The organism is Actinoplanes sp. NPDC051475 (assembly GCF_040689425.1).
Lineage (GTDB): Bacteria > Actinomycetota > Actinomycetes > Mycobacteriales > Micromonosporaceae > Actinoplanes.
On record NZ_JBFAZZ010000006.1, the window covers coordinates 337,436 to 395,106 of the forward strand.

Sequence of the window (57,671 nt, forward strand, 5' to 3'; positions counted from 1 at the left end):
ATCTGCCGCAGGAGCTCGAGGACGCCGGCGGCTGGCCGAACCGGGACACGGCGTACCGGTTCGCCGATTACGCGATGATGGTCTTCGACAGGCTCAGCGACCGCGTCGGCACGTGGACCACGCTCAACGAACCGTGGTGCTCGGCCTGGCTGGGCTACGTCACGGGCGTGCACGCCCCGGGCCGCAAGGACTTCGACGCCGGCGTCGCGGCGGTGCACCACCTGCTGCTCGGCCACGGCCTCGCGACCCAGCGGATGAAAGCCGCGGCGACACGCGACCACACCTTCGGCATCACCCTCAACATGGGTACGGCCGACCCGGCGACCGACTCGCCGGCTGACCGGGACGCCGCCCGCCGCGCCGACGGCATGGGCCTGCGCATCTATCTGGACCCGCTGCACAAGGGCACGTACCCGCAGGACATGGTCGACGAACTGGCCGCCCGCGGCACCGCCTTCCCGGTGCAGGACGGCGACCTGGAGATCATCTCGACCCCGTTCGAGGTGCTGGGCGTGAACTTCTACTTCGGACAGGACTTCAGCGGCACCGACGAGAACGGCAGCACCGTGGACGCCGACGGCCGGCCCGTGGTCCGCGCGATCCTGCCGGACCGCCCCCGGACGGCGATGAACTGGCCCATCACCCCGGAACGCTTCACCCAGCTGCTGGTACGCCTGCACCAGGACTACCCCGGCCTGCCGCTCGTCGTCACCGAGAACGGCGCGGCCTTCGACGACGTGGCCGACGAGTCCGGCGCGGTGGCCGACGAGGACCGCACGGCCTACCTGGCGGAGCACATCGCCGCGGTGGCGGCGGCCCGCGAGCAGGGCGCGGACATCCGCGGGTACTTCGCCTGGTCGCTGCTGGACAACTTCGAGTGGGCCGAGGGGTACGCGAAGCGGTTCGGCATCGTGCACGTGGACTACGCGACGCAGCAGCGCACCCCGAAGCAGTCGGCGCTGTGGTACCGCGACACGATCAGCCGGCACCGCAACGCCTGACACCCTTTGCCTCACGAGCAGGGCGCGACAGCCGTCGCGCCCTGCTTCGTGCGTTCAGTGACCTCGGTGGCGGGCGCGGGACTTGGCGCGGCGCAACTCCCGGCGATGCTCGGCGTGCGCCTCCCGGTGCTCGCGGCCACGCTCCGCTGACGCTCGCTTGCGGAGTTCCGTGGCCTTCTTCACGGCTTCCTGAGCAGCGGTGCTCGGCCGGGCCTCGGCGGCCGCGCGCGCAGCGGCACGAGCCATCCGCTTCGGATTACGCGGCGCCGGCGGCGCCTGAGGGACCGCCACGGCAGGGCTCTGCTGAGCGCACGCCAACAGGCCGCCGCCGTGGCGGAGCAGGAACTCGTAGAGCTCCGGGTCGGTCGGCTCGGCGCCGAAGACGTGCCGGGTGGCACGTACCCGGTCGCCGTCGAGCACTTCGAGCACAGCGACCCAGAACGGATCGTCGAAATACACCGTCATCGTTGCCATCGTGTCTCCCGGGCGCAGGCATGGTTCGTCCTGCGCTGGACAACCGGTCGACGGCGCGACCGGCAGGAGACGGGCCGCCCGCAACGGGCGGCGCCCCGACTACCGACGGGGCAGTGTTTTCGCGCGCCGGCAGCGTAGCCGAGGGCATGCCACGGCCGCATCCAAGAATGCCGCCCGTCCGTCAGAACGGCGGTGGCTCAGGGGCGATCGCGGGCTCTAGGGCGGCCACTGCTTCAGGGCGGCCGCGGCTTCAGGGGCGGCCGCGGCTCAGGGACCGGCGGTGGGCCGCCCGTGACATCGGCGCCGCCCCGGCGGTGACCGGGAGGCCGCCGTCGGCGAGCAGCCGGGCGATCGGCAGGGTGGCCGCGCCCATCGCGACCGCGTCGGGTCCCAGCTGGCAGAGATCGATCCGGGTCCGCGAGTACGGATGGCGCAGGGCATTGCGCGCGGCCGCGTCCCGAATGTCCGAAAGGAAGCGCTCTCCCAGTGGCAAGCCCGCCGGGCCGCCGAGCACGATGCGCTCGGGCGAGAAGAGGTTGACGAGTCCCGCGATCCCGGCGCCGAGGTAGCCGACCGTCTGCCGGATGACCTCCGCGACCCCCTCGTCCAGCTCCCCCTGCGCGGCCAGCACCCGGTTGAGCAGCTTCGGGTCGGGCTCCTGGCCGGTCACCTCGGCCAGCCGGGCGATCACCTTGCCCGAGCCGATGTACGCCTCCAGGCACCCCTTCGCACCGCACCGGCACACGTCCCCGTCGTACACCAGCGTGGTGTGGCCCCACTCGCCCGCGTTGCTGTGGGCGCCGCGGTAGCTCCGGCCGTCCACCACCACCGCGGCGCCGACGCCCGTACCGACCATGACGATGACCGCGTGCCGCGCCCCGCGGCCGGCGCCGAACCACATCTCGGCCTGGCCGACGGCCTTCGCGCCGTTCTCCACGAAGATCGGGACGTCGGTGCCGTCGCGCAGCATCCGCCCGAGCGGCACGCCGTCCCAGCCGGTCGTCTGGGAATGGACCACCGGCGCCTCCCCGCTCTGGTCGACCACGCCGGCGACGCCCACGCCGAAGCCGAGGACCTCGGACTTCTCGATGCCCGCCTCCGCGACGACCGCATCGAGCCCCTCAAGCAGCTTCTCCGCAGCCGACTCCGGATCAGCCCCGGCACCCGCGCCGCTCCCGCTCTCGAGCGGGAACTGGGCGAAGCCGAGGCGGGACATCGCCAGGTCGTACAGTTCGACCGTGACCCGGGACTCCCCCACGTCGGCCCCGGCGACGTAGCCGTAACCGGGCGCGACCCGCAGCAGCGCCCGCGGCCGGCCGCCGTCCGAGCCGACCAGGCCGGCCTCCTCGACCAGCCCTTCCTCGATCATCTCGCCGATGAGGTTGCTGACGCTGGCCTGGCTCAGCGCGGTGGTGTCACCGAGCTCCTGCCGGCTCTGCCGCCCGCCGTGGAAGAGGTCGGTGAGCAGGCTGGCCCGGTTCGCTCGGCGGACGTCCCGCACCGTCGTACGCCTGGTCTCCAACCCGCACCCGCCTCTACATCCGCCCGCGTCGACCCGCATTCAACGCTATGCCTTCACCATGATGTGCCAGACGCCGGGCGAAAACCACGCGCCGCATCCTCTACGGTCGGAGATCATGACGGACTATCGCGACGTCAACCGCGCCAACTGGGACGAACGGGCACCGGCCCACGCTGCCTCCGCCGGCTACGACGTGGCCGCCTTCGCCCGGGATCCGCGCCATCTGAGTGACGTCGTCACCTTCGACCGGCCGCTGCTCGGCGACATCGACGGGCTGCGCGGCATCCACCTGCAATGCCACATCGGCACGGACACCGTGTCGCTCGCCCGGCTGGGCGCGACCATGACCGGGCTCGACTTCTCCCCGGCGTCGCTCGCGGAGGCCCGCCGCCTCGCGGCGATCTCCGGCACCCCGGTCGGCTTCGTCGAATCCGACGAGCACACCACCACGCACTCGTGGAATCACGGCCTGGGTGAGATCGTGACCGCCCTGCTGGAGGCGGGCATGACGATCACCGGCCTCGTCGAGCACGACACGGTCCCCTGGGAGGCGCTGCCGGGCACGATGACCCGGGTCCCGGGCGGCGAGTGGCAGGTCAAGGACCGCCCGCGCCGGCTTCCGCACACCTACACGCTGCAGGCGGTGCGCACGGCCGTTTAGAGATCAACGGGTTCGGGGTATCTCGCGGGCCACTCCCCCACATCGTTTAGGAGCCCCCGATGCGCGCAGGATCGATCGGCGGAATCATCGTCATCATTTGGCTCGTGCTCGGCGCCGTCGCCGCGTTCGAGCGCGGCTACTTCAAGGACACCGGCGACACCAGTTGCGCCAAGGCCGGCACGGTCATCGTCACCGTGGTGGCAGGCCCGCTGAACTGGCTCGGTGTCAACCCGAAGATCAAGTGCGACATCCCCGAGCCGTCGAAGTAGGCGGCGCGGGTACAGCAGGCACCACCACGGGTCTCCAGCAGCGGGGATCGATCACGGTCCCCGCCACGGAGATGCTCTGCGGGTAGAGACGACACGCCCGCAGGGAGAGATCCATGACTCGTACCCGTACCCCACTCCTCACGTCCTTGGCCGCCGCCTGCTGCCTCGCGGTGACCGGCGCTTCGGCCGTTCCCGCCACTGCCGGCGGCGCGCATCCGGTGCAGCGCAGCCTCGACCGCCTGGTGAGCCAGGACGGCTTCCCGGGCGCACTCGCCTCGGTACGCCGGCCGGACGGCAGCATCCGCACGTACACCGCAGGCGTGTCGGATCTGCGTACCGGCGCCCCGGTTCCGGACGCCGGCAGGGTCCGGCTCGCCAGCAACACCAAGATGTTCACCGCGACCGTGATGCTCCAGCTGGTCGGCGAGGGCAAGGTCGCGCTGGACGAGCCGGTCGAGACGTACCTGCCCGGCATCGTGCGCGGTGACGGCATCGACGGGCGGCGGATCACCGTACGGCAACTCCTGCAGCAGACGAGCGGCCTGCCGGACTACGACGAGGAGCTGTTCAAGGACTTCGTCGCGGCCCTGCACACGTACCACGAGCCGTACGAGCTCCTCCGCGTGGCGTTCGCCGCGAAGCCGGAGTCGCAGCCGGGCGAGAAGTTCGCCTACAGCAACACGAACTACATCCTCGCCGGCCTCATCGCCCAGAAGGTCACCGGCCGCCCGATCGGCGAACTGATCACCCACCGGATCATCGAGCCGCTCGGCCTCCGCGACACCTACTGGCCGGGCGACGGCGAGCAGACCATCCGCGGCCCCCACCCGCACGGCTACTTCCCCGCCACGGACGGCAAGCCCGCCGTCGACATCACCACATCGGACCCGTCACCCGGGTGGTCCGCAGGTGCCCTCATCGGTACGCCGGCAGACCTGAACCGTTTCCTCACGGCCCTGCTGGGCGGGAGACTTCTCGCACCGGCCCAGCTGGCGGAGATGAAGAAGACGGTGGACGCGCCGGGCTTCGACACGGTCGGCGGATCCCGGTACGGCCTCGGCATCGCAACGTTCAAGTTGAGCTGCGGCGGATTCGCGTGGACACACGGCGGCATCGCGCCGGGTTACGTGACCGCGGACGGGGTCACGAACTCGGGGAAGGCGGCGACGGTGGCGGTGACGTCCCTGATCGCCACGGAGCAGGCGGCCCGGGACGTGGACGCGGCGCTGGACACCGCCCTCTGCAGGTAGGCGATCCACAGGGGACCGCCCATCAGCGGTCCCCTGTCCCACGTGAGGGCCGCCGCGGGGGCGCAGCCGCCGGCGCCGATCAGGCCGCACGGTCCATGCCGTAAGCGGTCGCCGTCCCGGCGCTTGTCAGGCCGCCCAGGGCGGGCTGATCTCAGACCCGTCGGGGAGCGTGGCCCGCAGCCCGACGCTGGTGGTCACCCACGCGGTGGCCTGCCCGCCGGACGTGTTGTCGATCGCGAACTCCGCCCCGGACGGCACGAAGGCGGCCTCCCCCGCCCGCACCGTGGCGGCCTCCCCGTCGATGGTCGTGGTCACCTCCCCGGAGAGCACGAGGACGACCTCCTCCCGACTGACCCGGTGCGGCACGCCCACCGTGCCGTCGGCAATCTCGAGCCGCCAGGCGCAGAGCTCCCGGCTCCCCCGCGACGGGCTCAGGAACGAATGGAACGTCGCGCCGTGCAGACAATGCGCCACCGCGTCGTGCTCACGAATCACAGTCATGATTTACCTCCCTTGATTTGGTCAAGCAGCTTGACTACATAGTCAACCAGCTTGACTTGTATGTCAAACTGATCGCGTGACCCTCCTCGACCTTCCGGTGCTGCTGTTGAGCGCCGCGCGAGCACTGGTGGACGGCATCGACGCCGGAGTACGCACTCGCGGCTTCACCGATCTGCGCCCGGCTCACGGCTTCGCCTTCGCACGCCTCTCCGGAACGGGAGCCACCGTGGTGCAGCTGGCGGAGCATCTGGACGTCACCAAGCAGGCAGCCAGCCAGATGGTGGAAGAACTAGCGAAGAAGGGCTATGTGGAACGGCGCCCGCACCCGACGGACGCCCGCGCCCGCCTGATCGTGCTCACGGAGAAGGGGCGGGCCTGCACCCGAGCCGCCGATGAGGCAGCGGAGGAGGTTCTGCGACCGTGGGCCAAGGAACTGGGCCCGGAACGCCTCATGGCACTCCGCCAGGACCTCTCCAAGCTCGCAACGCCCGGCCGGCTGCGCCCCACCTGGTGACCGCAACCGGCGCGGTGCGTCCGCCGGACCACCACCCACCCTGGCCCGCCCGCCCAGCCCACCTACCAGAACCACAGCGCGGCAGCCAGACCACCCACCGCACCGTGACCACGAAGCCCCGCCAGGCACCCAGCGACGAGCAAGCCACCACACACCCGCAGCGTAAAACCATGCAAGGTTGGGGGCCGGGGTGACCAAGACGGCATAAAAACGCTCCACAGCCGCCTTGGTCACCCCGGCCCCCAACCGTCCCACCGCAAGCAAACGTTCACAGCACACAGAGTCGGGATCAACTCGCGGTAACCAGATGGGGAGGCGGGGTCAGCCGCGCTCGATCAGGTGCCCGACGATCTGCGGACCCATCAGGACCGCCTCGCCCGAGCCGTCGCGGCGGCCGTCCGGATCCGGGAGGTCCACCGGGTCGCCGGTGGTGCTGGCGCCGACCGGGCGGGGCCCGACCCATGCGACCGCCAGCTGCGTCTCGCCCTTGAGGAAGCGTTGCACGCGGACGCCGCCGGTTGCGCGGCCCTTGGCCGGGTACGCCGCGAACGGGGTGACCTTGACCTGGGTGCCGGTGGACGTCACCACCATCGGCTCGCCGTGCTGTTCGTCCCTGGTGTCGATCGCGTTGAAGGACAGCACCTGCGCGTCGGCCGCCAGGTTGACGCCGGCCATGCCGCCGCCCTTGAGTCCCTGGGGGCGGACGAGTTTCGCCGGGAAGCGCAGCAGGGAGGCGTCGGAGGTGACGAAGACGAGGGCTTCCGCGCCGTCGGTCAGCCAGGTGGCCTGGATGACCTCGTCGTCGTCCTTGAGGGTGATGACCTCGAACTCGTCGGAGCGGACCGGCCATTCCGGGGCGCAGACCTTCACCACGCCGTGCCGGGTGCCGAGCGCGAGGCCCGGTGAGCCGTCGGCGTTCAGCGGGGCCAGGCCGACCACGCGTTCGCCCTTCTCCAGCGGGATCAGCTCGGAGGCCGACATGCCGCCGCGCAGGGAGACCGTGCCGGACTGTTCCGGCAGCACCGGCAGGGGCAGGACGTCGGTCTTGAAGGCGCGGCCCGCGCTGGTGATGAGCAGGACGCGGCCGCGGGCCGTCGAGTGGACCACCGCGCGGACGGCGTCGTGCTTGACGCGGCCGCTGCGGCGCCGGGCCTCCGTCGCCTCCTCGCTCTCCGCCGCGGTACGCGCGATGAGCCCGGTGGCCGAGAGGATGACCTGGCAGGGGTCGTCGGCGACCTCGAGCGGGCCGGCCGGGACGGACGCCGCCAGCACCTCCTTGAGGTCGCCGTCGATCAGCGTCGTACGCCGCGGCGTGGCGAACTCGGTCGCGACGGCGGCGAGCTCGTCGGAGACGACCTGGCGGAGCACGTCCTCGTTGTCGAGGATCCGGGAGAGCTCGGCGATCTCCTCGTTGAGCCGCTGCTGCTCGGTCTCCAGCTCGATGCGGTCGAAGCGGGTGAGCCGGCGCAGCGGGGTGTCCAGGATGTAGTTGGCCTGGATCTCGGTGAGGCCGAACTCGCTCATCAGGCTCGCCTTGGCGGCCGCCGCGTCGTCGCTGCCGCGGATGATCGCGACCACCCGGTCGATGTCGATGAGCGCGATGAGCAGGCCGTCGACGAGGTGCAGCCGCTCCTGCCGCTTGGTACGCCGGTGCGTGGTGCGCCGGGTGACCACCTCGTAGCGGTGCGCCAGGAACACCTCGAGGAGCTCCTTGAGCCCGAGCGTGCGGGGCTGGCCGCCGACGAGCACGAGGTTGTTGATGCCGAACGAGCTTTCCAGGGGCGTGAGCCGGTAGAGGTCGGCGAGCAGCGCCTGCGGGTTGACGCCGACCTTGCACTCGATGACGAGGCGGGTGCCGTGCTCGCGGTCGGTGAGGTCCTTGACGTCGGCGATGCCCTGCAGGCGGGCGGCCTGCCGTTGACCCTTGCGGGGGCCGGAGGTGATGAGCTTGCCCTTCACCTCGTCGGTGATCGCCTCGATGATCTTCTCGGTGCCCACGCCGTACGGCAGCTCGACGACCGTGATGGCCTGCCGGCCGCGGCCGCCCTCGAGGGGGCCGGTCTGGGCCCGGGCGCGCATGCGGACCACGCCACGGCCGGTCTCGTACGCCCGGCGCACCTCGTCCAGCCCGAGCAGCTGCCCGCCGGTGGGCAGGTCGGGGCCGGGCACGAAGCGCATGAGCGTGTCGAGGTCGGCCTCCGGGTCGGTGATGAGGTGCCGCGCCGCCGCGACGACCTCGCCGAGGTTGTGCGGGATCATGTTGGTGGCCATGCCGACCGCGATGCCCGAGGTGCCGTTGACGAGCAGGTTGGGGAACGCCGCGGGCAGCACCGTGGGCTCGCGCTCGGAGCCGTCGTAGTTGGGCTTGAAGTCGACCGTGCCCTCGCCGAGCTCGCCGACGAGCAGCATCGCCTCCCGCGACATCCGGGACTCGGTGTACCGCTCGGCGGCCGGGCCGTCGTCCGGGCTGCCGAAGTTGCCGTGCCCGTCGATCAGCGGGACGTTCAGCGAGAAGTCCTGGGCCAGGCGCACCATCGCGTCGTAGATCGCGAGATTGCCGTGCGGGTGGTACTTACCCATGCAGTCGCCGACGACGCGGGCCGACTTCACGTACGGGCGATCGGGGCGGTAGCCCTGCTCCTGCATCGACCAGAGGATGCGGCGGTGCACCGGCTTGAGGCCGTCGCGGGCGTCGGGCAACGCACGCGAGTGGATGACCGAGTATGCGTACTCCAGGTAGGAGTCCTCGACCTCGGTGGTGAGCGGGTTGTCGATGACGTGGGCGCCGGCCTGGTCGAAGGCCGACAGGTCCACCCGGGTCTGCTCGTTCTTGCGGCGTGCCATGTCTGTTGACCCGTCCCTCAGGCGTCGATCGTTTCCTGGTCGATCCGGCCGGCGGCCTCGATCAGCCAGTTCTTGCGGGGCTCGACCCGCTCCCCCATCAGCAGCTCCAGCGTGGCCTCGGCCCGCTCGACGTCCTCGAGCGTGATCCGCCGGACCGTACGGGTGGAGGGGTTCATCGTGGTGTCCCACAACTCGTCGGCGTCCATCTCGCCGAGGCCCTTGAACCGGGGCACCGGCTTGGACACGGTCCGGCCGGACCGCTCCAGCTTGGCGACGGTCGTCTCCATCTCCTGCTGGGTGTACGTGTACAGGGTCTCGGCGTTGCGGCCCTTGGTGCTCACCTTGTGCAGCGGCGGCATGGCCGCGAAGAGCCGGCCCGCCTCGATCACCGGGCGCATGTACTTGGCGAAGAGCGTGATGAGCAGCGTGCGGATGTGTGAGCCGTCGACGTCCGCGTCCGCCATGATCATGACGCGGCCGTAGCGCATGGCGCCGATGTCGAAGGTCCGGCCCGAGCCGGCGCCGAGCACCTGGACGATGGCCGAGCACTCCGCGTTGTCGAGGACCTGCTGCAGGCTGGCCTTCTGCACGTTGAGGATCTTGCCGCGGATCGGCAGCAGCGCCTGGTATTCCGAGCTGCGGGCCATCCGGGCGGTGCCGAGCGCGCTGTCACCCTCGACGATGTAGAGCTCGCTGCGGTTGATGCCGGTGGAGCGGCAGTCGACCAGCTTGGGCGGCATCGAGGCGCCCTCGAGCGCGGTCTTGCGCCGGGCCGCGTCCTTCTGCTGCTTCTGGGTGAGCCGCACGCGCGCGGCGTCGACCACCTTCTGCAGGACCGTGCGGGCCTCGCTCTTGGTGCGCCGGTCGTCGATCCACTGCTTGAGGTGCTGCTCGACCAGGCCCTGCAGGACCCGGGTGATGCCGGCGGTGGAGAGCTCGTCCTTGGTCTGCGAGGTGAACTGCGGCTCGGGCACCCGGACGTGGATGACCGCGGTCAGGCCCTCCAGGTAGTCGTCCAGGACCGGGGCGTCCTCCTTGGGCTTGAGCAGGCCGCGGGCGTTGCGGACGGCCTCGCTCATGGCCCGCACCATGGCCCGCTCGAAACCCTTATGGTGGGTGCCACCGTGCATGTTGCGGATCGTGTTGGTGAAGCACTCGACCGTACGGTCGTAGCCGGTGCCCCAGCGGAACGCGACCTCGACCTGGGCCCGCCGCTCGACGTTGGACTGCATCACGCCGTTGGCGTCGGCGGCGTTCTCCTTGTAGGTGCCCTCACCGGTGACCATGAGGATGCCCGAGACCGGCTTGTCGCCCGCCGGAGTGAGGAACTCGACCATGTCGCCGAGCCCGTTCGGGAAGTGGAAGGTCTCCTCGGCCGGCGCCTCGCCGGTGAGGTCGCGCAGCACGTACGCGACGCCGGGCACGAGGAACGCGGTGTTGCGCAGCTTGGCCCGCACGATGTCGGTGTCCAGCCGCGCGCCGGTCTCGAAGTAGCGGGCGTCGTACCAGTAGCGGATGGAGGTGCCGGACCGCTCGCCGCGCTTCATCTTGCGGACGACGCGCAGCCCGGACTCGGCGTGGAACTTCGCCGTCGGGCCGTCGGCGGAGAACACGCCGGGGACGCCGCGCTGGAAGGAGAGCTCGTGCACCTTGCCGTCGCGCTTGACGGTGACGTCGAAGCGCAACGACAACGCGTTGACAGCGGAAGCGCCGACGCCGTGCAGGCCGCCGGAGGTCTTGTAGCCGGAGCCGCCGAACTTGCCGCCCGCATGCAGCCGGGTGAGCACCAGCTCGACGCCGTTGAGGCCGGACTTGGCGTTGATGTCGGTGGGGATGCCGCGCCCGTCGTCGTCGACCTGGACCGAGCCGTCGGCGTGCAGGATCACCGTGACGTGCTCGGCGTGGCCGGCCACGCCCTCGTCGGTGGCGTTGTCGATGATCTCGTTGGCGAGGTGGTTGACGCCGCGGCTGTCGGTCGAGCCGATGTACATGCCGGGCCGCTTGCGCACCGCGTCGAGACCCTCGAGGTGCGTGAGGTCGTCGGCCCCGTACAGGATCTCCTGTTGCGCAGTCACGAGGTCCTACTCCTCCAGCAGTGGCAGCCGTCAACGACGCGGCGAGCCTACCGGGGAGGTACGACGAGTTCCGTGAGGCCGACCGGGCACGCCCCTGCGAAGAGTGGCACGAAGGGGACGAATGCTACTCGTCGTGAGCCATGACACGGTTGCGGCCGGCCTGTTTGGCCTCGTACAGGCCCGCGTCGGCGCGTCCGAGCAGGGCGTCCGGGGTGGTGTCCGAGGGCCGCAGGCGGGCCAGGCCCACGCTGATCGTGACCGGGATCGGCCCCGTACGCGTGTCCACCGGCGTGTTGTCGAGCGCCGCCCGCAGCTTCTCCGCGAGCGCGGGGCCGTCCTCGCGGACGCCGGGCAGCAGCACGGCGAACTCCTCACCGCCGTACCGGGCGACGAGGCCGTCCGGCGGCAGGCAGGAGAGCAGCCGGGCGACGACCGAGCAGATGACGTCGTCGCCGGTCTGGTGGCCGTACGCGTCATTGATCCGCTTGAAGTGGTCGATGTCGATCATCAGGGCGGTGACCGGGCTCCCGGCCTCCCGGGCGGCGGCCAGGGACCGCTCGGCAAGCTCGAAGAACCGCCGCCGGTTGGCCACCCCGGTGAGGCTGTCCGTGGTCGCGAGCTCGTTGATCCGGCTGAACAGCCGCGCGTTGTCGTACGCGACCATGCCCTGCCCGACCAGCGCCGCAGCGACACCGAGGTCGGCGGCGGCGTACGCGTGCGGCCGCCCGGAGGCGAGCACGAGCACGCCCACCGTGCCCTCCCGGTCGTCGAGCGTGACGGTCAGCCAGCTGCCGCCGGTGTAGTCGCCGAGCGTGGCCGCCCAGGACGGCGTACCCGCGATGAGGTCGGCCTGCCGCGTGCCGAGCAGCGCGCGCAGTTCCGGGTGGTCGTCCTGGCGCAGGGTGAACGCACCGGCGGCGTCGCTGAGCACGGTGATCTCGTCGGACGACGGGGCGCCCAGCAGCAGCCAGCCGCGCTCGGCGCCGGGCGTCTGGCGCGCGGTGAGCAGCAGCCGGCGCAGCACCAGCTCCGGGTCGAGGGTGCCGCTGAGCCGTGCCATCGCCCGGCGCAGCGTCTCGGCGAGGTCGCGCTGGCGGTTGGCGGCGGCCACCGCGACCTCGAGCTGGGCGGCCCGCGCCGTCTCCAGGCCGACCGCGATGTGGTGGGTGATGGCGGTCAGCACGTCGGCGTCGTCGACGGTGAAGACGCCCTTGGCGACGCGGCTGTCCAGGTAGACCACGCCCAGGAGGCGGTCGTCCAGCTCCAGCGGGGCGACCAGGATGCTGCGGAGGCCGTACTGCACGACGCTCACCGCGCCCAGGGCGGCGCCCTCCTCCGTGCCGGTGACCACGAGCGGCTCGCGGCTGTGCCGGACGCGGTCCACCACGGTGATGCTGTAGCCGGCGAGTTCGGCGAGGTCGTTCCCGCCGGCGTCGCGGCCCACGAACGGGGCCAGCACACCGGTGTCGGCGTCCACGAGGAACAGCAGGGCGCGCTCGGCGCCGAGCAGCCGTACGGTCTCGTCGAGGGCGATCCGGGTGAGCCGGTCCGGGTCGATGACCCGCGACGCGGCGTTGCTGAGCTGCTCGAGCGCGGCCCAGCGCTGCCCGGCGCGGCCGCGGGCGGCGACGACCGGGACCCGGTTGCGCCGGCCGGCGTCGAGCCGGAACTCCGCGGCGATCCGGCGGGCCCGGTGCGGCCAGCCGCGGTCCTCGGCGATGCCGGCGGCCATCCGGGCTTGGCGGTCCGCCTCGCCGGCCACGCCGAGGAGGGCAAGTGCGCGGGCCCGCACGAGAGCGGCCTCGAACGACGGCAACGGGGCGTCCACCGTACGCAAAAGCTTCTCTGCCTTGGTCAGGATGTCGAGCGCGGCCTCGGCGTGGCCCGGCTTCAGAACGGCGAGGGCGGCCTTCGCCACCCGGTGGTGGGCCGCGACCAGCGGCCGCTTGGTCACCTGGCCGAGGGTGCCGACGGCGGCCTCGGCGGCGGCGAGCGCCCGGTCGAAGTCGGCCGGCGCGGCGCGGCGGGCCTGCTCGATCCGGCCGTACGCGCGGTAGACGAAGTACGAGTGCTGAGCGGGCAGCAGGTCGAGCGGGCGCAGTCCGAGCCCGTCGAACTCCGCGACGGCGTCGTCGAAGGCGCTGCCCAGGTCGTCGCGCTCGATGGCGGAGAGCATCCGGGCGACGATCATGTCGACGATCTGGTGGATCTCCTTGGTGTCTCCGGCCCGGCCGAGGGTTGCGATCGCCTCGCCGGCGCGGCCCCGCATGGCGAGCATGCCCGCGTCGATCGCCACCATGGCGCTGCGGTTGGCCTGCCCGGCCGCGTCGAGCCACCGCTGCCGGCCGGGGGCGGCGGCCTCGGCCTCGGTGATCTCGCCGCGCAGCAGCCAGTCCCAGCCCAGGACGGCGTAGCAGTCGATGATCAGTCCGACGTCGAGGAAGCGGTCGCGCTCCATCAGCACCCGGCGGACCCGTTCCCCGGAGTCGGCGCCGCTGCCGTGCACGGCGATCGCCGTCATCCAGTCGATCCGGGCCACCAGGGTCGGGTCGCCCAGCTCCGTGGCCACCCGCGACGAGGTCGTGGTGATCCTGTCGGAGAGCCGCTGCAGGCCCGCCATCCGCAGCACCATGGTGAGCGCGACCAGGTCGCGGGCGCGTTCCGGGGACCGGCCCAGCCGGTTGATCGGGTACACCATGCGCAGCGCGTGGTAGAGCGAGCCGGCCGGTCGCAGCTTCCGGATGCTGCCGGAAGCGCCGTAGTGGTGCAGCGTCGCCTCCAGCTGCAGCAGATCGCGCCGCTCGCCCTTGGCGGTGCCGTAGCCGAGCCGGGTGATCCGGGTGAGGCAGCCGAGGACGAAGAACCACAGGCCGGAGAGCGCCCGGAGCAGCGGGTTGGCGGGCAACGGCCGCCCGAGCTCGGCCAGTCCCTGCTCGACGGCCCGCAGCTGCGCGGCGCCGCCCCAGTTGCTCTCGTGGACGAGGGCCTGGAGCAGGTGGATGCGGGTCCGCTCGATGCGGCCGGTGGCCTGCGCCAGCGCCTCGTCGAGCGTGGACAGGGCCTCGTCGAAGCGTCCGTTCTGGTGGTACGCCGTACCCAGCAGCTGCAGGAAGGCACTGTCGAGGGGCAGTCCGGTGTCCCGGGCGGACTCGAGGAAGGTCAGCGCGGTGTCCGGGGCGTGTTCGGCGAGCGCGCGGGCGCCCGCGGCGGTGCAGGCGCGCAGCACCCGGGCCGGCTCGAGGCCGGGGTGGCCCAGGGCGTAGTGCCGGGCGAGGGCGTACACGTCGGGGTCGGGGCGGCGGTCGAGGACGTCGGCGATGCGCTGGTGCACGTCGCGGACCTCGTCCTCGTCGAGCTCGGCGAGCAGCGCCACCCGGATGCTGTCGTGCAGGAAACGGTACGGCCCGTCGCCGTGCGCGATGAGGCCATGACGGCCGGCGTCGGAGAGGACGTCGATCACCCGATGGCGGTCCACTCCGGCGGCCTCGGCGACGATGCCCGGGGTGAAGGACGTCCCGACGACGGCCGCGATGCCGAGCAGGCGGCGGCTCTCCCGGTCGAGGGCGCCCATGCGATGCAGGACCAGCTGGGCGGAGTCCGAGGGCAGCGCGAGGTCGCGTACGCCTTCCGAGTCGACCTGCCAGGACCCCCAGTCGGGTGACAGCAGGCCGGCGTCCATCACGGCCCGGGCGTAGGCGAGCGTCACGAAAGGGTTGCCGCCGGTCAGCATGGTGATGGCGGTGGCGCTGTGCTCGTGCACCCGCATGCCGCCGGACAACGACGAGATCAGAACGGCGACGTCCTCCCACGTCAGCGGCGGCACCGGGAGGTCCGTGACCCGGCCGGCGTCGAGGCGCACGGGAAGTGCCGGCTCACGCCCGGTCGTGACCACCAGCATCGGTACGCCCGACACCCCGGCGGCGAGCTGCTCGAGGACCCGGAGGGTGCCGTCGTCGAACCACTGCGCGTCGTCGAGGTGCAGCAGCACCGGGCCGGCCGCGCGGGTCAGGCCGGTGAGCAGGTCGGCGACGGCGGCGGCGTGCCGCCCGAGGCCGATCTCCCCCGCCACCCCGGGCACCCCGAGGACGTCCGCGAGGGCCGGCGACAGGCTGGTGACCAGGCCCGCGCTCTGTCCGGCCGCGGCCCGCAGGGTGGCCGCCGCGGCGGCGCGCCCGCCGGGGCGCTTGAGCAGACCCTTCACGAACGCGTCGACGGCCGCGCGCAGCGGGGCCATCGGCCGACGGTCGCTGGAGGAGGCGCCACCGCGCAATACCACGCCACCGGCGTCGCGCACCAGGGCGTCGAGCTCGGCCGCCAGCCGGGTCTTGCCCGAGCCGGTGGGCCCGTGCAGCAGCACGACCCCGCCTCGGCCCGACGTCGCCTCGGTCCAGCATTCACGGAGCGTGTCCAGCTCGGCGTCACGGCCCGTGAGAGGCGCCTCGATCGACACGGTCGGCCCGTCGTGCTCGCCGAGCGGGAAGACCGCAGCCGGGTCCGCACCGAGCAGACGCAGGTCGGCGAGCAGGCCGGCAGCGCTCTGGTAGCGGTCGTCCGGGTCCTTGGCCAGCAGCCGGACGATGATCGCCGCGAGGGTGAGGCCGAGACCCGGGGACAGGGCCCGCGGATCCGGTACGGGCGCCGTGGCGTGCAGGTGCAGCAGCTCGCCGACGTCGTCCGCGGCGAACGGCGGCGCCCCGGTGACGCACTCGAACAGCACCGCACCCAGGGCGTACAGGTCGGAGCGGGTGTCGACGGGCCGGTTGAGCATGCCGGTCTGCTCGGGGGCGCTGTACGTCAGCGTCCCGGCGATCGCGTCGTCCGGCCCGAGTCCGGCGCCGGTGGCGGCAGCAGCGAGCCCGAAGTCGACCAGGTGGGCGGCCCCGGCGCTGCTGATCATGATGTTCTCGGGCTTGACGTCGCGGTGCACGAGGTGGTGCTCGTGGGCGGCGCGCAGGGCGGCGGCGACGTCGGCGCCGATCGAGACCGCGTGCCGCTCACGGACCGGGCCTCGCAGCAGCCGGCGCGCCAGGGACTCGCCCTCCACGAGGTCCATGACCACGTACGGGCGGCCCCCGGCCTCGCCGGCCTTGTGCACCCTCGGCACGTTCGGGCTGTCGACCGAGGCAAGTAGCGCTGCCTGGCGGCGGAACTCGCGCAGACCCTCCGGGTGCGGCTCGTCCAGCAGCATCTTCAGGGCGTACTGGGTGCCGCCCCGCCGTACCCGGTATACGACCGCCTGAGCGCCGCGTCCGAGTTCGCCCAGCACTTCGAGCCCGGCGGCGTCGCCGAGCTCTGATTGCACCGCAGCCGGTTCTGCCGGCACGGAAGGCGAGGCACCCACGGTGTTTTTATCGGCGTTTCCGGCGCCCGCTGAAGGATTGTCATCCGCATGGCTGGAGGTCGCGGGCCCGTACGGGGGTGGTCTGCGGGTGCAGAGCGCGCCAGAGTTCGACCGGCGCCGCCTTGCCGGCCACCGAGACCGGAGGCAGCTCCTGGTAGGCGACGGCGTCCTCGGAGGCGAGCTGGGTCGCCGCGCACACCACCACCGTGTCGTGGGGTGCGTACGCCTGCAGCCGCGACGCCGTGGCCACAACACTCCCGCTGACCATGCCGTACCCGCCGTCCCGGGCCGCGTCGAGGTCGACGATCGCGTCGCCGGTGGCGAGTCCGACCCTGGTCCGTACCGGGAAGCGCCCGGCCAGAAGACGCCCCCGCAGCGCCTCCTGAACCCCGAGCCCGGCCTGGACCGCCGCGGTGGCGGCGCAGCCGGCCTCGTCCGGCGCGCCGGCTCCGGGGCCGCTCACGCCGAAGACCGCCATGACCGCGTCCCCGATGAACTTCTCGACGACTCCACCCGCGGCCCGGACCACCGCCGAGACGGTCCGGAAGTAGTCGACCTGCAGATCCCGCACGTCGGCACAATCCAGTTCGTCGACGAGGCTGGTGAAGCCGACTATGTCGACGAAAAGCACCGTCACTGTCTGTCGCCGGCATCTGACGCCGGCGGACACCGAGTTCATGTCCCACGCTCCCTTCGCTGCGTTGGCGAAGAGAACGGTGCCAGGCGGGTACAAGACAGCGGATCAGCAGAATGACGTATCTATGACAGCTGCCGTGTCGTCGGTTATTTGTGACGCAGAACAGTCCGAACCGACGAGAACGTCATAGCCCCCCGCCTACTAGGCTGCCACGCATGGCCAGCGAGGGGGATGAGGCGCCACTTGTCGGACGTACCGACATCTTGACGTCTATCCAGGCCGATCTGCTCGCCGCCCGTCCCGGCGGCACCGCGGCGGTGTTCGTCACGGGCGAGAGCGGGGTCGGCAAGAGCCGCCTGCTGCGGGAGGCCGCCGATGCGATGCGGGCGGCCGGTGCCGCCGTGCTCTCCGGCGCCTGCCTCGACATCGGCGACGCATCCCCGCTGCACCCCGTGCTCCAGGCCCTGCGCCAGGCCGGCGCGCAGCCCGGTCCGACCGAGGCCGATCCCGCCCAGGACGGCGCGGGCGCCCTGCTCGAGCGGGTCTCCCGCGAACTGCGCTCGCTGGCCCGGGGTCGCCGGCTGCTGCTGGTCCTCGACGACCTGCAGTGGGCCGACCGGAGCACCCGGCAGATGCTGCTCTACCTGCTGGCGGGCCTCGGCGAGATCACCCTGTCGGTGCTGGCGGCGGTCCGCTCCGAGTCGCTGCACGGGGCCCACCCGCTGCGCCGCGTGCTCGCCGAGCTGCGCCGGCTGCGCTCGGTCCGCGTGGTCGATCTGGCCCCCCTCGACCAGGACGCGACCGCCGAGCTGGTGGTCGCGATCGCCGGCGACGGCGTCGCGCCGGAGGACACGGCTCGGGTGTTCAAGCGCAGCGGCGGCAACCCGTTCGTCGCTGATGAACTCGCCCGTGACCTGCGCGACGGCCGGGTGGAGCTGTCCGACACCCTGCGGGAGATCTTCCTGTCCCGCGTCGACGAGCTGCCGCAGCACGCGCACGACGTCGTGCACGCGGTCGCCGCCGGTGTCGAGCCGGTCGAGCACGCCCTGCTGGCGCGGGTGCTGCCGCTGCCCGAGGCGGAGCTGATCGAGGCGGTCCGGGCGGCCGTGGCGCATCGCTTCCTGACCAGCGCGGCGGACGGCTACCGGCTGCGCCACCAGGTCGTCGCCGAGGTGCTCGAGCACGAGGTGCTACCCGCCGAGCACGCCGCCCGGCACCGGCGCTACGCCGAGGCGCTCGAGGCTGCGCCGGGCGAGCCGGACCACGCCCGGCTGGCCCACCACTGGCAGCAGGCCGGCGAGCCGGGCCGCGCGCTGCCGTCGGTGGTCTCCGCCGCCCGCGCCGCCGAGCAGCTGTACGGCTACGCCGAGGCGTACCGCTACTGGGCCCTGGCCCTCGCCCTGACCTCGGACGACCGCCCCGAGCGCACGGAGCTGCTCGGGCACGCCGCCGAGACTGCGCACTGCTGCGGCGAGCACCAGCGGGCGCTGAGCACGCTCGAGCAGCTGGCCGCCCGCGCGGACGGCCCGGGCGTCTGCGAGATCCACCTGCGCCGGGCCCGCTACCTGGCCGCGGCCGGGCGCACCGCCACCGCCGAGATGGAGTACGAGCGCGCCCTGGCCGCACCCGAGTGCAGCCCCGCGGAGAAGGGGAGCGCAGCGGCCAACCTCGCCGAGCTGCTCGTGCACCTCGGCCGCTACGCCGATGCCGGGGTCCGCGCCCGGGAGGCCCTGGAGCTGGCCGAACGTGCCGACGGCTCGACCACCGACCTGGTCCGGGCCAGCGCGGCGCTGGGGTTCAGCCTCGCCTTCCGCGAGGATCCGGACGCCGGCCTCGCCGTGATCCGGCAGGCGGTGGAGATCGCCGAGCGCAGCGGGCATCCGGACGACATCGGCTGTGCCTACCTGCACCTGGCCGAGCTGCTCACCAACCCGCTCAACAACGTCGAGGAGGGAGTGCTGGTCGCCCGTCGCGGCGCGGAGAAGCTCGCCGCAATCGGGCAGGGCCGGACCTACCAGACCCGGCTGCTCGCCATCGCGGCGAACGGACTCTTCCGGGTGGGCCAGTGGGCCGAGGCCCGTCAGGTCCTCGACGACGCCATGCGCCACCGCCCCTCGGGCGCGGACGCTGTGGAGATCCTGCTCTCCCGGTGCCGGCTCTGGGTCGGTTTCGGCGAGCTCGAGGCCGCCGACCGGGACCTGGACGCGGCGGCCACGATCCTCGCCGGCGGCGGCGCCCGGCACGTGCTGCCGATGCTGACGCTGCGCGCCGGCCGCGCCATGTGGCAGGGCCGGCACGACGAGGCCCGGGCGGCCGTGCAGCGTGGCCTCACCGAGACCCGCTCCGACGACCTGGTGCTGCTCGCGGTGCTGGCGTGGCACGGCCTGCGTGCCGAGGCGGAGGCGCAGGCCGGGGGCGAGATCCCCATGGACCGGGCGGCGGTCCGGCGCCTGCAGACCGTGGTCGAGCGGGTGGCACGGGGTGCCGGCAACGCGGCCCCGCCGGTGCGCGCGGTCGTCGACGGCTACCTGGACCTGTGCGCCGCCGAGCTGAGCCGGATCGACGAGCGCAACGACCCGGACGTCTGGGCACGGGCCGCGCAGGCCTGGGACCGGCGCAAGCAGCCGTATCCGGCCGCCTACGCGCGGCTGCGCCAGGCCGAGGCGTCGTTCGCCCGGCGCACCCGGCGGGCCGCGGCCACGACCGCGATCCGGGAGGCGTACGCGACCGCCCGCGCGATGGGCGCCCAGCCGATGGCCACGGAGATCATCCAGGTGGCCGCGCGGGCCCGGGTCGCGCTGACCGGCGACGAGGACACGACGGTGAGCGCGGCGCCGGCCGCCGACGACGCCCTCAGCATGCTCACCGAGCGCGAACGCGAGGTGCTCGCGGCGGTCGCCGAGGGCCTCACCAACCGCGAGATCGGGCAGGCGCTGTTCATCAGCGAGCGGACGGTCGGCGTACACGTGGGCCACATCTTCGACAAGCTCCAGGTCCGCACCCGGGTCCAGGCCAGCCGGGTCTACCTCCGCGCGGCGTGACCATTCCGTTATCTAGGTGCCGGGAATACGTCGTTCTACCGATCCCTGCGTAGTCCTCCGGTGAAAGGCTGACTGTCGTTCGGGGGAGCACCGCCCGGCGGCCGGCGTCGCCGGGCGGTGCTGAAGGGCCTCCGCCGTGCAGGAGCTTGTGGAGGATCCGATGATCACCGAGTCGTCCGTGTGGGGACCGGCGCAACGGGAGATGGCCGACGTGCTGTCCGGTCACCCCGATGACGTACCGGCCGTGGTGGATCAGCTCACCAAGCTCCAGGACGTGCTGGAACGGGTGCCGCCGCTGCTGGTCAGCAACCCGCTCGCCGACTTCAACAAGCTCTACCTGACGATCACGACGTGCGTGCTCGAGCGCCTGTACGCGGGCCGCTTCGCCGATCCGGCCTTCCTCGCCCGCCTCGACGTGGAGTTCGCCGCCCGCTACTTCGACGCGCTGCGCCAATGGTCGGACATGAGCACCGGCTGCCCGAAGTCCTGGGCGGTGCTCTTCCACCGGATCCCCGGCCCGGACGCCCGCCCGCTGCCTTCCGCCGCGGCCGGCGTCAACGCGCACATCAACTACGACCTGCCGTTCGCCCTGGTCACCACGTTCGACCACCAAGAGTGCGACCCGGTGGACGACAGCGATCAGCACCACGACTACCTGCAGATCAACGACATCTTCGCCGAGCAGATCCCCGGCCTCCGGCGCGGCTACCTGGAGAAGTGGCAGTTGCTCATCGACACGATGAACGGCGACCTCGACGACTGGTGGCAGGGCGAGGTGGTGGACTACACGCGCAACGTCGCCTGGCGCAACGCGCAGAAGCTCTGGGCCGTACGCCACGATCTGCAGGCCGTGGCCCGTGAGCGGGCCCGGCTGGACCACACCGCGGAGGCGTTCGGCAGGCTACTGCTCTCGCCGATGGGGTCGATCCTGCAGTAACGGTCTTTCCTCCTGGGGGCGGGGCAGGGCCCGCGCTCGCCGGCAAACGAGCGCGGGCCCTGACCCATTGTCAGCCCTTCTTCACCACGATGAGCCGGGCCACCGACCGGTCCCCGTCCTTCTGCCCGGCCAGGCCGATCTCGGCCCCGGTCTTGAGGGCGGTGCGCTCGACGGCCTTGCGGTCCTGCACGACGCGGAGCTTGTCGCCGAACGTCCACGTCTGGGCGAAGCCGTCGGTGGACTTGACGCTCACCGTCTGCGCGTCCACCGCGGTGACGGTGCCGCGCTGGACGGTGATCGTCTTGACCCCGTCCTTGCCCTGCACGGTGACCTCGCCGTGCAGGGTGTTCTTGCGCAGGTGCTTGCGGAGCCCGGGCCGCCGCTGCTTCGGCTCGGCCGAGGAGGAGGGGGACGGGGCCGCCTCGGCCTCCAGGCCGACGGTGGTGAGCGCGTACGCCTCGTCGGTGAGGTTCGTGGCGGGCGTGCCGGCGCCGCATCCCGTCAGCCCGAGGGAAGCGGCGAGGCCCAGCGTGGTCAGGGTCAGCGCGATACGGGTACGTGTCATGCCGCTCAGCGTCCGCCCGTACCGCTCGAACCGGATCAGGGTCATGTTCGGGTCGTGTAAGGGAGTGTCACCGTGAACATCGCCCCGCCCTCCGGCGAATGCCCGGCCTCGATGCCGCCGCCCAGCCGGGTCACCAGGCGCGCGGCCAGGGCCAGCCCGAGGCCGCTGCCGGTCTTGCGGACGTGGCGGTAGCGCTGCTGCAGCGCGCCCCGCTGGAACGCCACCGCGAGGTCCTCGTCGGCCAGGCCGGGTCCGCCGTCGCGAATCTCCACGATGCCGCCGCGCTCCCCCGCCCGGACCGCCAGCACGAGCGGCGCCCCCGCCGGCACCACCCGCAGTGCGTTCTCGCAGAGCCCGTCAACGACCTGGCGGATCCGGTCCGGGTCGGTGTCCACGGTCACCGGCGCCGGCGGGAGTTCGACGCGGAGTCGCGGACCGTCGGGGACGCAGCGTGGCTCCCACGCCTCCCCCGCGGCGCTCACCAGCTCCACCAGATCGACGGGGACGACCGTGACGGGCAGGTCCGCGGCCTCCAGGCGGGAGAGGACGAGCAGGTCGGAGATGAGCCGCTCGAGCCGGTCGGCCTCGGCCAGCATGGTGGCCCCGGCCCGGGCCGCGCCGTCCTCCGCGACGACACCGTCGGCGAGCGCCTCGGCGTACCCGCGGATGGTGGCCAGGGGCGTCCGGAGCTCGTGGGAGACCGACAGCAGGAAGTCCCGCTCCCGGCCCTCGCTGATCTGCAGTGCCGCGCCGAGCTGGTTGAGCGCCGCGGCGAGTTCGGCGGCCTCGGCCGGCGGCCGGACCGCGAGGCGCACCGATCTGTCCCCCGCCGCCAGGCGCCCGGCCGCCAGCGCCGCCTGCCGCAGCGGCCGGGCGGTGAAGTGGGCGAGCAGGGCGCCGGCGCCGACGCCGCCCAGCAACCCGGCGAGCAGGGCGACCCACACCCCGCTGAGCACCCGGGCGGCGGTGCCGGACACCGCGTCCCGGATGAGCACGACCCCGCTGTCGTTGCCGCGCAGCGGGCGCCCGGCGATCAGCACCGCGTGGCCGGCGACCCGGCCCCTGGTGTCGACGACGGCACCGGCCGCCACCTGGGTGACGACCTGCGCCGGCAGGCCCGCACGGTCGGCGACCCCCCGGCGGATCAGGTAGACGTCGATGCCGTCCTGCCGCAGCCGGTCCACGATCCGCTCCCGCGCGGCGGGGCGCTCGGTGGTGAGCAGCTCCACGGCCAGGGCGGACTTCTCCACCAGCTCGGCGCGGGCGCCGTTGTTGGCCGTACGAACCGCGATCGGCAGCGCCACCATCGCGGTGATGATCACGGCGACGACCGCGGTGGCGGCGGTGACCAGGACGGTCCGCCCGGCGAGGGTGGCGAAGAACCTACGCATCGGCGGTGTAGCCGACCCCGCGCACGGTGCGGATCAGGCCGGCCGCCGGCCCCAGCTTGGCGCGTACCTGGGCTACGTGCACGTCGACCGTACGGGTGCCGGCGTGCGACGCGTACCCCCAGACGCCGGCCAGCAGCTCCTCGCGGGTGAAGACCCGCCCGGGCCGGTTCAGCAGGTGGCCCAGCAGGTCGAACTCGGTCGGCGTCAGGGCCAGCGGCGCCCCGTCGACGGTGACCTGCCGGCGGGAAGGGTCCAGCACCACCGGCCCGAGGGTGCGTACCCGGCCGCCGTCGGGCGGCCCGGCGGCCCGGCGCAGCAGCGCCCGCACCCGCGCCACGAGTTCGCGCGGGCTGAACGGCTTGGTCATGTAGTCGTCGCCGCCGAGCTCGAGGCCGAGGATCCGGTCGACCTCGTCGTCGCGGGCGGTGAGGAAGACCACCGGAGTCCAGTCGCCGTCCTCCCGCAGCTTGCGACAGATCTCCGTGCCCTCCATGCCGGGCAGGGCGATGTCGAGGACGCAGGCCACCGGCCGCATGCGGCGCGCGGCGGCCAGCCCCGCGGCGCCGTCGTGCTCGACGTGCACGCCGAAGCCGTCGCGGGTCAGGTACATCCGGACGAGGTCGGCGATGGGCCGCTCGTCCTCGACGACCAGGACGAGCCCCTTGGCCGGTACGTCGCTCACGGCCCCATTCTGCCTGTGCCGGCCCGGCGTCATTGTTCGGATCGTGTACGGGTTGCCGGCGGCGGGGCCCACCCGCCGCCGGCGCCTCGGATCACGCGTTCTGCCAGAGTCCGATCAGGTTGCCCTCGGTGTCGCGGACGTACGCCGAGAAGCCCATGTCGCCCACGGGCTGCCGGCCGATCTCGACCTTGCCGCCGAGCTTCTCGATCCGGGCCAGGCTGTCGTCCAGGTCCTCGACCCCGATGGTGATCACCGGCGCGGTGATCGCACCCTGCCGGGCCAGCATGCCGCCGTTGATCCCGCCGACCTCACCGGGCCGCCCGTTCTCGTCGGTCGCCGTGGTGGTGACCAGCGTGTAGCCCATGCCGGGCATCGACGCCAGCTGCCAGCCGAAGGCCTCGCGGTAGAAGCCGTGTGCGCGCTCGGCATCGTCGAACGGCACCTCGAAGTGGACCACCTTGTCCATCGCCCCTCCTCAAGGGTTGTCTGCCCGGCTGACGCTAGTCCTCTCAGCCCCCGGTAGACGCCAAGCTCCCACAGCGAATATCCGTACCCGGTGGCCCGGACCGTGCCGTTCACCCGGACGTACCGGCCCGAGCCGTTGAGGTCGAGGCTGTCGAAGCCGCCGTTGCCGCTGCTCGTGCTGTAGACGGTGGTCCAGCTGGAACCGTTGTCCGAGAGCTGGATCGTGTACGCCTTCGCGTACGCGTTCTCCCACGCGAGCTGCACATGGTCGAATGACTGCACCGAGCCCAGGTCCACCTCGAGCCACGCGGTCTCGACCCACTCGCTGGCCCACCGGGTGCCGTAGTCGCCGTCCACCGCGTACGACGGCAGCTGCGGCCCGTTCGTCCCGGTCGGCTGGTACGACGAGGCGGTGACCGTCCGGCCCCGGGCCAGGTTGGTGCCCGGCACGGTCGGTGGCACCACCCGGAACGAGCGCTGCTCGATGCCCACGTTGCCGTGGCCGTCGTACGCGTACACATAGACCTTCCAGACCCCGAGCTGCTCCGGAGCGCGAGCGGTGAACGAGCCGTTGCCGTTGTCGGTGAAGACCACGGTGGTGAGGCCGGTGTTGCCGGTCATGTGCTTGTCCGAGTACATGAGGTTGTAGCGGATCAGGTCACCGTTCGGGTCGCTCGCCGCCGTGGTGATCGTGAACGTGCCGCCCGCGGGCACCGCGGTCTGGTTGCTCACCGTCATCGACGTGATCTCCGGCGGCGTGTTCGCCGACGCCTGCCCGGTGTACGCCTGCCGCAGCGCGTGGTAGCCGAGCCGCCGCCAGCCGCCGGTGAAGGTGTTGAGCCACACCCCGCCGAAGTCGTTCTCGAGCCCGTAGTGGAACTCGGTCGCGCCCAGCGCCACGCCCGGGTGCGCCTTGATGGCGTTCCAGCTGCTCGTGTACCCGGCGCGCTTCTGCAGGTCGGTCGGCTCGGTCGGCACGCCGTTGACGTCCGCGGGCACCTCCCACTCGCCGGCCGGCCCGCCCTCGGTGACGATGTACGGCTTGGTGTACCCACCGTTGATCCAGTCCTGTTTGACGGTGCCGATCGCCCCGTACGAGTTCACGGCGAGCAGGTCCAGGTGCGGCGCGTACTGCTTGTAGTACGGCCAGGCCCCGGTGTACGCGTCGGTCGACGTGACCGGGTGGTTCGGGTCGGCCGCGTGGATCGCCTGGGCGACCTCGTCGACGAACTTCGCATAGCCGACGCGCCGCGCCTCGACCTCGGCGGCGGACAGCCCGTGGTCCTGCATGGTCAGGATGACCTCGTTGCCGACGTCCCACAGCAGCACGCCCTGCCGGTTCTTGAGGGCGTTGACCCGGGCGACGATCTCCGCCTTCACGGCGTTCTTGTACGTGGTGTCGTTGACGTAGTCGGCGCCCTGGTTGAGCCAATGCCCGACGATGACCTTGAGGCCCTGCTGCGCGGCGCGATCGAGCAGCGTCGGCGTGCCCGCGTCGTCCACGCCCCAGATGCGGATCGTGTTGACACCCATGGACTTCAGGTCGCGTAGGTAGCCGTCGGCCGCGGCCTGCGGTGGGCCGTAGGTCAGACCCTTGATCTCGTACGGCGACCCGTCGACGCTGAGCTGCCAGTTGCCCTGCGTACCGGTGACCCGCACGGTCGACGCCCCGCCGGGGGTGGCCGGATCCGTCATGGCCGCGGGCGTGGTGCCGGTGGCCCGCGCGACCGTGACGGAGTCGACGGACAGCACGCCTCCCGAGGTGGTCTCCGGTGCCGGCGTGGTGAAGCCCGCGACCGCGTTCGGCAGCGAACCGCCGACGGCCAGGTCGAAGCGCAGGAAGAAACCGTGGTGCACGGCGGCGTTCCACGCGGTGACGCCGACCTGCGACTCGCGCACGACCCAGGTCTGCCGCCCGTCGAGGGAGAAGCGGATCTCCTCGTCGGTCTTCGTCCGGTCGATCACCTGGGTGTACTCGTGGTAGCCGGTCTGGCAGCCGGCGCAGCTCGCGAACCCGCTCGCCCGGCCGTTGTACTCGGCGCACGGGCCGTCGGGCGCGGTGCCGCAATGCAGGGTCTGCGACAGCTGGCTGCGCCCGTTGACGTCGGTCATGATGTCCGTCTCGCCCACGCCGGGCCAGTTGGTGTAGTTGCCGCGGTACGCCGCGCCCGTGGCACGGAAGCCGGGCCAGTAGCCGAGCCCGTTCGCGACGTCGGGCTGTCTCAGGACGGCGCTGAACTTCAGCAACTCGCCGGGGCGCGGCTCGAAGTCGGTGCGCTGGGTCTCGATGCGCCCGGAGGTCCACTTGCCGGCGCTGTCGCGGATGGCTTTGATCGCGAGCTTTCCGGCGCCGTCGAGGGCGACGTTGGCGGTGGAGTCCGTCGCGGTCTCGACCTCGCCGGTGCCCCAGTTGGCGGCGCCGCCGGGATACTGCGTGCCGGTCCGCAGCAGCCAGTTGGCGGAAGTGGGCGAGGTGTTCGCGTGGCCGGTGAAGTCGTCGGTCCAGACGGTGGTCCAGGAGTCGGCCGGCGGCGTCGTGCCGGTCGTGCCGTAGACCTTGAACTCCCACAGCGAATAGCCGTAGCCGGTGCCGCGGGTGGTGCCGTAGAGCCGGACGTAGCGACCCGAGCCGCTCACGGTGAGCGTCTCAGTGCCTCCTGCACCGGTGGTGGTGCTGTAGACGTCGGTCCAGGAGGTGCCGTCCGCGCTGGTCTGGATCTTGTACGCCCGCCCGTACGCGGTCTCCCACTGGAGCACGACCTGGGTGAGCGTGGCGGTGGCGCCGAGGTCCACGCGGATCCACTGGGGATCGGCGAACTGGCTGGACCACCGCGTGCCGGGATTGCCGTCGAAGGCGTTGGCCGGGACGACGTCGTTGCCCTCCTGCGAGGAGGCGAGCGCGGGCTTGCCCTGCGACAGCAGGGTGTCGGCGGCGTGCGCGGTCAGCTGCGCGAAGCCGAGGTACGCGGCGACGACGGCCAGCACGACGACGGGCGCGAGCCGGCGCAGGACCCGCCGGGAGGGGATGCGGGGATGAAGCGGTGGCGCCTGGGGATGCACGGGAACTCCTGACGATCGGGGATGGAGTCACGGGGGCGGGAGAGCGCTTTCCAGAGCTTGCGTTCGCTTTTCACTGTTGTCAATGGAAAGATTGACACCGGAAGAAAGGTCGGCCGAGACTCACCGTGTGCTTTCCCCATTCCCCCGCACGGCCCGATTCCTGCTCGGGGCCGCCATGGTCACCGGGCTCTGCGCCTGCGACAGCGCGCCCACCCCGATTACGCCCCCTCCCGTTACCGCCTCTCCCGTGTCCTTCGGCGGCACCGACCTCGCCTGGGTCGAACTCACCATCGCGATGGACGAGGAGCTGCTGCCGCTGCTGGCACTGGCGCCGGCCAACGGCGCGGACGCCCGGCTCAAGGAGCTGTTCGCCCAGGTCAGCGCGGTCCATGAGCGCGAGCTGGCCGGCCTGCGCGGGCTGCACGACCAGGCCCGGCTCCCGGCCGAGAACCCGCACAAGGGCATGCCGATGCCCGGAATGGTGAGCCCGGAGCAGGTCACCGAGGCGGCCGCGACCCGTGGCCCGGCGTTCGACACCCTCGTCGTGCGGCACCTCACGGCGCACCTCGAGCAGGGTGTGAAGCTGGCCGAGAGCGAGCGCGGATCCGGCGTGGAACCGCAGACCCGGGCCCTTGCAGAACAGGTGCTCAAGAATCGGCGAACGTTTCTGACAGAGCTCCGGAAATTCGCCTGAGAATTACTGTTATCCGGACCCCGTTCCGGGGGTCCGGACACGACGTCACGGAAGTTCGTAGTTCTCGTTCAATGCCGCCCCGCGGTCGGGCTTGTACTGATCGAAGCCGCGCGGGTCGCACTGCAGCCCGCCGTTGATGCAGTGCGTGACGAGCGCCCGCAGTGTCGGCGCGTCCCACGCGTTGTAGAAGTCGTAGTGGAACGAGTAGCCCCGCCCGCTCGCCAGCCGCACGTTCGCCATGCTCCCGCTGACCGGGAAGGCCATCTTGAACTCGATCATCGGTACGGCAACGGGGTGGCTCGCCGGGCAGACGCCGATCACCGGGTACGCCATGTGGCTCTTGTGATCCGGGGTGTCGAGGTGGAGGCCGTCCCAGCAGCTCGGCGCCTGGTAGCGGATGTTGAGCTGGCTGCCCGCCACGCAGGACGCCGGGAAGTCCCAGTTGCGGACGCTGTCACCGCACTCCCAGCCCTCCACGGCACCGGGGGCGTTGCGGAACTCGTCCAGAGTGGCCGAGGGGCTGCCGACCACGTACCGCAGGCCGGGCGGGGACGGGCGCACGCTGCGGTAGTCGATCACGCCGCTCTTGTAGTAGATGACCTGCCGTCCGACCGGCTGCACGGCGGTATCGCCGTTGAGCAGCGTCGGCATCCAATAGCCGGTCTTGTCCCCCGGCGTGATGCACGAGGTCTGACCGGCCTGGAGGCTCGCCAGCGTGGTGGCAGCGTTCGTGGTGGTGTTGCCCATGAACGTGTGCGAATGCGAGGCACCCGGCAGGCTCGGGAAGACGATCGGGTCGTCGGGCAGGTTCGAGCGGCTCACCGAGCAGTTCGCCTGGAACTCGTGGTGCGTGGTGGGCGGGTTCGTCGCCGGCGGTACGGCCGTGGACGGCACGACCCCGGTGACCGGCGGATCCGCCAGGACGTAGCCGTCCCCCGAGGACGGCGGGGTGTTCGCCAGGGAGCCGTACACCTTGAACTCGAAGAGGGAGTAGCCGTAGTCGGTGCCGCGCTGGGTGCCGTACATGCGGACGTAGCGGCCGGCGCCGGCGACGTTCAGCGTCTGGGTGCCGCCGGTGCCGGCGGTCGTGCTGTAGATGCTGGTCCAGGCGTTGCCGTCCGGGCTGGTCTGGATTTGGAAGGCCTTCGCGTACGCGGTCTCCCACTGCAGGACGACCTGGGTGACGGTCGCCGTGCCGCCGAGGTCGACGCGGAGCCACTGCGGGTCGGACCACTGGCTGCCCCACCGGGTGTCGGCGCGGCCGTCGACCGCCGCGGCCGCGGGCGACTCGCCGTTCTCCAGCGACGACGCGAGCGCAGGCCGGCCCTGCGACAACAGGGTGTCCGCGGCGTGTGCCTGCTGGATGCCGGCCGCCAGCAGGGAACCGGCCAGCACGGCGGCGCCGAGGGGGGCGACCAGCCCTCCGAGCTTCCTTCTCGTGGTTCTCATGGGTGTTCTCCAGGGGATGAGGGAACGGGACGCACCGGCGACCGGACAGCTCGCGAGCTGCGGGGATCGACCTCGGAGCGTGGAGAGCGCTTTCCGAAGTCATACGCCGAGGCGGCGTGGCCGTCAATACGCGCGCCTGTTTCCGGGCACTTCTTGCCCAAAACGCTTCTCATGGGAGAGCGCTTTCCGGCTGTGCTATAAATGCCCCATGCAGACTCGGAACGTCGCCCTATGACCACCACGGGCGGGCGCGTACCCGTGGGCGAACGCTTGCCGACGCTGGAGGACGTCGCCCGGATCGCCGGCGTCTCCCGGGCGACCGCCTCCCGCGTCATCAACGGGATCCGCAACGTCGACCCCCAGCTGCACGAGCTGGTGTGGGAAGCGGTCGGGCGGACCGGCTACGTGCCGAACCGCCTCGCCCGCTCGCTGGTGACCCGGCGCACCGGCACGATCGCCCTGGTGGTGTCCGACTCCGAGAGCCACGACGACGACCCGTTCATGGGCCGTTTCTTCGCCGACCCGTACTTCGGCCGGGTCGTCGGAGGCCTGATGAGCGTGCTGCGCGCCGCCGGGATCCAGCTGGCGCTGCAGATCGTCGGCACCGAGGAGCAGCGCACCCGGCTTGTCGGCGATCTGCGCCACGGCCAGGCGGACGGGGTCATCGTGCTCTCCCTGCCCGGCCACGACCCGCTGCCCCGGATGCTCACCGACGCCGGCGTGCCCGCCGTGATGATCGGGCGCCCGGCGGACCCCGTACCGATCAACTATGTGGACCTGGCCAACGACACCGGCGCCGGCCTCGCCGCCGACCACCTGGTCGCGCGCGGCTGCCGGCTCGTCGGCATGATCGCGGGCCCGGCCGACGTGCCGGCGAGCAGCGACCGCATCGCCGGCTTCCGCCGGTCCATGGCCCGGCACGGGCATGCCTGGGTGCCCCAGTCCTCCGGCAACTTCACCCAGGAGAGCGGCGAGACCGCGATGCGCGCACTGCTGGCCGACCACCCGGAGGTCGACGGCGTCTTCGTCGCCAACGACCTGATGGCGCTCGGCGCCCTGGCTGCCCTGCGCGACGCGCGCCGCGAGGTGCCCGGGGACGTCGCAGTGGTCGGCTTCGACGACAGCAGCGCCGCGACGGCGGCCGAGCCGGCCCTGACCACGGTCCGCCATCCGCTGGAGGACATGGCGGCCGAGGCGGCCCGGCTCCTCATGACGCGCATCGACGACCCGGGCATGCGGGTGTCGTCGGTGATCTACGAGCCGAGCCTGGTGCTGCGCCGGTCGGCCTGAGTCCGTCCGAGGCCGGCAGCCGGAAGCCGCACGTCCGAGCCGGCAGCCGGAATCCGTCCTTCAGGGGCCGGCCGCCGGGAAACCGATGCTCTTCGCGATCCCCGCCGGCCCGCCTGACGTCACCGCTTCGACCCGCGATGGCCGGGCCGGCGCTCTTCCGCAGGCCCGCTTCCTGCTGCGGGCGGTCCATGGGCATCCCGCCGCCGGCCGGCGAGGCAGTCCCTGGGATCAGTGCTCCTTCTTGATGACGGAGTAGGACCCGCGAATCGTTCCGGCCAGCTTCGACTTCTGCCGGGCGAATTTGAAGGCCCCGACTCGAGGTGGGGTCGGCGTATTCGGCAAAGGCGCGCGGTCGTGGCCACGGGCAGGCTTTCCGGACCCCCTCACGACTTCGTCCGGCTGTGCATCGCCCTGCCGGAGCGACGACGCACCCTTGATCAGGGGTGGGGGGCGACGCGGACGGGATGTCGTGGGCCGAGGAGACTAGTTTTACTCGGATGAGTCTCCTTGATGACGTGGCGAAGCGTGACGGCTGGCGATGCTGGGTGTGCGACGAGCCAGTCGATGCTGACATGTCGGTGAACGACCCCCGTGGCCCGAGCGTCGACAGTCGCACCGCCGACAAGAAGGCCAAGGTCGCCGAGCGGCTCGCGCACCGTGCCTGCAACACCCGCAAGGGCGCAGTCAAGGTGGTCATCGCCTGGCCGGACCGTCTGCACGTGGTGGAGCCCGCGCCGCTGATCACCGTTGCCGAGCGCCTCGAACGCAAGGGAGGCCGCGAGCTGGTCGCCCGCTGCCCGAGCAAGAAGGACGCCCAGGAGGCGGCGGACTGGCTGGTCGACCGGTTCTCCCGGTTGATGCCCGGACTGCCGGTGACCGCAAGCGTCGACGCGGGCGGCGGCCAGTTCCTCGTCGCCCTGGCCGCGGGCCGCCGCTGACCCAGGGGCAGCGCGGATAGGCACCTCCGGCGACCTCTACCTCTGTGAGGTACTGCTCGACGCCCGGGCAGGTGGCCGACGAACGTACCCGGGCCGGGGCCGCTCTGGCCGCCGAGCAGGACCGACTGCTGGCCGCGGCTTGGACCGCGATGAGCGGCGCGGCCTTCGGGCGCCGGGCGATGCTGGACGGCATCGTCGCCGGTGACGACATCGAGCGCCGGGTGCGCGCCGGTCGCTTCGTGGCACAGCACGCGGTTGCCCCAGCGAAGCACCTACCTCTGGCGGATGATCACCCGCGGCGCCCTGAATACCACCCCGCGCGCCTGGCTGGGCCAGGTCACGCTGCTGCCTCTCGACATCTCCTGCGAGGCTCCCGACGTCACGCTCGACGAGCACGTCGCCGCGCGCTGGACCCAGAAGGCCCAGGAGGCACGGCGCTCCGCCGCGGCCGAGCCTGAGCTGGAGGACTCCACCGTGGTGGGTCTGTCCCCGCTGCACCGCCAGGACGACGGTTTCCTTCAGGTATGGTGCATCCTCCCGGCCCGAGCGGCTCCAGCCGGTGCGGGTGCGCTGCACTCCCACGCCTTTGCCTGGCCCCGTCTCGTGGTTGCGACGGGCACCCGGTGAGGGTGACCCGCCGCACCGTCGTCGCGCGGGTCAGGCCACTGGAGTCGTGAAGCCGTAGACGCTCGCGCCGTTGTTGTCCTGGTCGGTCACGTGGATGACCTTGCCGTTGCCGCCACCCCGGTTGCCCTCGACCGAGCCGTAAGTGCCGTCGGTGTTGTCCGCGTACCACGACGTGACGATCCCGACGTGGTCGATGTCACCGTCGTGGTCCCAGTCGTACATCACCGCGTCGCCGCGGCGCGGGATGTAGGAACCCGCGCGGTGCCAGGTGCCCATAGCAACGCCGTAGGTCTTGAAGCTGGCCGCGAGACCGTTCAGGTGCTCGGTGTCTGCGCCGGCCCACTTGAAGATGTACTTCGCGAAGTCGGCGCACCAGTTGCGGCCCACCCAGCCGACCGAGGACCATTTCTCCTCATGGTCGCGGTACATGTATCCCGACGTCGCGTGATCGCAACTGCTCTCCGAGGTGGTGTAGCCACCAGCGGTGCTTTTCCAGTCGTTGCGGCTGTCGAACCAGAAACCCGTGTAGAAGTTGCACAGGCCGCCGCGGGCGGTCCGCCGGGCGATCACGCTGTCGCTGTCCGAGGTGACCCCTTGGTCGTACGCGGCCTTGCCGACCGCGACGCCCATCGAGCTGTCGACCACCGCGCTGGCCGCGCTCGTGAAGACGACACCGGAGGTGATAGTCATTGCCAAGCTCAGGCCGAGCCCGGTCAGCGCTCGTCGCGTCCGCGAGGGGACGCCGCCTCGATTCGCAATTCTGGAATTCATGCGCTTTCTCCCTTGTGGAGGGAGATGACCGCGATCCTCGCCGGTCAGCCCCGTTGATTCGGCAGGTGGGTTCCGCCTCCCGTCGGCCGCCGGCGGAAGGCGAGTCACAGCAGGGCGGACCGATATGTCCCGGTGCGCCGGCACACACTGGTCGGGCCTGGTGCTCATCAACAGCGTCGCAGGGACCCTGCGACGGTTCGCCTGGGGAATTGCTGAGGCCCCACGGTATGCAGGGCAAACCATGGAGCGGCTCGGCCTGTGGCCGGGCGACGAACCCCGCGCGTCACCACCACGACCTCGTCCGAATCCCCACCAGGACCACACCGCCAGGCTTGATCAAAGACGGAGGCTCACGCTTCCCGACCAGGCCACGCACCATCCGAGAGTTGATAAGGTGCTCGCGATCGTGCGAGCCTTCCGCGGTCGGGCGGGGGAGGTTGCACGGTGCAGGAGCTGCGGCTGCTCGGACCGGTGGAGGTCTGCGCCCACAACGGATTTGTCCACGCAGGCGAGCCGCGCCGCTTGGCAGTGCTGGCGGCTTTGACGGTCGACGCAGGTCGCGTGGTGTCCACGACAACTTTGATCGACCGGGTCTGGGGGGATAAGCCGCCTGGGCAGGCGACTAGAACGCTGGGCACCTACATCACCCGGATCCGTCGAGTGCTGGAACAGGCCTTCAGCGACTCGGCGGTGACCGTGATCAACCAACCGGGAGGCTACCGGTTGACGGTCAGGCACGATCAGGTCGACCTTTTTCGTTTTCGTGACCTGGTCGTTCAGGCTCGGGCGCCGTCCTGTACCCCTGAAAGGCGCGTCGACCTGCTGCGGCAGGCCGTGTCATTGCATCGTGGCGACCCGCTGACGGGGGTGGACGGGGCGTGGGCGATGCGCACTCGCGAGCATCTGACCGGGGAACTGTTGACGGCCCGAGCGGAATGGGCAGAGGCCGAGTTGGCTGTCGACAATGCGATGGCGGTGCTGGCGCCGCTATCTACGCTGGCCGACGCGAATCCCCTGGTAGAGCCACTGGTCGTGGCGTTGGTGCGGGCGCTGGTCGCGGCAGGCCGCCCGACCGAGGCGCTGGAACGGTGCCGCTTGCACCGGCAGCGTCTCGCCGACGGGTACGGCACCGACCCGAGCCCCCAACTGATGGCCCTCTATGAGACGGTCCTGCGCGCCGATCAGGAGCCAGTGGGTGCCACACCTGTGGAGCCGTCCGAGTTGCCGAGCGCTTGGGCGCTCAGAGAGCGGACATCCGCGCCGCCGGCCCCAGCGCTGCCTACGGCAGCGGTCGCCGTCGCGACGGAGCCCGTCGTTGTCGATGCCGGCTCGCGTATTGCCGGGGAATCCCGGGCTGCGACGTCGGGGGCCGATCGGCCTGTTCCTGTGACGTCGCGCCGGTGGCGCCGCCGACCCCTCATTGCCACCTGCGCCCTTTTCCTCACGCTCACCGTCGCGATTGGCGCCGTCGCCCTGTTTCGGCCCTCCGACCGATCCGCTGACAGTGGCTTCAGCGCTACAGAGGACTTTTCCGGCACACAGTTGACACCCATGCAATGGATCGCCCACGAAACCAAGCGGGAGAACGGATCGTCCTGGTCGCCGAGCATGGTAAAGGTCAGCGGCGGTGAGCTGCAGATCAGTGGCACGGGCCGCAGTCCGACCGGCAGAGGCAACATGGCCGGCTCAGTTTGCTGGTGTCTGGAAGGCGGAGTCAAGCGTACATACGGGGTGTGGGAAGTCCGGGCGAAGTTCGACGTCGGTACCGGGTACGCCCCGGTCATCGGGCTTTACTCGGATGTCGACCAGAACACCACGGGCTGGGGCTTTCTGACCCTGGCGCGGCTCGACGACGGCGAGCGCAGGACCATGTACCCGGTCGTGAGCGGCGCTGGAGGTCAGCCCATCGACGGCTCGCCGGTGGGTGGAGACTTCACCGCTTGGAACACGTACTCGATCGAATGGCGGGCTGATTTTGTCACCGTTTCCCTCAATGGGGCGGTCATCTTCGACACTCGCAAACTTCCCACACGGGTGGCTATCCCGACTGTCCCGATGTACCTGTACGTGCAGGTGATACCGGGACCCGAGGGCTCCGTGCCGGCGCCGAATCAGGAGACGCCGGGTCGCGCGACCACGTATGTGGACTGGGCCCGATACACGAGCTGATCGGATTTCGAGACCCGACTGGCCGGTGCATCCATGACGGACGCCCGGTGACGACTGCGCGGATCGACGTAACAGCCTGTGCTCAGGCGTTGCCGTCCACCTGAGCGGCTCACCGGGCCTCCGCGATCCGGCAGGCAAGCACAAAGCTCGACGCCGAGGCTCTCACCGAGCATCGCCGAGACGCTGTCGATGCGTGATCCGGCAGCCTTCCAGGACACGTCTGCCCTGTATGCCCAGCGCCTCAGCAAATCTACAGCCATTCCGCCGGAGTCGCCCTGCGACGCTGTGGATGCGGAACAAGCTGGGCCGGCAAGAGCAAGGGCAACGGGGGCATGTCGGTCGGCCCTTGTGACGACTACCTCGGTGCGCATTACGCAACGTGAGGCCAGCGCGGGCTGCCCCCACCAGCGTGAGTAAGCACGGCGGACACGAATCGCACCATCCCTTCATGCACTACAGGAGCTGCTTGATGTTTTCGCGTAAGGACCCGTCCGCCCAGAAGCCGCGACGGTGGTCTGCCAGACACGCAGTAGCCCCACTTTTGGCGATCGCCACGATGACGGCTGGCGTATCTCTCGGGAGTACGAGCCCGGCGGCCGCCGAAGGTGACGGCTATAAGGTGCCGAGCCGATCGGGTGCGGCGTGGGCCAGCGGAGTGTTCGTTCTCGGCTACGATCTCCCGCGCTTCGCCGCGTTCGGCGATTACCGGCAACGGCCCCTGGATGTCGTCTCCACATTCCCGCCGCGGGCAAATTGGGACGACTTCATCCAGCCAGGTCCTGCTTACTCGACCTTCACCGGACAGCCGTACACCGTGGTGTTTGGCATGCCGGCCATCCCCGAAGTAGAGGATGCGTCGATGGCCCAGTGCGCGGCCGGTGAATACCATGACAAATGGACGACGTTCGGTCACACCCTGACCGACGCCGGCCTGGGGTCCTCCATCATCCGCCTGGGCTGGGAGATGAACGGCTCCTGGTTCCGCTGGGGCGGCGATAAGGCCCACCCCGAGGACGCCCCACGGCACGCCCTCGAGTACAAGAACTGTTTCCGGCAAGTCGTCACGGCGGTCCATGAGGTCGCACCGGACCTGAAGTTCGACTGGAACGTCAACCGGGGACAGAGCGACGGCATCCCGGACACATCCGACCTGCAGAACGTGGCGTACCCGGGTGATGCATACGTCGACATCATCGGCGTCGACACCTACGACAGTTGGGTCGACTGGAACTGGGCGATCAACGACCCGGAGCAGGGCTTGAACGCGTGGCTCACATTCGCCAAGAAGCACGGCAAGAAGCTCTCCGTCCCCGAGTGGGGCCTCTACACCACGACGTTCGATGACGGCACGCCGGCACCCGGCCACGGCGACCAACCCGGCTACATCCAGCACATGTACGACTTCTTCAAGGACAACGCCGCCGACATCGCCTATGAGGCGTATTTCAGCAACCCCGGCAACGATGGCCGCAACTCGCTGTCCGACCCGGTCCAGATGCCCATGTCATCGGCAAAGTACCAGGAGCTGTACAAGAAGCCGTCCTTGGTCACGACGTCCATCCAGGACACCGCGCGGGGTTCCGGTGATGGCCAGGTGCAGTTCTCGGCGGGCTGGGGCCAGTGCACCACCACATGCGGCAGAGCGTCCGATGGCAGCTACGTATGGACCGCGACACCGGGATCGACGGCAACGGTGCGGTTCACCGGCAGCCGGCTGCGGTGGTTCGGGATGAAAGAGCCCTTCTCGGTGATCGCGACCGTCGCGATCGATGGTCGCGCCGCGGTGGACGTCGATCCGTACGCCGCGACGGCCAGCGCCAGCAGTCAGCAGTTGTACGTCTCCCCGACCTTGTCCCAGGGCGCTCACACCGCGGTGATCACCATGACCAACCGGCGGAACCCGGCATCCACCGGGGGCAGCTCCATCACCTTCGACCGCGCCGACGTGGATTGATGCCATGGCCGCAAACGTCGGACGGTTTATGTGCACCGCCGCACCGCCCACGGCGACGAGACGCCGACCGGCGGCTTCACCCTGCAGGGCATCTCCGACGACGGCCGGAGCGTGGTGCTCGGCATGAAGCCCCGCGACCCCCACCAGGTCCGTACCGGCTTTCGGCTGGTCGACACAGTCACCGGGAAGAACGTCGAGCTTCCCAAGGGCGTCAAGGTCGCCAACCTCATGTCGACCGAGATCCATCTTGTGAGTGAAGGCCGCAGGCTGAGTGGAGGACGGCGTGGGCGCGGCACTTCCGCGGCCACGCCACCCACCCAAGATCGAGCTGGTGGCAGCGGACCCGTGACCCGGCTACTGCTCGTCGAGCAGGTCGTGCAGCTCACGCAACGCTTCGCGGAGCCGGTCGGCAAACGTGTACATCATGTCGGCTACCGGGCGCGGGGTGCTGAGGTACAGGTTGAACCGGTCCGGCAGCAGCACGTACGCGATCCCGATGCAGCGGCTGCTGGTGGCGCCGAATCCGAAGTAGCGGATGCTGGCCGACGGCGCCGAGCTGGTGCTCAGGTAGTCGTCGCGCATCGTGAGCCATCCCGGCGTCTCGTACAGCCGGGGGGACTCGGGCACGCCGAGCGCGGCTCCACGCCGCTTCTGGATCAGTTGCAGCTCCCACAGGTGCTGCTCCGGTGCCGCACCGGCCTGGCACTGCTTCGCCCGTTCGACATGCTTGTCCGCCGCGGCCCGGAACGCCGCTCGCCGCTCGTCGGGTGACGCGGCGGGGTCGTCGATCGTGGAGACGAACCTCAGCACCTCGGGGGTGACGACGCGCATCGCCTCGGTGCGGCCCCGACGGTACTGGCGGGTGGCGATGGACTCGTACGTAGCACCGATGAATCCCTTGGCCCGCTTGTGTGCGAGCTGGTATGCCATCTGCACGAACGCGTCCGGCGACATCCGCAGCCGCTTGACCTCGTCCACCCCGAACTCGTCGAAGGGCAGGGTGACGGTGGCGGTGTCCGCGCCGTATTGGGCGAACGACCGTGCCGCGGCGGCAATGTCGGACCGCAGCGCGTCGTCGAGCACGAACGTGACCGGCTCGATCGCCGGCACCCCCTGCGCCGCCGCACCCGACTGCGCGGCGTGCTCCTCAGGAGACTGGGCGAGCATCGCGTCGGCGAAGCTGAGGATGGTGGTGCCGTCCAAACCGCAGTGCTCGACGTTGATGCCGGCCGTGCCGTCGGCGAATACGATGAGCGACACCGCCTTGTCGAACCACCGGTTACCGCTGTCGCCGTGCAGCAAATGGTCGCAGGCCGCCAGGTCGTCGGCCGGCGTCAGGTCCTCCAGGCACACGCAGAACAACGCCGTCTCGATGGTGTTCAGCGCCGCCGCGTTACCGGGATCCAGGGCCGCCAGCCCGTCCCTGGCCGCCGCCCAGTCGGCCCGGGCCATCGTGGTGAGATGACCGACCGCAGTGTCCGTCGTGGCCCGCGCGGCACCGGCCTTCTGCACCTCACGCAGGCCGGCCGCCAGATCGTCGAGGGAGTACGGGCGCCCGTCCGGACCGACCACGTTCATCCGGAACGCGTTGCCGCGCTGGAACACGACGATGTGCCGCGCCGTTGACGGGCCCGGCATCTCGTCGCTGTACGGCGCTCGGACGGTGTCCTGCACCGGCCCCGGGATGCGGGTGGTCGAGAACAGGAACCTGTGCTGCTCCATCGACAACGGCTGCCCGCGTGTGACGATCGGCGGGATGCGCTCGTCGTCGAGCTGGGTCTTGTAGTTCACGGCGGCGGCGACGAGCCCCGCCGCGCGCTCCACCTGCGGCTCGGCGAACCCGTGCAACGGGGTTTCGCGTAGCAGGAAGACGAAGTTGGCGTTCAACGCGATCCGGTCCCGGCGACCGAGATAGCGCGCCGGCCAGAACGCGTCCAGCCAGCTGTGCGTGGCCGGATCCGCGTTGTACCGCATCAGATCGGCGTGCAACTTCGGCCCCGGGCCGTCGGCCCGCGCGAACTCCCGCACCGCGGCCTCGGTGTCGGCGAACTCTTCCTCCGTCAGCAGCGGCACAGTCCACTCGAGGAACCGGGCGCAGGTGTCCTCCAAAGCGGGCAGAGGCACCCGCGGCAGGTTGTCCTCATTTTCGAACGTGCTCACTCGGTCACCTGGAATTCGCTGCTCATCGGGCGGCCTGCTGGGTCATCGACTCGTCGACGTCGAAGGTCAAGGGGTCGGGAATACCGACAGGCCGGGAAACGTAGAGCTGAGCGTACAACCAGCCGTCGGTCTCCAGACCCTCCGGATCAACGCCGGCGGCGGACATCGTCTCCAGCACCTGCCGCTGTTCCCGGTCGGACACGAAACGGCGCTGCCGGAACGTCCCGTCCACCCGCACCGTCTCGTACCCGAGGGCCGCGAGGCTGTCGGCGATCGGCTCGAACGGGAACATTCGCAGCACGAAATGCGCCATCCACGGCCGCCGGTCCCGGCGGGAGCCGGCCACGCGCACGAGCGTCCGGCCCGTGACGTAGCCGAGGCATCCGGTGGAGATCACGATGTCGGCATCGGCGAACAGGGCGCGCTGCCTCGCCGTGGGTTCGCGCGCCTCCAAATCGGCCTGCACGACATCGTCGAGGAACCCGGCCGCCGATGCGTACTCCAGCGCCGGCCGGGACACGTCCAGCCCCACGAACCGGGCCGGGGACACGTGCGACCGGACCAGCTCACGATCGCTGTCCAGCAGCGCTTGCCGGGTGCACTCGGTGCCGGCGTAGCGGTCGTAAAGGTCGTCCATGGTGGTGTCGCAGCGCAGCAGCGCCGCGTTGACGCCGTAGGAGCAACCGACGTCGACGACGGTCGGGACGTCCACCTGCCGCGATTGGCTGTATTGCCCGATGATGCGCTGGAAATAGGGCTTGGCGAGTTGGGGAATGCAATAGTCGAGCTCACGCAGGGTGGTGAAATAGGCGCGGGGATCGGTTTGCGTGTAGATGCCGTCGAGGGAAAGTTTTCCGGTCCGGTCGAAACGCACGGGGGCGGCTCCTCGCGATTATTAGTCCAGCAACTGGTCGACCCGCACGGCATTGCGCTCGGCGTCGAGGTGCGCGGGCAGGACCCGCCCGAACAGCTGCCTGGTACGGACGACGCTGCCCATCAGGCCGGGACGTTCGGAGTAGGCGAAGATCGCTGAGTGCCGGGCGGTGGCGCCGCGCACCGCGCTCACCCGGTGCAGCGCATACCGGCCCTTGAACAGCTGGAGATCACCGGGGCGCAGGGTCAGGGCTCGCACCGGCGAGCGGTCGGCGCCGGTGAGCACCGAATGGACGGCGCCGAGGTTTTCCGCGCCCGCCGAACGGATGTTCGGACAGTACTCGAAGACGCCCCCCTCCTCCGGCTCCTGGGTCAGCATGCTGACGGTGAACTCGTTGGTGTCGAAGTGCCACGGGTGCTCCATGCCGGGCTGCACCACGTTGAGCACCAGGCCGGACAGCGGGTCGGCGAGCTCGTGCAGCTCCGGTAGTTCGAAGCAGGCGGCGACGAAGCGCACGAAAGACGGGTCGGTGTAGAGCCGGTGGATGACACTGTCGGTGGGGATCCGGTCGCGCGGGACGAACGCGTTGCCGCGCTGCATGACGATGCGGCCCGGGTGATCGGCCGGCAGGTCGTCGTCGAACGCGATGTTGTAGACGTTGGTCTCCTCGACGTCGTAGTACGCCAGCGGGGCCACCCCGGCGCCTTCCCGCCGCAGCGCCTCCCGGCTGCCCGGCAGAATGAACTCCGGCAGCACGCTGCACCCGAGTTCGCGCAGTTCGGTGCGCGCTCGGGAAACGACGCGGTTCCATGCGTCGCTTCCCGGTTCGGCCACCGGATAGCGCGCGGCGTCCACAATATTCATTCGGACAGGTCACTCCTTCAATGGTGGCGACATGAAGAATGGGGAATCCTAACAAGATTCTTCGGCGCATAGCCCCATGCCGGTTACATTGTTCACAGCATCGCGGCCGGAGGCGGCCCGCTGGACCGGCCCAACCATCGGTAAGCCGCCAGGGGCGCCGCGACCGCGACGGTGCCCACTCAGCACCTCGGCAGCTGACTCTTGATCGGCCGGCTGCTCGGAGAGCGCCGATCCGTCGGACAGAGCACGCGTCGCGCGAGTTCGGCACGTACGCCACGACGCTCGCAGGACTCTCGCGGCGTGGCGCGCTGCAGCTGTCGCACCGGCCGTGTCGGGAATGCGTCCGTCAGGGGCTGGCCGCCAGGAACAGGAATACGGCGAGCAGGCCTATGTGGATGCCGCCCTGCAGGACGTTCGCGCGTCCCGGCACCACCGTCAGCGTCCCGACCACCACGGTCAGCGCGAGCAGGACCGTCTGCGTACCGCCCAGGCCGAGCAGCAGCGGACCGTCCAACCAGATCATGGCCACCGCGATCACCGGGATGGTCAGGCCGATGCTGGCCATGGCCGAGCCCAGGGCCAGGTTGAGGCTGGTCTGCATCCGGTCACGGGCCGCCGCGCGGACCGCCGCGATCGTCTCCGGCAGCAGGACGAGCAGCGCGATCACGACCCCGACCACCGCCTGCGGCAGGCCCGCGCCCGCCACGGCCTTCTCGATCGACGGGGACACCCCCTTGGCCAGGCCGACCACCGCCACCAGGGCGACCAGCAGCAGGCCGAGGCTGGCGAGGGCCGCGCGGGTGGTGGGCGGGTCGAGGTGCTCCTCGCCGTCGATCACCTCGCCGGCGGTGGTGATGGGCAGGAAGTAGTCGCGGTGCCGACGCGTCTGGACCAGCACGAAAAGCAGGTAGAGCCCGAGCGAGGCGACCGCCGCGAAGGCGAGCTGGGCGGGCGAGAACTGGGGACCCGGGCGGCTGGTCGTGAAGCTCGGCAGGACCAGGCTCAGCGCGGCGATCGTGGCGACGGCCGCCAGGGCTCCGCCCGTACCCTCGGAATTGAAGACCGCGATGCGGCGACGGACCGCGCCCACCAGCAGCGACAGGCCGAGGATGCCGTTGCAGGTGATCATCACGGCGGCGAAGACGGTGTCCCGCGCCAGCGCCTGGGCCTTCTCGCCGCCGCTGATCATCAGCGTGACGATGAGGGCCACCTCGATGACGGTCACCGCGACCGCGAGCACCAGCGAGCCGAACGGCTCGCCGACCTTGTGGGCGACGACCTCGGCGTGGTGCACGGCGGCGAGCACGGCACCGGCGAGCAGCAGCGCGCTGACCACGACCACAGGCGGTGGCAGGTTGCGGCCCCAGGTCAGGACCAGCAGGACGACGGCGACGACCGGCACGGAGGTCGTCCACTTGATCTTCGCTCGCATTCTTCCACCCTGTCAGAGCTCGGGAGTCACCGCTCGGGACCGGCCTCCCGGGCCCGCACGATCGCCTCGGCACGGCCCGGCCCTCTCCTTCCCGGCGTGCTTGGTGCGTTTCCCCCGCCACGCCGGGGAATGATGGATGCATGGCATACGTCTCGACGTCGGGCGAATTCAGCCGCGACCAGCGCTACATCGCCACCCGGATCACCGCCGACGGCCGCGACGGCTACCCGGTCGAGCCGGGCCGCTACCGCCTCGTGGTGAGCCGCGCCTGCCCGTGGGCCAACCGCGCGATCATCGTCCGGCGACTCCTGGGCCTCGAGGACGTCCTGTCGATGGGCGTCGCCGGGCCGACCCACGACGAGCGGAGCTGGACCTTCGACCTGGACCCCGGCGGCCGCGATCCGGTGCTCGGCATCGAGCGCCTGCAGGAGGCCTTCTTCAAGCGGTACCCGGACTACGACAAGGGCATCACGGTGCCGGCGATCGTCGACGTGCCGACCGGCCAGGTGGTGACGAACGACTTCGCGCAGATCACCATCGACATGTCCCTCGAATGGACGGAGCACCACCGCGAGGGCGCGCCGAAGCTGTACCCGCCGAACCTGCGGGACCAGATCGACACGATCAACAAGGCGGTCTTCGCGGACGTGAACAACGGCGTCTACCGCGCCGGCTTCGCGGGCTCGCAGGAGGCGTACGAGAAGGCGTACCACCGGCTCTTCGAGCGGCTGGACCAGGTGTCGGAACTCCTGAGCGAGCAGCGCTACCTGGTCGGGGACACCATCACCGAGGCGGACGTACGGCTGTTCACGACACTGGTGCGGTTCGACGCGGTGTACAACGGCCACTTCAAGTGCAACCGGAGCAAGCTGAGCGAGATGCCGGTGCTGTGGGCGTACGCGCGGGACCTGTTCCAGACGCCGGGGTTCGGGGACACGATCGATTTCGTGCACATCAAGCGGCACTACTACGAGGTGCATCGCGACATCAATCCGACGGGGATCGTGCCGGCCGGGCCGGAGCCGGCGGGGTGGTTGAGCGAGCACGGCCGCGAGGAGCTGGGTGGGCGGCCCTTCGGTGACGGGACGCCGCCGCCGCCGCCGAAAGCGGGCGAGGCGGTGGCGGCCGGCCACGGGGCTTGATCACTGTTCGCGCGGGCCCCGGGCTGCCGGAACGTTCGCGACGACGCGCTTCAGCGGAGGTCGGCGTTCTCGACGATGTGCGTCGGGAATCCCGTACGGGCCGCCCGCAGCATCGCCCGTCCCAGCCGGTCGGTGGTCGTCGCGTACCGGGGCGCATACCGGATGATCAACGGCGTCATCGGCGCGATCAGGTTGTAGATCACCCGGTACAGGCGCGTGCGGGAGGTCGCTCCGTACGTGGGCTGGATGAAGCCGGGGCGGAAGCCGTACCCGTTGGCGAAGATCTTGATGACCTCCAGCTCGGTCCGGCCCTTGACGCGCGACCACATCGATCGGCCGTCGGGGTCGGTGCCGGCTCCCGAGACGTACACGAAGGTCATGTCCGGGTTGTGCTTCGCCAGGATGCGTGCGGCGGCTACCGGGTAGTCGTGCGAGATGCGGGTGTAGGTCATCTCGTCCACGCCGACCGAGGAGATGCCGAGGCAGTAGAAGCAGGCGTCGTAGCCCTCGAGGCGGTCCTCGATCGGCGTGAGGTCGCCGAGATCGCCGAGCGTGACCTCGGTCAGTTTCGGGTGCTGTACGCCCGTCGGCCTGCGCCCCGGCGAGAGCACCTGGACGACGTCCTGCGCCAGCAGGGCTTCCCGGAGCACGCCCTGGCCGACCATGCCGGTCGCGCCGAAGATGATGACCTTCATCGCCCGCCCTCCTCGCCCCGCGATCACGGTAGCCGACCGCCCGCACCGGCGTGACCTGCGCCGTCACCCGGACGACCGAAAACGTCGTACCCGGCTTCTACAGTGCTCCGGTGTCCGTTGAACGCTGGTCCACCGCCCAGGTCACCGCCGTCGCGCCCGACGCCGGTTCGCTCAAGGGTGCCCGCAGCGTCGCCTCGCCCGGCAAGTGGCAGGCGACCGGCCTGTTCGACGACGTGTTGTGGGGGCTGTGCAGGGGCAGCGGCAGGATTCCCTACCAGGTGTGCGTGGATCTGTCCGCTCCTGCGTACAAGTGCTCCTGCCCGAGCCGCAAGTTCCCCTGCAAGCATTCCCTGGGCCTCCTCCTCATGTGGGCCGAGGGCACCGCGCCCGGCCCCGACACCGACCCGCCCGCGTTCGTCGCCGAGTGGCAGGCGGGCCGGGCCGCGCGGGCCGCCCGGGCCGCCACGCCGCGGTCGGCCGGGCCGGTGGATCCCGAGTCGGCCCGTAAGCGGGCCCGGCAGCGCGAGGAGCGGGTCGCCGCGGGCATGGCCGAGCTGTCCCGATGGCTCGACGACCAGATCCAGCAGGGCCTGGCGGGTGCCGAGCGGGCGGGTTTCGCGCCCTTCGAGACCATGGCCGCCCGGCTCGTCGACGCGCAGGCGCCCGCCGCCGCCTCCGCCGTACGCCGTCTCGGTGGTGTCGCGGGCATCGGGCCGCAGTGGGCCGACCGGCTGCTGGGCGACCTGGCGATGCTGCGCCTGCTGGTCACCGGTCACGAGCGGCTCGGCACGTTGAGCCCGGCACTGGCCGCCACCGTCCGTACCCGTATCGGTTTCTCGGTCTCCACCGAGGACGTGCTCGCGACGCCACCGGTGCACGACCATTGGCAGGTGCTCGGCCGGACGGACAGCGACGACGGCACGATCACCACACGGCGCACGTGGCTGCGGGGCGTGGACAGTGGACGGTTCGCCCTCCATCTGTCCTTCGCCGCCCCCGGGCAGACCCTGGCGGCGGATCTCGTTCCCGGCACCTCCTTCGACGGCGACCTGTGTTTCTATCCCGGCGCCGCACCGCTGCGCGCGCTCGTCAGGGATCGGCAGGGGACTCCGCGTCCGCTCGGCTCGCCCAGCGGCGCCACGACCATGCGGGACGCGCTGCGCGGCTGGGCGGGCGTCCTCGCCGCCGAGCCGTGGCGTCTGGACGCCCCCGTGCTCCTCGACGGCGTGGCGCCGAGCCCCGACGGTTTCCTCACCGACACCGGCGGCGACTCCCTTCCGCTCGCTTCCGGCCATCGCGAGCCGTGGTGGTTGCTGGCCGCCGCCGGCGGGGCGCCCGCGACGGTCGCCGCCGAGTGGTCGCCCGCCGGCCTGCGACCGCTCGCCGCCTGGGTGGGCGGCCGGTTCGTGCCCGCCGCTCCCCCGATCCCGGACGGCGGCAGCCCGCGATCGCCCGAGCTCCCACCGGCGCTGCTCGCCTCGGCTCTGGTGGGCACCGCCCGGCGCCCCTTCACCACCTCCACCGTGGAGGTGGGCGACCGCCCGCTGCATGTCGGGGCCGGTGCCTCGCTTCTCGACGCCGCCGCAGCCGCACTGCTCTACCGCCGGGCGGGCACCACACCCTCCACCACGCATCCCCCGGTCGAGGCCGCACCCGCCGAGGTCGACCCGCCGCTGCCGGCCGCGGCGGGCGCACGGCTGCTGCGGTTGCTGACCGACGGCGGCGCGCCCGGCGGCACCCAGCAAGCTCAGGAGCTGCTCACGCAGTGGCTGGCAGCGGCCGCCGCGCGTGGCGGCCACGTCCCGCCCGAATCGTTGCCGGCCCTGCTCGACGCGGGCCGCCGCAACAGCATCGTGCGTCCCTCGATCGGCCGGGTTGCCGGCGAGCGCGGCCGGTGGCTGTCCACCCTCCGGCCGGACTGGCGGTGGTTGCGCGACGAGGCACCGGGCGCGACCGTCGCGGACGACCCGGCGATCTGGGACACGGGTACGGGCGGAGAGCGCCTCGCCCACCTCACGCGCCTGCGCGGCACCGACCCCGCCGCCGCGCTGGCCCTGTTGCGGAGCACCTGGCCCAGCGAGGCGCCGGAGGACCGGGCCCGGTTCGTCGGCGCCCTGGCCGTCGGGCTGTCCGCGGCCGACGACGCCTTCCTCGACAGCGCCCTCGACGACCGGCGCAAGGAGGTCCGCGAGGCCGCCTTGGACCTGCTGCAACGGCTGCCCGGCTCGGGCCTCGGCCGGCGGATGGCCGGGCGCGCGCTGGCCGCCGTCACGCTCGAGCGCCGCACCCTGGGGCGGGACCGGGTCGCCGTCGTGCCGCCCGCGGAGCTCACCGCCGAGCTGCGCCGCGACGGGGTGTCGGCCCAGCCGTCGCGGGGCACCGGGGTGCAGGCCTGGCTGCTCGAGGAAATCATCGCCGGCACCCCACTGGCCACCTGGACCGAGGCGTTCGGCCGCGGCCCCGCGGCCGTCGTCGACCTCGCCCGCGGCAACGACTGGGAGACCGCCCTGCTGCACGGCTGGGCCAAGGCGGCGATCACCCAGGGCGACTCGGCGTGGGCCTCCGCCCTCGTGCGCAACGATGCCCGGGAGAGTGCGGCCGGGCTGCGCGAGGCGGTCCGCTGGGACCTGCACCTGCTGCTCCCCCCGGCCGACCTGGCCCGGATCGCGGCCGACTTCCTGCGCCGCGAGGACCATCTCGCGCACCGGCTGCTCGCCGTGCACCCCGGTGTCTGGCCGGACGAGCTCGCCGTCGCGGTGGTCGAGACGATCGCGCACCGCGCCCGTACGGACCGGCACAGCTGGCAGCTCGCCGAGTTGTGCCGCGCCGCCGCGACCGCCATGCCGCCCACGTACGCGACGGTCGTCGCCGGACTGGCCGCCCAGCTCGACCACGACGCCGCCGACGCGGCCCGGATCCGGCCCGTCGCCGAACTGGCCCGCACCCTCACCTTCCGCCACGAGATGCTCCAGGAGTTGAAGTGACCGACCGCACCGAACCGCGCTTCCCTGCGTCCGACGACCGCCGGGACGGTGAGGGCCAGGAGGGCACGCCGGGCGACCGCAGGACCGCTCTGCGCCCGCACGCCGAGGAGCAGTACTCCGACGAGCTGGCGCTGCTCGCCGCGTCCGACGACCGCCCCCGGCCGCCGGGCTGGCGCCTGTCCCCGCACGCGGTGGTGACCTACCTGCTCGGCGACGGCGCGAAGATCACCCCGAAGTACGTGGGCCCGCGCCGGCTCATGGAGGTGGCGGTGTCCACCCTGGTCACCGACCGCGCCCTGCTGCTGCTCGGCGTGCCGGGAACGGCCAAGACGTGGGTGTCGGAACACCTCGCCGCCGCCGTGAGCGGCGACTCCACCCAGCTCGTGCAGGGCACGGCGGGCACGACCGAGGAGGCGATCCGGTACGGCTGGAACTACGCCCGCCTGCTGGCCGAGGGCCCGAGCGAGGCGGCCCTGACCGCGAGCCCCGTCATGCGCGCCATGCAGACCGGGACGATCGCCCGTATCGAGGAGCTGACCCGGATGCCCTCCGACGTGCAGGACGCGCTGATCACCATCCTGTCGGAGAAGACGCTGCCGGTGCCCGAACTCAACACCGAGGTCCAGGCCCGCCGCGGCTTCAACCTCATCGCCACGGCGAACGACCGTGACCGGGGCGTCAACGAACTGTCGAGCGCCCTGCGCCGGAGGTTCAACACGGTCGTCCTGCCGATGCCCGCCTCCGCCGACGACGAGGTGGAGATCGTGGCCCGCCGCGTCGCGCAGCTGGGCCGCTCCCTCGACCTGCCGGAGGTGCCCGCCGCACTGGAGGAGATCAGGCGCGTGGTGACGATCTTCCGCGAGCTGCGCAACGGCATGACCGAGGACGGCCGGACCAAGCTGAAGTCCCCGACCGGCACCCTGTCGACCGCCGAGGCCATCTCCGTGATCACCAGCGGCATGGCGCTGGCGGCCCACTTCGGCGACGGCCACCTGCACGCGAGCGACGTGGCGGCGGGCCTCCTCGGCGCGGTCGTCAAGGACCCGGTCTCCGACACCGTGGTCTGGCGCGAATACCTGGAAACGGTCGTCCGCGAACGCACCGATTGGCGCGACTTCTACCGAGCGGCCCGCGATGCCTGAACGGCTCTACGGCATCCGGCACCACGGCCCGGGCTCGGCCCGGGCGGTGGTCCAGGAGCTCGACCGGCAGCGCCCCACCGTGCTGCTGGTCGAGGGGCCGCCGGAGGCCGACGACCTCGTACGCTGGGTGGCCGACCCGGGCCTCGAACCCCCGGTCGCGCTGCTCGGCTATGCGACGGACGACCCCCGCCGGTCGGCATTCTGGCCGTTCGCGGTCTTCTCGCCGGAATGGCAGGCGATCCGGTGGGCGGTGGGCAACGACGTACCGGTCCGGTTCTTCGACCTGCCCTACGCGTATCGCGTGACCGCCAGCCGACCGCCAGAAACGCCGGGCGGCGCGGAGCCGGACGGCGCGGACGTGGACACGGGCGAGGGCGCGGGCGACGCCGGGCGGAGAAAGCGGATGCGGCCCGTCGATCCCATCGGGGAGCTGGCCCGAGCCGCCGGCTACGACGATCCCGAACGATGGTGGGAGGACGTCGTCGAGCACCGCGGCATGCCCGCCTTCGAGGCGATCGCCGAGGCCATGGCCGCGATCCGGGAAACGTCCCCCGAGGACCCCGAGGACCTGCTCCGCGAGGCCTACATGCGCACCGTCCTGCGCGAGGTACGGCGTACCCACGACAACATCGCCGTCGTCTGCGGCGCGTGGCACGTGCCCGCGCTCGGCCGCAAGGTCACCGCGAAGGAGGACGCCGCCCTGCTCAAGGGGCGCAAGAAGGCGAAGGTGGCGTTCACGTGGGTGCCGTGGACGTACGGGCGGCTCGCTTCGTGGTCGGGGTACGGCGCCGGGGTGCGGTCGCCCGGCTGGTACCACCACCTCTTCACCGCCGGGGGTGACGTCGTGCCGCGGTGGCTCGTCGACGCGGCCGGGGTGCTTCGCGGCGAGGGTGTGCCGACCTCGTCCGCCCACGTCATCGAGGCGACCCGGCTGGCCGAGGCGCTCGCTGCGCTGCGGGGGCGGCCGCTTGCCGGGCTCGCCGAGGTGACCGAGGCCGCCGAGGCCGTCCTGTGCGACGGTGAGCCGTTGCGGGCCGAGCTCATCGGGCGGCGGCTGGTCGTCGGCGAGCGGCTCGGGGGCGTTCCGGACGAGATGCCCGCCGTACCGCTGGCCCGGGACCTCGCCGCGCAGCAGCGGGCCGTACGCCTCAAGCCGGAGGCCCTGGAACGGGTCCTGGAGCTGGACCTGCGCCGCGACATCGACCGGGGGCGCAGCCGGCTGTTGCACCGGATGCGCGCGATCGGCGTGCCGTGGGGTGAGCCGGATACCGCCCGGCGTGGCACCGGCACCTTCCGGGAGCAGTGGCGGCTGCGGTGGTTGCCCGACTTCGCGGTGCAGCTCGTCGAGGGCAGCATGTACGGCACCACGGTCGTCGCGGCGGCCACCACGAAGGTCACCGACGCGGCCCGGGAGGCGGCCACGCTCGGTGACGTGACCGCGCTGGTCGAGGTCTGCCTTCTCGCCGAGCTGGGGGACGCGTTTCCGCCGGTGCTCGCCGCGCTGGACACCCGGGCCGCGCTCGACTCGGACATCGGTCACCTCATGGCCGCGATTCCCGCGCTGGCTCGGACATTGCGCTACGGCGACGTGCGGCAGACCGATGTCTCCGGGCTCGCCACGGTGACCGCGAGCCTGCTCACGCGGGTGTGCGCCGGGCTGCCGGCCGCGGTCGGCTCGCTGTCCGACGAGGCGGCCCGGGAACTGCGCGGGTACGTGGACGGTGTGCACCAGGCGGTCGGCCTGCTCGACGACGAGGAGTTGCGGGAACGCTGGCTCGGCGCGCTGGACTCGGTGGCCCGGCGTCCCGGACTGCACGGGCTGCTCGCCGGGCGGCTGACCCGGCTGCTGCTCGACGCCGGGCGGCTCGGCAGCGCCGAGGTACGCCGGCGCCTGCGGTTGCCGCTGACCGTCGGCACCGCGCCCGCGCACGGCGCCGCGTGGGTGGAGGGGTTTCTGGCGGGTGGCGGGCTGCTGCTCGTGCATGACGACGCGCTTCTCGAGCTGATCGACGAGTGGCTGGCCGACATCCCGGCGGATGCCTTCGGCGACGTGCTGCCGCTGCTCCGGCGGACGTTCGGCGCCTTCGCCACGGGCGAGCGCCGGGCCATCGGGGAACGGGTCGCCGGCGGGCCGGGGCTCGCGCAGGCGGAGCCGCTCGTGCTCGACCACGAGTCGGCGGCGCGGGTGCTGCCGACGCTGAGCGTACTGCTGGGCAGGGAGATCGGATGACGGACATGGACGATCCCGGGCAGCGCGAGCGGCTGCGCCGGTGGCGGCTCGTGCTGGGCGGTCCCGCGGACGAGTCTCTGGGTACGGCGGAAGGGCGCGACGCCCGCATGGACGCGGCCCTGGCGGCCCTCTACGACGGCGGCGAGGACGAGGAGGGCAGGCGCAGTTCGCGGTCGGCCGGCCTCGGCGGCTCGGCGCCCAAGGTGGCGCGCTGGCTCGGCGACATCCGCGAGTATTTCCCGAGCACGGTCGTGCAGGTGATGCAGGCCGACGCCATCGAACGCCTCGACCTGACGCGCCTGCTGCTGGAGCCGGAGATGCTCGCCGCGGTCGAGCCGGACGTCCATCTGGTCGGCACGCTGCTCTCCCTCAACCGCGTGATGCCCGAGCGCACGAAGGACGCGGCTCGCGAGGTCGTCCGCAAGGTGGTGACCGAGCTCGAGCAGCGCATCAGCCAGAAGACCCGCGCGGCCGTCAGCGGCGCCCTCAATCGGGCCGCCCGGATCAACCGGCCGAGACCCGCGGACATCGACTGGGACCGGACCATCCGCGCCAACCTCAAGCACTACCAACCGGCACATCGGACGGTCGTGCCGGAACGCCTGGTCGGTTACGGCCGCCGCGCGACCGCGATCCATCGCGACGTGGTGCTCTGCGTCGACCAGTCCGGCTCGATGGCGGCCTCGGTGGTGTTCTCCGGGGTGTTCGCGGCCGTGCTCGCCTCGATGCGGTCCCTGAAGACCTCCCTGGTCGTCTTCGACACCGCGGTGGTCGACCTCACCGATCAGCTGAGCGACCCGGTCGAGGTCCTGTTCGGCACCCAGCTGGGCGGCGGCACCGACATCAACCGCGCGATCGCCTACGGCCAGCAGCTGATCACCCGGCCGCGGGACAGCATCTTCGTGCTCATCAGCGACCTGTACGAGGGTGGCGTCCGGGAGCAGATGCTGCGCCGGGTGGCGGAGATGACCGCGGCGGGAGTGCAGGTGGTGGTCCTGCTCGCCCTGTCGGACGAGGGCGCGCCGGCATACGACCACGACAACGCGGCGGCGCTGGCGGCCCTGGGCGTGCCGGCGTTCGCCTGCACGCCGGACGCATTCCCGGAGCTGATGGCCGCGGCCATCGAGCGCCGAGACCTGATGGCTTTCGCGCAACGGTTGGGACTGAGCTGATGCTTACGACGCGACGGGGGCTTCCAGCACGATCGCCGTCAGTACGATGCCGTCCGCCACCAGGAACCGGCCCTGCAGCTGCGGGAACGGCCCCGGCCGCAGCAACCGCGCCGTGAACGTGGCCGTTTCCGGGTGGAAGGTCAGTGACGCCTCCTCGAACCCCAGCCACTCGCCCGTACGGGGGAACCACACCTTGTACACCGACTCCTTGGCGCTGAACAGCAGCCGTTCCCACCACGTCCCGGGCCGCGCCTGGGACAGGGCGGTCAGGTGCTCGCGTTCCTCCGGGAGTGACACCAGGTCGAGCACCCCCGCCGGCAGCGGCCCGTGTTCCTCGGCGTCGATGCCCACGCCGGTCACCTCGTGGGCCGGGGCCACCGCCGCCGCCCGGTAACCGGTGCAGTGGGTCATGCTGCCGACGATGCCCGCGGGCCAGAGCGGCTCGCCGCGGTCGCCGCGCAGGAGCGGGCCGGGGGGAACGCCGAGCGACGCCAGCGCCGAGCGGGCGCAGTGCCGGACCGTCGTGAACTCGGCTCGTCGTTTGGCCACCGCCCTGGCCACCAGCGGGACCTCTTCCGGGAACAGGGTGGCCGACGGCGGGTCCTCGCGGGCGTACGCCGACCGCACCGACGGCGGCAGGATGCGCTCGATCATGTCGCGAGGAAGCGGAGGATCGCGTCGTTGACCGCCTCGGGCCGCTCCAGATAGCCGAAGTGGCCGGTGCCGGGGATCTCCTCGTAGGCCGCGCCGGGGATCGCCGCCGCCAGCTCCCGGCCGCGGGCAGGCGGGGCCACCAGGTCGTCGGCGAACGAGAGCACGAGGGTCGGCACTCCGATTTTCTCGTACGCGCCGCGCCGGTCGGTGTCCACAGTGATGTCCATCTGCGCTCGCAGTCCCGGGTCCTTCCAAGCCGTGGGCGACATCTCGAGGATGTCCAGCCAGTCCTGTGCCTCGTCCGGGTCGGCGAGGGTCTGGGGCGAGAGATTTTGCAGCGCCCGGACGACCGCGTCGTACACCGGCGGCAGCGACACCCCGGAGTCCGCCAGCTCCCGTTCCGCCGCCGCGAGGGCGCGCGACAGCGGATCCGGTCGCGCCCGGGACGCCAGCAGGACCGCTCGGACCGCCAGCTCCGGGCGTACGAGAAGAAGCTCTTGAATGATCAGTGACCCCATCGACGTGCCCACCAGGCGGCACGGGCCGCCCGCCACCCGCTCGATCAGCGCGGCCGTGTCGGCGATCAGGTCGGCGAGGGTGAGGCCGGGCCGCGCGTCCCGGTGGTCCGGGGTGATCACCCGGTAGCCGGCCGCGACCAGCGCCGGCACCTGGTGCAGCGACCAGGTGCGGCCGCGTGCGCCGGTGCCCGGGACGAGCAGGACGGGTGGCCCGCTGCCGGACTCCTCGTAGTGGAGGGTGACGCCACCGGCGACGATCGAGGGCATGGCCGGAACCTTACCGGCCGATAATGGTCCGATGGGGTCCCCGATCCGCCGCATGGTCGCCGCGCTGCCGGGCGCGCCGGGTGTCTATCGCTTCCGGGACGGCACGGGCCGGGTCCTGTACGTCGGCCGGGCCACCGAGCTGCGGGCGCGAGTGGCCTCGTACTGGGGCGATTTGGGCGACCGGCGGCACCTCGCCCGCATGGTCGCGCGGATCGCGGCCGTCGAAGCGGTGTCCTGTGATTCGGTTCACGAAGCTGCCTGGCTGGAACGCAACCTGCTCGAGGAGCGCCTGCCCCGGTGGAACCGCACGCCCGGCGGCCAGGAGGTTCCCGCCTACCTGCTGCTCGACCGGCGGCGCGCGACGGCCGGGGTTCGCATGGTGCACGAGCCCGGGACGCCGGTGCCGGGGGTGACGGTCTTCGGGCCGTACCTGGGTGGGCTGCGGGCCCGGCAGGCGATCGCCGCGCTGCACCGGGTGCATCCTCTCGCGTACACGAGGAGCGGCCTGACCGGCGCCGAGCGTGACCTGGCCGCGCAGCGCGGGATCATCGGGGCCGACCGGGAGGGACTGGCCGAGGCCGTCGCGACGGTCCTGCGCCGCGAGCCGCTCGCGGTCGCGAGCGCCACGACCACCCTTGCGGGGGTACGCGACAGAGCAGCCGGCGCCCTCGCGTTCGAACTCGCCGCAAGGATCCAGGACGAGCTGCGAGCCCTCGCGTGGGTGACCGCGCCGCAGCGGGTCACCACGGGCGAGCCGGGCGACTTCGCGGTGCAGGGCTGGGCCGACGGCGTCCTGGTCTCGTTCGCGATGTGCGACGGGCGGCTGCGTACCTGGACCCAGCGCCGGACCTCCCGCCCGGCGGCGCCGGCACCGCCGGACTGGGCGGTGTTCGCCCGTCGCAACGCCGAACTCGCCGCAACCCTGGCTAGGCTTCACGGGTGACGATCGCGTACGGGCGAAGGGATTCCACAGCATGCCATTGACCGGCGAGTACGCACCCAGCCCCTCGGACTGGGCCCGCGAGCAGGCAGAGAAGTTCGAGGCCTCCCACGGCGCGGAGGCCAACACGCTCCAGGGCGTGCCGGTGATCGTGCTCACCTCGGTGGGCGCCAAGTCCGGCAAGCTGCGCAAGACCCCGCTGATGCGCGTCGAGCACGACGGCGAGTACGCGGTCGTGGCCTCCCGGGGCGGCGCGCCGACCCATCCGGTCTGGTACTGGAACCTGGTGAAGAACCCGCACGTCGAGCTCCAGGACGGCGCGGAGAAGCACGACTACGAGGCACGCGAGGTGCAGGGCGAGGAGCGGGCCGTGTGGTGGGAGCGGGCGGTCGAGGTGTGGCCGGCGTACGCGGACTACCAGACGAAGACCGACCGGGTCATCCCCGTCTTCGTCCTCACCCGCCGGCCCGAGGCCTGACCGGTGTTCATCGGCCGGCCGGCGCGCCCGCGCGTTGCGGGCCGCCGGCGGCCGCCGTCGCGGTCAGGTGATCTCGCCTCAGCGATGGGGCATGATCTTGGAAACTGAGTGCCGGCACCCCCGAAGACGGTCCCGTTCGGACCATCTTGCGGGAAAACCGGGTGCTCCTCCGCCACTTCGCGGCGATCATGGGGTAATGCGCGCCCCCCACCAGTCCGTCGACCGGCTCGGCAGCCGTCCCGTGGAGACGGCGGCCCTCGCGCCCGCCCACCCGCTGCCGCTTTCCGGCTCCGTCGACGACGGCGACCGGCTGGTGGATGTCGTCGACCTGCTCGCGCTCGACGCCTTCGTCACCGGCCGCGAGCCGTTCGGCCGGACGAGCTACCTGGAGAACGTCCGCGCCGACGCGCCACTCGCCACGGACGACGCGCGCGTGGTCCGTGATGCGCTCGAGGAGGACAGCCACGGCCGACTGAGCGTCGGCGACGGCTGGACCCTGCACGTGACCCGGTGGAAGCAGAGTCGCCGCGCCCGCGTCACGGTGACCGCGGTGAGCTCCGAGCTCGCCGAGTCGGTGCTGGCCACGGTCACGGCGAACGCGGTCGAGGAGCCCGAGCCCGCGGCCGACAGCGTGCCGATCGGCTTCTGGCACTTCGGCCCGCACGGCCCGCGCCGGGTCCAGCGCGAGATCGACGCGGCGCCGTGGCCCAAGATCCGCAGCAACTACGCCGATCCCGTCGCGCAGACGCTGGAGCGCCTGATGGCCATCGACGAGTCCGCGGTCAACGGGCGCCTCCTGCTGCTGCACGGGGAGCCGGGCACCGGCAAGACGACGGCCCTGCGCGCCCTCGCCCAGCAGTGGCGCGCTTGGTGCCAGGTGGACTGCGTCCTGGACCCGGAGCGGATGTTCGGCGACCCCGCATACCTGATGAGCGTGGCCCTCGGCAGTGGCGACGACGACGAGCCGCGGTGGCGGCTGCTCATGCTCGAGGACTGCGACGAACTGATCAGCGGCGACGCGAAGGCGAGCGCCGGGCAGTCGCTCTCGCGCCTGCTCAACCTCACCGACGGGCTGCTCGGCCAGGGCCGCAACGCGCTCATCGCGATCACCACGAACGAGGACCTGGCGTCGCTGCACCCCGCGGTGGTCCGGCCGGGTCGCTGCCTGGCGAGCATCGAGGTCGGGCGGCTGCCGTACGGGGAGGCCACCGCGTGGCTGGGCACCTCGAAGGGCGTGGGTCCCGAGGGGGCGACGCTGGCCGAGCTCTATGCCCTCCGGACGGGCGCCCAGCCCGTCACCGTTCCCCGCGCCGAGCCGGCCACGGGCATGTATCTGTAGCGCGCCCGGGCCGGCCGGCGAACCGACCGGCCCAGGGTGACGTCGCCGCGGATCAGCGAGTCGGACCGCCACTACCGCGGCCGGCCGGATTCTGCGCTCCGTAACCTTGACCGCCGTAACCCCGGCCGCCATAGCTCTGACCGCCGTAACCCTGGCCATCGCCGTAGCCCTGCTGCTGCGGCGGCGTGTAGGGGTACTGCTGGTACCGCTGGGCGTACGCCGCGGCAGGGTTGCTCCCCGGCCCGCCCGTCTGGCCGCTCGCTGATTGCGCCCACGCTCCCAGCTGGGTGCTCTCGTAGATTTCGCGCTGGGTTCTCGTCTGGGGCTGCCAAGGAGCAGCCAGGTGCCCGGTCTGCCTGGCGAGCGCGTCCGTCATGTCCACCGCGCGCCGCCCGGGAACCTGGGTGGTGTCCACCTCGACGACTCTGCCGCTCATCTCGCCCCGGGCGGACGACTTGCTGCTGTCCGACTGGGGGGTGCCCGCCGGCCGGCTTCGCGCGGTGGAGTCGTAGTAGTCGTACTGCGTCCGTCCGTGCCGGGTGGAGCTCGTGGGCTTGTCGGAGATGCTGGTCAGCTCGTAGTCGGGCAGCTCCTGGCGGGCCTCCTTCTCCAGCCGCCGATGCGGATCCCGATCCCTGCGCCGGTCATAGTTGCCGCCGACCGGGTTGCCGGCTCCCCCGAGGTACTTGGGAGCGCCGTGCGCCGTCTCGTTCGCGACCGGAAAGACGTACGTCCCCGGTCGCTCTTCGAGCTCCGGCACGGTATGCACCTTGTGTTTTCTGTCCTTCGGCACGATCTCTCCTCGTCTGGATGCGACCGGGCTCTTCGCGCGACGGTCACACGTGATGCCGTAGCAACGGCCGCTCCCGGACAGTGGTTCACGAACGGGGTGCCGCTTGTCGCTCCCCGACTCGGCCCCGCACCGGCGCGCCGAACGGTTCGCCGATCACCTCGGCCCAGCCGGACGGGAGATGCAGCGACCGGGGGCTCGGAGCCGAAATATTATTGGCAATTGACAAACGTAACTCTCCGATGAACGCTGAGAGCGCTCTCACGCTCTTCCACCGGCGTGTGAGAGCGCTCTCAGAGACTCATCCCCAGGAGTTGCCATGCGAAGAAAGCCCGTCCTGGCGGCCGTCCTCGCCGCCCTGTCCATCCCGATGTCCGCCGTCTTCGCCGTGATCACGACGCCGGCCGCGCACGCGTCCGTGACCACCGCGACGATCCCGCTCACGATCACGAACAAGTCGGGGCGCGGCGACCGCGTCTATATTTACAATCTCGGCACTTTGCTCGCGACCGGGCAGCAGGGCTGGGCCGACGCGAACGGCACCTTCCACGCGTGGCCCGCCGGCGGCAACCCGCCGAGCCCCGCCCCGGACGCCTCCATCGCCGGCCCGGCCGACGGCCAGAGCATCACCATCCGGATGCCGAAGTTCTCCGGGCGGGTCTACTTCTCGTACGGCCAGAAGATCGTCTTCAAGCTCACCACCGGCGGCCTCGTCCAGCCCGCCGTGCAGAACCCGACCGACCCCAACGTCAACATCCTCTTCAACTGGTCCGAGTACACGCTGAACAACGACGGCCTGTGGATCAACAGCACCCAGGTCGACATGTTCTCGGCGCCGTACGCGGTCGGGGTGAAGCTGCCGAACGGC

General features: G+C 71.5%; 43 protein-coding genes and 1 pseudogene (2 of these 44 running past the window's edge). 22 read left to right on the plus strand and 22 right to left on the minus strand.

From position 1 onward, the window contains the following. Nucleotides 1-1,001, plus strand: partial view of a GH1 family beta-glucosidase gene (locus AB0368_RS15425; protein ID WP_366154501.1) — the 3' portion only. 403 nt of this gene lie to the left of the window's left edge; 1,001 of the gene's 1,404 nt are visible here — the last part of the coding sequence; the start codon falls outside the window, past its left edge; it ends in the stop codon at nt 999-1,001. 54 nt (nt 1,002-1,055) lie between these two features. Here AB0368_RS15425 and AB0368_RS15430 read toward each other — a convergent pair whose 3' ends face one another. Further along, entirely contained in the window at nt 1,056-1,466 is a 411-nt protein-coding gene (locus AB0368_RS15430; protein WP_366154502.1) for a YjdF family protein, read from the minus strand. A gap of 259 nt (nt 1,467-1,725) precedes the next feature. Then, nucleotides 1,726-2,976, minus strand: a complete 1,251-nt coding sequence (locus tag AB0368_RS15435) for an ROK family transcriptional regulator (RefSeq protein ID WP_366154503.1) — start codon at nt 2,974-2,976, stop codon at nt 1,726-1,728. 136 nt (nt 2,977-3,112) lie between these two features. Between AB0368_RS15435 and AB0368_RS15440 the strand changes: the two genes are divergently transcribed. From AB0368_RS15440 to AB0368_RS15450, 3 genes are all read left to right on the plus strand, one after another. Further along, the gene (locus AB0368_RS15440; RefSeq protein WP_366154504.1) at nt 3,113-3,658 is read left to right on the plus strand and encodes a class I SAM-dependent methyltransferase; all 546 of its coding nucleotides are present in this window, start codon (nt 3,113-3,115) and stop codon (nt 3,656-3,658) included. Between the two features lie 59 nt (nt 3,659-3,717). Further along, on the plus strand, nt 3,718-3,927 hold the full coding sequence (locus AB0368_RS15445) for a hypothetical protein (protein ID WP_366154505.1): 210 nt from the start codon (nt 3,718-3,720) through the stop codon (nt 3,925-3,927). A 113-nt stretch (nt 3,928-4,040) separates the two neighbouring features. Beyond that, on the plus strand, nt 4,041-5,177 hold the full coding sequence (locus tag AB0368_RS15450; RefSeq protein ID WP_366154506.1) for a serine hydrolase domain-containing protein: 1,137 nt from the start codon (nt 4,041-4,043) through the stop codon (nt 5,175-5,177). Nucleotides 5,178-5,303: 126 nt separating this feature from the next. On the opposite strand, the gene AB0368_RS15455 is transcribed toward AB0368_RS15450, so the two are convergent. Beyond that, nucleotides 5,304-5,678 carry a cupin domain-containing protein gene (locus AB0368_RS15455; protein ID WP_366154507.1) on the minus strand — a complete coding sequence of 125 codons (375 nt, stop codon included), beginning with the start codon at nt 5,676-5,678 and terminating at the stop codon, nt 5,304-5,306. Between the two features lie 76 nt (nt 5,679-5,754). On the opposite strand from AB0368_RS15455, the gene AB0368_RS15460 reads away from it, so the two are divergent. Next, a complete protein-coding gene (locus tag AB0368_RS15460; protein WP_366154508.1) occupies nt 5,755-6,192 on the plus strand; it encodes a MarR family transcriptional regulator in 438 nt (145 codons plus the stop codon). A 321-nt stretch (nt 6,193-6,513) separates the two neighbouring features. Here the strand turns inward: AB0368_RS15460 and AB0368_RS15465 are convergent, their stop codons facing one another. The 4 genes from AB0368_RS15465 to AB0368_RS15480 form a co-directional block, all read right to left on the minus strand. Then, on the minus strand, nt 6,514-9,036 hold the full coding sequence (locus AB0368_RS15465; RefSeq protein WP_366154509.1) for a DNA topoisomerase IV subunit A: 2,523 nt from the start codon (nt 9,034-9,036) through the stop codon (nt 6,514-6,516). A 17-nt stretch (nt 9,037-9,053) separates the two neighbouring features. Beyond that, nucleotides 9,054-11,111 carry a DNA topoisomerase IV subunit B gene (locus tag AB0368_RS15470; RefSeq protein WP_366154510.1) on the minus strand — a complete coding sequence of 686 codons (2,058 nt, stop codon included), beginning with the start codon at nt 11,109-11,111 and terminating at the stop codon, nt 9,054-9,056. Nucleotides 11,112-11,235: 124 nt separating this feature from the next. Further along, a complete protein-coding gene (locus AB0368_RS15475) occupies nt 11,236-16,434 on the minus strand; it encodes a diguanylate cyclase (protein ID WP_366154511.1) in 5,199 nt (1,732 codons plus the stop codon). Nucleotides 16,435-16,492: 58 nt separating this feature from the next. Further along, a complete protein-coding gene (locus AB0368_RS15480; RefSeq protein ID WP_366154512.1) occupies nt 16,493-17,131 on the minus strand; it encodes an adenylate/guanylate cyclase domain-containing protein in 639 nt (212 codons plus the stop codon). A 173-nt stretch (nt 17,132-17,304) separates the two neighbouring features. Between AB0368_RS15480 and AB0368_RS15485 the strand changes: the two genes are divergently transcribed. Beyond that, the gene (locus AB0368_RS15485; protein WP_366154513.1) at nt 17,305-20,130 is read left to right on the plus strand and encodes an AAA family ATPase; all 2,826 of its coding nucleotides are present in this window, start codon (nt 17,305-17,307) and stop codon (nt 20,128-20,130) included. 160 nt (nt 20,131-20,290) lie between these two features. Then, nucleotides 20,291-21,067, plus strand: a complete 777-nt coding sequence (locus AB0368_RS15490; RefSeq protein ID WP_366154593.1) for a DUF5995 family protein — start codon at nt 20,291-20,293, stop codon at nt 21,065-21,067. A gap of 70 nt (nt 21,068-21,137) precedes the next feature. Here the strand turns inward: AB0368_RS15490 and AB0368_RS15495 are convergent, their stop codons facing one another. From AB0368_RS15495 to AB0368_RS15515, 5 genes and pseudogenes are all read right to left on the minus strand, one after another. Then, nucleotides 21,138-21,632: a hypothetical protein gene (locus tag AB0368_RS15495; RefSeq protein ID WP_366154594.1), complete on the minus strand. Its 495-nt coding sequence runs from the start codon at nt 21,630-21,632 to the stop codon at nt 21,138-21,140. Nucleotides 21,633-21,673: 41 nt separating this feature from the next. Continuing rightward, nucleotides 21,674-23,023, minus strand: a complete 1,350-nt coding sequence (locus AB0368_RS15500) for a HAMP domain-containing sensor histidine kinase (RefSeq protein WP_366154514.1) — start codon at nt 23,021-23,023, stop codon at nt 21,674-21,676. Then, the gene (locus AB0368_RS15505; protein ID WP_366154515.1) at nt 23,016-23,738 is read right to left on the minus strand and encodes a response regulator transcription factor; all 723 of its coding nucleotides are present in this window, start codon (nt 23,736-23,738) and stop codon (nt 23,016-23,018) included. Before AB0368_RS15505 ends, AB0368_RS15500 begins: the two co-directional genes overlap by 8 nt. 58 nt (nt 23,739-23,796) lie before the next feature. Continuing rightward, complete coding sequence (locus AB0368_RS15510) at nt 23,797-24,171, minus strand: VOC family protein (protein WP_366154516.1); 375 nt, start codon at nt 24,169-24,171, stop codon at nt 23,797-23,799. A 50-nt stretch (nt 24,172-24,221) separates the two neighbouring features. Then, nucleotides 24,222-27,230: pseudogene (locus tag AB0368_RS15515) on the minus strand (discoidin domain-containing protein); the annotation flags it as partial. 127 nt (nt 27,231-27,357) lie between these two features. Here AB0368_RS15515 and AB0368_RS15520 point away from each other — a divergent pair. After that, nucleotides 27,358-27,924 carry a DUF305 domain-containing protein gene (locus tag AB0368_RS15520; RefSeq protein ID WP_366154517.1) on the plus strand — a complete coding sequence of 189 codons (567 nt, stop codon included), beginning with the start codon at nt 27,358-27,360 and terminating at the stop codon, nt 27,922-27,924. Nucleotides 27,925-27,969: 45 nt separating this feature from the next. Here AB0368_RS15520 and AB0368_RS15525 read toward each other — a convergent pair whose 3' ends face one another. Further along, entirely contained in the window at nt 27,970-29,373 is a 1,404-nt protein-coding gene (locus AB0368_RS15525; protein WP_366154518.1) for a DUF1996 domain-containing protein, read from the minus strand. Nucleotides 29,374-29,604: 231 nt separating this feature from the next. Between AB0368_RS15525 and AB0368_RS15530 the strand changes: the two genes are divergently transcribed. The 3 genes from AB0368_RS15530 (at nt 29,605) to AB0368_RS15540 (ending at nt 32,228) form a co-directional block, all read left to right on the plus strand. Then, on the plus strand, nt 29,605-30,663 hold the full coding sequence (locus AB0368_RS15530; protein WP_366154519.1) for a LacI family DNA-binding transcriptional regulator: 1,059 nt from the start codon (nt 29,605-29,607) through the stop codon (nt 30,661-30,663). A 497-nt stretch (nt 30,664-31,160) separates the two neighbouring features. Beyond that, the gene (locus AB0368_RS15535) at nt 31,161-31,601 is read left to right on the plus strand and encodes a hypothetical protein (protein ID WP_366154520.1); all 441 of its coding nucleotides are present in this window, start codon (nt 31,161-31,163) and stop codon (nt 31,599-31,601) included. A 255-nt stretch (nt 31,602-31,856) separates the two neighbouring features. Beyond that, nucleotides 31,857-32,228: a hypothetical protein gene (locus tag AB0368_RS15540; protein ID WP_366154521.1), complete on the plus strand. Its 372-nt coding sequence runs from the start codon at nt 31,857-31,859 to the stop codon at nt 32,226-32,228. 30 nt (nt 32,229-32,258) lie between these two features. On the opposite strand, the gene AB0368_RS15545 is transcribed toward AB0368_RS15540, so the two are convergent. Continuing rightward, nucleotides 32,259-32,918 (minus strand): CHAP domain-containing protein, encoded by a 660-nt coding sequence (locus AB0368_RS15545; protein WP_366154522.1) that lies wholly within the window; start codon nt 32,916-32,918, stop codon nt 32,259-32,261. A gap of 525 nt (nt 32,919-33,443) precedes the next feature. Here AB0368_RS15545 and AB0368_RS15550 point away from each other — a divergent pair. Beyond that, nucleotides 33,444-35,168, plus strand: a complete 1,725-nt coding sequence (locus AB0368_RS15550; protein WP_366154523.1) for a BTAD domain-containing putative transcriptional regulator — start codon at nt 33,444-33,446, stop codon at nt 35,166-35,168. A 541-nt stretch (nt 35,169-35,709) separates the two neighbouring features. Beyond that, nucleotides 35,710-37,122, plus strand: coding sequence for a glycosyl hydrolase (locus AB0368_RS15555; RefSeq protein WP_366154524.1), 1,413 nt, complete (start codon nt 35,710-35,712; stop codon nt 37,120-37,122). Between the two features lie 354 nt (nt 37,123-37,476). Here the strand turns inward: AB0368_RS15555 and AB0368_RS15560 are convergent, their stop codons facing one another. The 4 genes from AB0368_RS15560 to AB0368_RS15575 all read right to left on the minus strand — a co-directional run bounded on the left by AB0368_RS15560 (nt 37,477) and on the right by AB0368_RS15575 (nt 42,452). Then, on the minus strand, nt 37,477-39,282 hold the full coding sequence (locus AB0368_RS15560; RefSeq protein WP_366154525.1) for a choline/carnitine O-acyltransferase: 1,806 nt from the start codon (nt 39,280-39,282) through the stop codon (nt 37,477-37,479). A 22-nt stretch (nt 39,283-39,304) separates the two neighbouring features. Continuing rightward, the gene (locus AB0368_RS15565; protein WP_366154526.1) at nt 39,305-40,156 is read right to left on the minus strand and encodes a class I SAM-dependent methyltransferase; all 852 of its coding nucleotides are present in this window, start codon (nt 40,154-40,156) and stop codon (nt 39,305-39,307) included. Between the two features lie 21 nt (nt 40,157-40,177). Beyond that, nucleotides 40,178-41,020 carry an arpA protein gene (locus AB0368_RS15570; protein ID WP_366154527.1) on the minus strand — a complete coding sequence of 281 codons (843 nt, stop codon included), beginning with the start codon at nt 41,018-41,020 and terminating at the stop codon, nt 40,178-40,180. Between the two features lie 346 nt (nt 41,021-41,366). After that, nucleotides 41,367-42,452 carry an ionic transporter y4hA gene (locus AB0368_RS15575; RefSeq protein WP_366154528.1) on the minus strand — a complete coding sequence of 362 codons (1,086 nt, stop codon included), beginning with the start codon at nt 42,450-42,452 and terminating at the stop codon, nt 41,367-41,369. A 140-nt stretch (nt 42,453-42,592) separates the two neighbouring features. On the opposite strand from AB0368_RS15575, the gene AB0368_RS15580 reads away from it, so the two are divergent. Beyond that, nucleotides 42,593-43,594 (plus strand): glutathione S-transferase C-terminal domain-containing protein, encoded by a 1,002-nt coding sequence (locus AB0368_RS15580; protein WP_366154529.1) that lies wholly within the window; start codon nt 42,593-42,595, stop codon nt 43,592-43,594. A gap of 50 nt (nt 43,595-43,644) precedes the next feature. On the opposite strand, the gene AB0368_RS15585 is transcribed toward AB0368_RS15580, so the two are convergent. After that, the gene (locus tag AB0368_RS15585; protein WP_366154530.1) at nt 43,645-44,289 is read right to left on the minus strand and encodes an NAD-dependent epimerase/dehydratase family protein; all 645 of its coding nucleotides are present in this window, start codon (nt 44,287-44,289) and stop codon (nt 43,645-43,647) included. A gap of 110 nt (nt 44,290-44,399) precedes the next feature. On the opposite strand from AB0368_RS15585, the gene AB0368_RS15590 reads away from it, so the two are divergent. The 4 genes from AB0368_RS15590 to AB0368_RS15605 are packed head-to-tail and all read left to right on the plus strand — an operon-like array spanning nt 44,400 to nt 51,817. Next, nucleotides 44,400-47,273 (plus strand): DUF5691 domain-containing protein, encoded by a 2,874-nt coding sequence (locus tag AB0368_RS15590; protein ID WP_366154531.1) that lies wholly within the window; start codon nt 44,400-44,402, stop codon nt 47,271-47,273. Next, nucleotides 47,270-48,415, plus strand: a complete 1,146-nt coding sequence (locus tag AB0368_RS15595; RefSeq protein WP_366154532.1) for an AAA family ATPase — start codon at nt 47,270-47,272, stop codon at nt 48,413-48,415. The genes AB0368_RS15590 and AB0368_RS15595 overlap by 4 nt, the downstream gene beginning before the upstream one ends. Further along, entirely contained in the window at nt 48,408-50,645 is a 2,238-nt protein-coding gene (locus AB0368_RS15600) for a DUF5682 family protein (protein ID WP_366154533.1), read from the plus strand. The genes AB0368_RS15595 and AB0368_RS15600 overlap by 8 nt, the downstream gene beginning before the upstream one ends. Further along, entirely contained in the window at nt 50,642-51,817 is a 1,176-nt protein-coding gene (locus tag AB0368_RS15605; RefSeq protein WP_366154534.1) for a VWA domain-containing protein, read from the plus strand. The genes AB0368_RS15600 and AB0368_RS15605 overlap by 4 nt, the downstream gene beginning before the upstream one ends. A 3-nt stretch (nt 51,818-51,820) precedes the next feature. Here AB0368_RS15605 and AB0368_RS15610 read toward each other — a convergent pair whose 3' ends face one another. Together AB0368_RS15610 and AB0368_RS15615 are read right to left on the minus strand one after the other, a co-directional pair. Next, complete coding sequence (locus AB0368_RS15610) at nt 51,821-52,471, minus strand: 4'-phosphopantetheinyl transferase superfamily protein (RefSeq protein WP_366154535.1); 651 nt, start codon at nt 52,469-52,471, stop codon at nt 51,821-51,823. Then, nucleotides 52,468-53,256, minus strand: coding sequence for an alpha/beta hydrolase (locus AB0368_RS15615; protein WP_366154536.1), 789 nt, complete (start codon nt 53,254-53,256; stop codon nt 52,468-52,470). Before AB0368_RS15615 ends, AB0368_RS15610 begins: the two co-directional genes overlap by 4 nt. Nucleotides 53,257-53,287: 31 nt before the next feature. On the opposite strand from AB0368_RS15615, the gene AB0368_RS15620 reads away from it, so the two are divergent. The 3 genes from AB0368_RS15620 (at nt 53,288) to AB0368_RS15630 (ending at nt 56,013) form a co-directional block, all read left to right on the plus strand. Beyond that, nucleotides 53,288-54,199 carry a hypothetical protein gene (locus AB0368_RS15620; RefSeq protein ID WP_366154537.1) on the plus strand — a complete coding sequence of 304 codons (912 nt, stop codon included), beginning with the start codon at nt 53,288-53,290 and terminating at the stop codon, nt 54,197-54,199. A gap of 31 nt (nt 54,200-54,230) precedes the next feature. Beyond that, complete coding sequence (locus AB0368_RS15625) at nt 54,231-54,674, plus strand: nitroreductase family deazaflavin-dependent oxidoreductase (protein ID WP_366154538.1); 444 nt, start codon at nt 54,231-54,233, stop codon at nt 54,672-54,674. A 196-nt stretch (nt 54,675-54,870) separates the two neighbouring features. Beyond that, a complete protein-coding gene (locus AB0368_RS15630; RefSeq protein ID WP_366154539.1) occupies nt 54,871-56,013 on the plus strand; it encodes a DUF5925 domain-containing protein in 1,143 nt (380 codons plus the stop codon). A 52-nt stretch (nt 56,014-56,065) separates the two neighbouring features. Here the strand turns inward: AB0368_RS15630 and AB0368_RS15635 are convergent, their stop codons facing one another. Then, a complete protein-coding gene (locus tag AB0368_RS15635) occupies nt 56,066-56,773 on the minus strand; it encodes a hypothetical protein (RefSeq protein ID WP_366154540.1) in 708 nt (235 codons plus the stop codon). A gap of 349 nt (nt 56,774-57,122) precedes the next feature. On the opposite strand from AB0368_RS15635, the gene AB0368_RS15640 reads away from it, so the two are divergent. Beyond that, nucleotides 57,123-57,671, plus strand: partial view of a glycoside hydrolase family 64 protein gene (locus AB0368_RS15640; RefSeq protein WP_366154541.1) — the 5' end (the start) only. The gene runs 651 nt beyond the window's last position; the window shows 549 of its 1,200 coding nt (coding positions 1-549); the start codon lies at nt 57,123-57,125; its stop codon lies off the right edge, out of view.

Excerpts from the sequence above, each read along its gene's own strand:
- AB0368_RS15530 (WP_366154519.1), top strand. The coding sequence starts at position 29,605 with ATGACCACCACGGGCGGGCGCGTACCCGTGGGCGAACGCTTGCCGACG.
- AB0368_RS15545 (WP_366154522.1), bottom strand. The coding sequence starts at position 32,918 with ATGACTATCACCTCCGGTGTCGTCTTCACGAGCGCGGCCAGCGCGGTG.
- AB0368_RS15580 (WP_366154529.1), top strand. The coding sequence starts at position 42,593 with ATGGCATACGTCTCGACGTCGGGCGAATTCAGCCGCGACCAGCGCTAC.
- AB0368_RS15600 (WP_366154533.1), top strand. The coding sequence starts at position 48,408 with ATGCCTGAACGGCTCTACGGCATCCGGCACCACGGCCCGGGCTCGGCC.
- AB0368_RS15585 (WP_366154530.1), bottom strand. The coding sequence starts at position 44,289 with ATGAAGGTCATCATCTTCGGCGCGACCGGCATGGTCGGCCAGGGCGTG.
- AB0368_RS15610 (WP_366154535.1), bottom strand. The coding sequence starts at position 52,471 with ATGATCGAGCGCATCCTGCCGCCGTCGGTGCGGTCGGCGTACGCCCGC.
- AB0368_RS15535 (WP_366154520.1), top strand. The coding sequence starts at position 31,161 with ATGAGTCTCCTTGATGACGTGGCGAAGCGTGACGGCTGGCGATGCTGG.
- AB0368_RS15570 (WP_366154527.1), bottom strand. The coding sequence starts at position 41,020 with ATGAATATTGTGGACGCCGCGCGCTATCCGGTGGCCGAACCGGGAAGC.
- AB0368_RS15495 (WP_366154594.1), bottom strand. The coding sequence starts at position 21,632 with ATGACACGTACCCGTATCGCGCTGACCCTGACCACGCTGGGCCTCGCC.
- AB0368_RS15505 (WP_366154515.1), bottom strand. The coding sequence starts at position 23,738 with ATGACGCCGGGCCGGCACAGGCAGAATGGGGCCGTGAGCGACGTACCG.
- AB0368_RS15525 (WP_366154518.1), bottom strand. The coding sequence starts at position 29,373 with ATGAGAACCACGAGAAGGAAGCTCGGAGGGCTGGTCGCCCCCCTCGGC.
- AB0368_RS15625 (WP_366154538.1), top strand. The coding sequence starts at position 54,231 with ATGCCATTGACCGGCGAGTACGCACCCAGCCCCTCGGACTGGGCCCGC.
- AB0368_RS15575 (WP_366154528.1), bottom strand. The coding sequence starts at position 42,452 with ATGCGAGCGAAGATCAAGTGGACGACCTCCGTGCCGGTCGTCGCCGTC.
- AB0368_RS15455 (WP_366154507.1), bottom strand. The coding sequence starts at position 5,678 with ATGACTGTGATTCGTGAGCACGACGCGGTGGCGCATTGTCTGCACGGC.
- AB0368_RS15430 (WP_366154502.1), bottom strand. The coding sequence starts at position 1,466 with ATGACGGTGTATTTCGACGATCCGTTCTGGGTCGCTGTGCTCGAAGTG.
- AB0368_RS15450 (WP_366154506.1), top strand. The coding sequence starts at position 4,041 with ATGACTCGTACCCGTACCCCACTCCTCACGTCCTTGGCCGCCGCCTGC.
- AB0368_RS15485 (WP_366154513.1), top strand. The coding sequence starts at position 17,305 with ATGGCCAGCGAGGGGGATGAGGCGCCACTTGTCGGACGTACCGACATC.
- AB0368_RS15490 (WP_366154593.1), top strand. The coding sequence starts at position 20,291 with ATGATCACCGAGTCGTCCGTGTGGGGACCGGCGCAACGGGAGATGGCC.
- AB0368_RS15630 (WP_366154539.1), top strand. The coding sequence starts at position 54,871 with ATGCGCGCCCCCCACCAGTCCGTCGACCGGCTCGGCAGCCGTCCCGTG.
- AB0368_RS15605 (WP_366154534.1), top strand. The coding sequence starts at position 50,642 with ATGACGGACATGGACGATCCCGGGCAGCGCGAGCGGCTGCGCCGGTGG.
- AB0368_RS15500 (WP_366154514.1), bottom strand. The coding sequence starts at position 23,023 with ATGCGTAGGTTCTTCGCCACCCTCGCCGGGCGGACCGTCCTGGTCACC.
- AB0368_RS15615 (WP_366154536.1), bottom strand. The coding sequence starts at position 53,256 with ATGCCCTCGATCGTCGCCGGTGGCGTCACCCTCCACTACGAGGAGTCC.
- AB0368_RS15620 (WP_366154537.1), top strand. The coding sequence starts at position 53,288 with ATGGGGTCCCCGATCCGCCGCATGGTCGCCGCGCTGCCGGGCGCGCCG.
- AB0368_RS15510 (WP_366154516.1), bottom strand. The coding sequence starts at position 24,171 with ATGGACAAGGTGGTCCACTTCGAGGTGCCGTTCGACGATGCCGAGCGC.
- AB0368_RS15465 (WP_366154509.1), bottom strand. The coding sequence starts at position 9,036 with ATGGCACGCCGCAAGAACGAGCAGACCCGGGTGGACCTGTCGGCCTTC.
- AB0368_RS15445 (WP_366154505.1), top strand. The coding sequence starts at position 3,718 with ATGCGCGCAGGATCGATCGGCGGAATCATCGTCATCATTTGGCTCGTG.
- AB0368_RS15440 (WP_366154504.1), top strand. The coding sequence starts at position 3,113 with ATGACGGACTATCGCGACGTCAACCGCGCCAACTGGGACGAACGGGCA.
- AB0368_RS15480 (WP_366154512.1), bottom strand. The coding sequence starts at position 17,131 with ATGAACTCGGTGTCCGCCGGCGTCAGATGCCGGCGACAGACAGTGACG.